Source organism: Nostoc sp., assembly GCF_036917395.1.
Taxonomy (GTDB): domain Bacteria; phylum Cyanobacteriota; class Cyanobacteriia; order Cyanobacteriales; family Nostocaceae; genus Nostoc.
This window is the reverse complement of the sequence record NZ_JBALDI010000068.1, coordinates 1-57,671: the sequence shown is the minus strand read 5'-3', so window position 1 is coordinate 57,671 and position 57,671 is coordinate 1. Positions and strand designations below refer to the sequence as shown.

Below are 57,671 nucleotides of genomic sequence, written 5' to 3'. Positions count from 1 at the left end.
TTGACCTGGGTGAAGGTAAACTATGTCGCTTGCTTTGGGCTATCCACCACTTAGCTGTTGATGGGGTTTCTTGGCGAATCTTACTTGAGGATTTTCAAACAGCTTACCAACAACTTTGTCAAGGCAAAAAAATACAGTTGCCAGCCAAAACAACTTCTTTCAAAGAGTGGTCTCACCGTCTGCAAGAATATGCACAATCTTCAGTACTGGACTCAGAACTAGAGTACTGGCTGATAAGTGAGCGTCAATCTATTAAACCTATACCTGTAGATTACCAATGCGGAAACAACACAGAAGCGACAGCTTGTACAGTATCAGTATCGCTTTCTGAGGAAGAAACTCAAGTCTTGCTGCAACAGGTGCCAACAGCTTACCGGACGCAAATAAACGATATACTCTTAACTGCACTTACACAAACATTTGCCCAGTGGACGGGAGAAAATTCTCTACTAATTGACTTAGAAGGACATGGGCGAGAAGAACTATTTGAGGATGTAGATTTATCTCGGACTGTGGGCTGGTTCACATCTATCTTTCCGGTAAACCTGAGTCTAGAAAACGCGACCTCCCCAGGAAAAGCCTTGATGGCAATCAAAGAGCAACTACGGGCGATTCCAAATCGGGGTATTGGTTATGGAGTGCTGCACTATCTCAGTAGGGATAAGGAAATTACCTCGCGGCTGAGTCTGTTACCAAAAGCGGAAGTGATTTTTAACTATTTGGGACAGTTTGACCAAGTTTTACCGGAATCCTCTTTATTTAGGTATGCTCAGGAGTCCAGCGGTCCGAGTCACAGTTTGTGTTCGCTACAAACTCATTTGCTGGAAATAAACGGCAGCATTTTTCAGGGACGGTTGCAAATGAACTGGACTTATAATGAGAAACTGCATCGGCAAACCACAGTTGAAAGACTTGCTCAAGGGTTTATTCAGGGGGTGCGATCGCTCATCGCCCATTGCCAATCCCCCGATGTCGGTAGCTTCAGCCCTTCTGACTTCGCTGATGTCGAACTGAGCCAGGAAAAACTGGACAATGCTCTTGCTGAAATAGACTTTTTTTGACCGAAATATAAAATGAACAAGAAAAATATTGAAACCATTTATCCTCTTTCCGCGTCACAGCAAGGCATGCTCTTTGAGACAATTTCTGCTCCAGAGTCAGGCATCCATATTGAGCAGTTAACTGGTGTTTTTGCGGCAAATTTAGATATTTTTAGCTTTGAGCGAGCATGGCAGAAGATTATAGACCGCCACTCGATTTTGAGAACATGCTTCATCTGGAAAGAACAGGACGAGCCACTTCAGGTAGTGCTTCGGCAGGTGAAAATACCGTTAGAGCAGCTAGACTGGCGTCATTTGTCATTATTTCAGCAGGAAAAGCAACTAGAGAGTTTTCTTGAAGCAGAGCGTCATCAGGGCTTAAATCTTTCTAAAGCACCATTGATTCGCCTGACTCTTATCCGTTTGACTGAAGACAATTATCAATTTATTTGCACCCATCACCATATTTTGATGGATGGATGGTCTGTCCCTTTAATATTCAACGAATTCTTTGCATTTTACGAAGCGTTTTACCAAAGTCAAGACTTACATCTAGAGAAACCCCGTCCCTACAGAGACTACATTGCTTGGCTAAAAAAACAAGATTTGTCTAAAGCAGAAGCATTCTGGCGCAAAACTCTACAGGGTTTTACCAAACCAACTTCACTTGGAAAGAAAGCAGATCTGGGTAGTTTTTCTCACCCTGAACAGATTTATGGCGAACAAAGAATCTATTTACCAACACCTGCAACAGCAACTCTGCAATCTTTAGCAAGGCAATATAGGGTAACCTTGAATACTTTGCTTCAGGGAGTTTGGGCGTTGCTCCTGAGCCGCTATAGTGATGAAGAAGACGTGGTTTTTGGTATCACCATGTCTGGTCGTCCGTCAGACATAGAAGGGGTTGAATCGACGATTGGACTCTTCATCAATACCTTACCTTTGAGGCTAAAAGTTTTTCCTAGAGCATTCTTGTGGTCTTGGCTCAAAGACATTCAGACTCATAATGTTGAACTACAACAATATCAATATAGTCCTATTGGTCAAATTCATCAATACAGTGAAGTACCTGGAGCGTTACCCCTTTTTGAAAGTATTCTAGTTTTCGAGAATTATCCAAGTATAATCCGGCAAGTATCAAATATAACTATCAATATAAGTCAAACTCGTTCTCAAGGGGCACAAACTAAATATGCTTTAACCCTGCTCGTAGTCCCTGGTTCAGAACTTATAATTGATATCATCTCCGATGAACGCCGCTGCGATAAAGCTAACGTAACCTGGATTCAACAGCATTTCCTAACCTTGCTTCAAAGCATCGTTGACAATCCAGAACAACAGATCGCAACACTTCTAGATATAATTCCAGTCAGTCAAATTCCGAAAATCAAACCGCTTCAGAAACAGGACCAACAAAAGTTGGGTTATACCTTCGCAACACCGCGTAATCCTGTTGAGGAACTTCTAGCCGGAATTTGGAAGCAGATTCTTAGTGTTGAACAAGTAGGAATTCACGACAACTTTTTTGAACTGGGTGGACATTCCTTACTTGCCACTCAGGTTATGTCACGCGTGCGCGATACCTTGCAGCTTGAACTACCCCTGCGTTACTTATTTGAAGCGCCTACTATAGCTAGTTTAGCTGACAGCATAGAAACAATCCGTCTCATAAAGCAGGGACTGCAAGCTCCACCCATTGAGCGCGTTCCAAGGGATAGAAACTTGCCTCTATCTTTCGCCCAACAGCGATTGTGGTTCCTTCATCAGTTAGATCCAAACTCAGTCGCCTACAATGGCTCTGACGCCGTGCTACTGGAAGGGGTGCTCAACGTGGCGGCGCTAGAGAAGAGCATCAACGAAATTGTGCGGCGGCATGAAGTCTTGCGGACGTGCTTTGCGATTGTGCAGGGGCAAGCAGTTCAAAGGATTTCTTCAGAACTAATGATGCCCTTACCAATAATGGATTTACAGAATTTGCCGCAAACTGAGCGTGAGACTGAGGTGCAACGGCTGGGACAAGCAGATGTTCAACAACCGTTCGACCTAACACGGGCACCTTTGATGCGGCTCACTCTGTTACATCTCAGCACCAACAAACACATTCTGCTGGTGACAATGCATCATATTATCTCTGATGGTTGGTCGGCAGGGGTGTTTATCCAGGAGATATCAGCGCTTTATGAAGCGTTTACTACTGGTAAGCCCAGCCTTCTCTTAACGGAGACGCTGCACGAACGGCACGCTACGCTAACACCGCTACCAGAGTTGTTTATCCAGTACGTAGATTTTGCCGTGTGGCAGCAGCAGTGGTTGCAAGGCGAGGTGCTCGATACTCAACTAAGTTACTGGAAACAGCAGTTAGAAGGGGCTAAGACAGTGCTAGAGCTACCAACCGATAGACCGCGATCTACGTTGCAGACTTCCATAGGAACAAAGCACACTTTCGCACTCTCCCTTACCCTGTCTCAATCTCTCGAATCCCTGAGCCAGCAGCAAGGAGTCACCCTCTTCATGACCTTGCTAGCAGCTTTCAATACACTGCTTTACTGTTACACAGGTCAAGAAGATATCCTTGTAGGTTATCCTATCGCCAACCGCAACCGCCGTGAAATAGAACCACTTATTGGCTTTTTTGTCAATACCTTGGTATTACGTACAGATATTTCAAAGAATCCCAGTTTTATTGAGTTGTTGCAGCGGGTGCGGGAAGTTGCTTTAGGGGCATACACCCACCAAGACTTGCCTTTCGAGAAGTTGGTAGCAGAACTACAGATAGAACGCAACCTCAATCACACGCCTTTATTTCAGGTATGGTTCGTCCTTCAAAACGCCCCCATGTCAGCCCTTGAGCTTTCAGGACTTAAACTTAGTTTTTTAGAAGTTCAAAGTAGTATAGTGCGGCATGATTTGAAACTTGACCTTTCTGAAACACCAGAAGGACTCAAAGGTTTTTTTGAGTACAAAACAGACTTATTTAATGCTACTACTATCGATCAAATGGTAGGACTATTTAAAAGCCTTTTAGCCACAGTTGTTGAACAGCCTGATATTAAGCTGACTCAATTGGTAAAAATTCTGAAAGAAACTGAAAAACAACAGCAAATAATTAAAAATCAAGAGTTGCAACAAGCGCGTCGTTATCAATTAGGACAAGTTAAGCGTAAAGCAATAACTGGCATTGGACAATAATCGTTGTTTTTTTATTAAAAGTGGTAGATATTACAAAAAATACAATGAATTTGAAAAATAAGCGAAAAATAATAAGTGTATCTCCAGAAAAAATAATTGAGACTGAATCAATTCAGCCAGGACAAAGTCTACCTTTAGTCATTAAGCCTGCTATCGATGGCATAAATTTAGCCACTTGGTCAGCTAGCAATCAGGAATGGCTAGAAACTAAGTTATTGCAGCATGGAGGTATCCTATTCCGCAATTTTCCTATAAGTGATACTGAAGGTTTTCAGCATTTCCTTAAATCTATTTCTAAAGAATTAATTGAATATTCTTATCGTTCAACTTCGCGTAGCCAAGTAAGTGGTAAGATATACACATCAACTGAATATCCAGCCGAACAATCAATTCCTTTACACAACGAAATGGCTTACTGCCACAACTGGCCAATGAAGATTTGGTTCTTTTGTTTAGAAGCGGCAGAACATGGTGGAGAAACACCGATAGCTGATAGTCAAAAAGTTTTTCAAGGTATTGACCTAAAGATTAAAGAGCAATTCATTCAAAAAAAGGTTATGTATGTCCGGAACTACGGCCAAGGACTCGATCTAAAATGGGAAAATGTATTTCAGACTTCTAACAAATCAGAAGTTGAGAGTTATTGCTGTAGTGCTGGCATTGAATTTGAGTGGAAAGACGGAAATTATTTGAGAACCAGTCAGGTCTGTCAAGCTGTTGCCACCCATCCTAAAACTAATGACATAGTGTGGTTCAATCAAGCACATTTGTTTCACGTATCTAGTTTAAAACCAGAAGTTCGTGAATCTCTACTCTCAACAGTTAAAGAAGAAGACTTGCCACGCAACGCTTATTACGGAGATGGTTCCAAAATTGAAGCATCTGTTATAGAAGAAATTAACGAAATATATCAACAGTCAGCAGTGACGTTTTCTTGGCAATCAGGTGATATTTTGATGCTAGATAATATGTTAACTGCTCATGGACGTAAGCCTTTTGTGGGAACACGAAAAGTTTTGGTGGGAATGGCAGAACCATCGTGGGGCTAATAAAATTAGGGAGTGGTTGAGAAATATGCAAAGTTCTTACATAGAAGGTTTTAAAATTTCACCTCAGCAAAAGCATTTGTGGTTGTTGCAACAACAAGAAGGCGATTGTCAGCCTTATAGGGTTCAGTGTACGATTTTAATTGAGGGAGATATAAAATATTCAATTCTAGAGAGAGCTTTACAAAACATTATTGATAAGTACGAAATTCTTCGCACTAACTTTCGAGCATTAAAGGAAATGACTATTCCTTTACAGGTTATCAATGAAAATAGTTTTTTATCTATTAATTTTTATGATTTTAGTACTCTAGAATTAGAGAAACAATTATCAAAAAGTAAAGAGTTGTTTCAAAAACATCATCAACTAATTTTTGATTGGCAGAATGGTTCTGTTTTAAATATTGGTTTGGTTAATCTATCACATCAAAAAACCTTTTTATTGATTGCTTTACCAGCTATATGTGCAGACATGGTATCAATCCATAATCTTGTCCGTGAAATTAGTGAGAGTTATAGTGTCTGCTTGCATCAAAAAGAATTTACAGATGAACCTTTGCAATATGCAGATATCGCTGCATGGCAAAATGAATTATTTGAAGGAGAAGATGCGCAAGCAACAAGAGAATATTGGGGTAAAGGAAATATCTTTAGTTTGGTCACAAGTAAGCTACCTAGTGAAAAACCATCAGTTGAAAAATCAGTATTTAAACCTAAAAATATTAATATTAAAGTTAGTTCTAGTATAGTAACTAATCTCGAAGCGTTAGCATATGCGAATGCTACTAGTATTTCGACAATATTAATGGCTTGCTGGCAGATATTACTCTGGCGTCTTACCGGACAATCTGAGATGGCGATCGCCATGTGCTGTGATGGGAGAAATTATGAGGAATTAAAGCCAGCACTGGGATTGCTAGCCAAATATATACCAGTTCGCGCTTATCTAAATGAAAACTCTAAATTTTCTGAAATATTAAAGCAATTAGATAAAACAATAACAGATGTCTACCAATGGCAGGAGTCTTTTAGCTGCGAAGACATTGCTAGTGGGGATGGGAATAACCAAGAAATATCGTTTTTCCCATTTGCTTTCGACTTTACACCACAGCCAACTAAATACTTAGCTGATGAAGTATCATTTTCGATTTACAATCAGTATGCCTGTATTGACAGATTCAAAATGAAGCTCTCTTGCCTGCACTGCGATGATTCCTTAACAGCAGAATTACATTACGATACCAACTTATTTGACTTAGAAGATATCGAACGCTTGGCAGCAGAGTTTCAAACTTTGTTAATTAGTGCAATTAATAATCCAACAAACAATATTGCCCAACTAGAAATCCTGAGTCCAAGTGAGCGCCAGCAACTGCTAGTTAAGTTCAACAACACCCGAACAAAGTACAATAAACACCAGTGCATTCATCAGTTATTTGAGCAACAGGTCGCACGTACTCCAGATCATCCAGCTGTTGTCTTTGAGGACCAGCAACTGACCTACACCCAGCTGAATGCTCGTGCCAATAAAATTGCACACCACCTACAAACCCTAGGCGTTGGTTCTGAAACAATTGTTGCACTGTGCGTCGAGCGCTCCCTTGAAATGATAGTTGGTTTTTTGGGGATTCTCAAGGTAGGTGGTGCCTACCTTGCCTTGGACCCTCTACTCCCAACTGAGCGTCTAGCTTTCATGTTGCAAGATGCTAAATCTTCAATCATCTTGACCCAACATGACTTAGCGGAATTATTTTCCCAACAGGAAGTGCCGATAGTTTGTCTAGACACTGATTGGAATGCAATTGCTCAGCAGGCAGATGACAATCCTTTGTCGCAAACAACTCCAGAGAATTTGGTGTATGTAGTTTACACCTCAGGCTCAACAGGTCAGCCCAAGGGAGTTGCTGTTGAGCATCGGCAACTTCTCAACTACCTACATAGTATTCTAGAAAAACTAGATCTGCCTGCTAATGCTAGCTTTGCAACTGTTTCCACCTTCGCAGCCGATCTGGGCAACACTGCAATTTTTCCAGCCTTGTGTACAGGTGGATGTCTTCACGTCATCTCACAAGAGCGGGCAATGAGTCCGGAGGCTTTTGCAGATTACTGCGATCGCCATCCAATTGATTGTCTCAAAATTGTTCCTTCTCACTTAAATGCTCTGTTGAGTGCTTCCCATCCGGAGAAGATTCTGCCAGCACGCTTGATTTTGGGCGGTGAGGCGCTGAGTTGGAAGTTAGTAAAGAAACTCCAGCACTACACAGCAAACTGTCAAATCCTCAACCACTATGGACCATCAGAGGCAACTGTTGGCGTTTTAACCTTCATGCTTAAGGATGAAACCATCGGTGAGAAGTCTGAGATTGTACCATTAGGTCGTCCACTCGGTAATACTCAGGTTTACATTCTTAACAATCATTTGCAAATTGTACCAATTGGTGTTTCTGGTGAGCTTTTTATTGGAGGGGATAATCTGGCACGGGGCTATCTCAACCACCTAGAACTAACCAGTGAGAGGTTCATCCCCAACCCCTTTAGTGATGAATTTGGGTCACGGTTATACAAAACAGGAGATAATGCGCGTTATCTACCCGATGGCAACATTGAGTTTCTTGGACGAATCGACCACCAAGTGAAGATTCGTGGCTTCCGAATCGAGCTTGGCGAGATTGAGTCAGTGTTGAGACAACATCCTACCGTTCGGGAAAGCGTCGTCCTAGCGCGGGAAGATGAATTTGGTAACAAGCATCTCATCGCTTATTTCGTGCCAAATCAGCAGTCTAAATTTTCGGTCAGCGATCTGCAGAACTTCCTTAATAAAAAGCTGCCGTCTTATATGGTACCATCTGCTTTTGTCCAACTCAAGGCATTACCTTTAACGCCCAATGGCAAGGTGAACCGTCAAGCATTGCCTGCTCCTGACAGCGTTAAGCCAGAGTTAGCAGGGAGATTTGTCCTTCCCCGCAATTCTATCGAGGAAACAATAGCTCTTATTTGGTCTGCGGTGTTGAAACTTGAGCAAGTAGGAGTTTATGACAACTTCTTTGAGTTGGGCGGAGATTCGATTATTAGTATTCAGATCATCGCCAGACTGAACCAAGCTGGTCTACAGTTGACTCCCAAGCAGTTATTTGAGAACCCAACCGTCGCTGGATTGGCTGCTATTGCGCCTAGAGCTTCAACAATAGCTCAACAAGAACCTGTGACGGGTTTATTCTCCCTGACTCCAATTCAGCACTGGTTTTTTGAGCAGAAGCTGTGCCATCCATACCATTGGAACCAAGCTATACTGCTAGAAGTTTCACCAGAAATTGTCCCGGCTTTACTGGAGCAAGCACTACAGCACTTGCTAGATCACCATGACGCTTTGCGCCTGCGGTTTATTCCTAAAGAATCAAGTTGGCAGCAAGTTAACGCTGATCTGGATGAAGTTGCAAAAGTACCTGTTTTATGTATGGATCTATCAGGGTTGCTAGCTACACAACAAGAAACCACCTTTGAAGCCACTGCTACTGAACTACAGATAAGCTTGAACTTAGCAGAAGGTCTTCTGATGCGAGTGGCGCTATTTAACTTGGGTGACAACCAGTCGAAACGCCTACTTTTGGTCATTCATCACCTAGTAGTAGATGGTGTCTCCTGGAGAATTTTCCTAGAAGACCTACAACAAGTCTATCAGCAACTCAGCCAGGGCAAGGCGGTTGGGCTACCTCAGAAGACAACTTCCTTCAAACAGTGGTCTGAGTTTCTACAAGAGTATGCACAATCAGTTCAGCTTCAAGAAGAACAAAACTACTGGTTACAAGCTTCCCGTCAGTCCATTTCTCGTTTGCCTGTAGATTATCCTGGTGGCGGTGCTAATACGGTGGCATTGGCTCGTAGTCTGTTTGTTTCTCTTAGCATAGAAGAAACTAAGGCATTATTGCAGGATGTGCCAGCAGCTTATCACACCCAAATCAACGATGTACTGCTTACAGCGCTGGTACAAACTTTGACTGAGTGGACAGCAAGTTGTTCTGTGCTAGTAGATCTGGAAGGACACGGACGAGAGGCAATAACTGACAATATCAACCTATCACGGACGGTTGGTTGGTTTACAACTATATTTCCAGTGCTGCTGACCTTAGAAGGAATTTCCCAGCTTGGGGAAGCACTGAAAGCCATCAAAGAGCAACTCCATAGTGTCCCGAATCGGGGAATTGGCTATGGGGTCTTGCGTTATCTAAGTGAGGACTTTTCAGTAACCACGCAACTGCAAAACCTTCCCCAAGCAGAAGTGAGATTTAACTATTTAGGCCAGTTTGATCAAGTTCTGTCTCAATCATCGCTGTTTAAGCTGGTCAAGGGAACCGTTGGTGTTTGCCGCGACCTGCAAGATAATCGGCGCTATCTGCTAGACATTAACGGGTTTGTCCTTGAGGGTCAGTTGCAAATGGAATGGACTTATAGTGAGCAGATACATCAGAGAACCACTATTGAACATCTGGCGAAAGGATTTGTCAAGGCATTGCGATCGCTCATTGCCCATTGCCAATCTTCCGAAGTTGGAGGATACACATCTTCAGACTTCCCGAAAGCTAATTTGAGTCAAAAAGACCTCGAGCAGCTGCTGGCAAGAATTAACCGAGGGAGTGGAAATCAAACAAAATGAACGTAGAAAACATTCAAGATATATACGAACTTTCACCGCTACAGCAGGGCATTCTTTTCCACAGTCTAAGCGCTCCCGAATCAGCAGTTTACTTTGTTCAGCTATGCTATGCTTTACGTGGCAATTTTAATATTTCAGCATTTGAGCAAGCTTGGCAGCAAGTCACAGTTCGGCACACCATTTTACGTACTTCCTTTTATTGGGAAAACCTCGAGAAACCAATACAAGTCGTACATCAGCAAGTAAAAGTCGCGCTCTTGCAGTATGATTGGTGCAATTTAAACTCAGTTGAGCAGCAAGAACGATTGAAAGAGTTTCTTGTGAGCGATCGCGCCTCAGGTTTTGATTTTTCTCAAGCACCTTTGATGCGGCTATTTTTGATCCGTATTACAGACGATTCTTACTACTTTGTTTGGAGTAAACATCATCTGCTATTGGATGGTTGGTCAACAGCATTGGTATTGAAAGAAGTTATTGAACTTTACGAATTACTTTGTCAGGGTGAAAATGTACCTGTAGCACCTAGCCCAGACTATGGCGACTATATTGGCTGGTTGCAGCAGCAAGATTTATCGAAAGCTGAGGTGTTCTGGAAACATGCGCTGAGTGGAATACAAGCACCTACACCCCTAATCAGCCCATATATTAATAATTTGTCCAATCAAGAAGAAAGCGATAAATCTGAACGAATTAAGCTATCACAGACAACCACAGCGGCACTACAGTCATTGGTACGGCAGCATCAGATTACGCTAAATACGCTAGTTCAAGGAGCTTGGGCTGTGCTCTTAGGTCGCTACAGTGGTGAGTCAGACGTGGTTTATGGGGCGACAGTTTCTGGTCGTCCAGTAGACTTAATAGGAGCCGAGTCTATAGTAGGGATGTTTATCAACACCCTGCCTGTGCGAGTCAAGTTGGATGTTGAGCAGTTTCTGATACCTTGGCTCAAACAGCTTCAGGCTCAACTAGTTGAATTGCGTCAGTATGAGTACAGCCCACTGATAGAAGTTCAAGGTTGGAGTGAAGTTCCACGAGGTTTACCGCTGTTCGAGAACATTTTTGTGTTTGAGAACTATCCAACAGAGCAAATTTTAAATAATTATAAAGAAAAATTAGAAATCCAAAGTATAAGTGTTTTTGACAAGACGAATTATCCTCTAACTGTTACCGCAATACCTGGAACGGAGTTGGAGATTATAATTTCTTACGATTGTTACCGCTTTGATACCGCTACGATTACCCGAATGCTAGGGCATTTCCAAACATTGCTGCAAGGCATAGTGACTGACCCCCAAATGTGCCTTAAAGACTTGCCCCTATTGACTGAACCTGAACGGCATCAATTGCTAGTAGAGTGGAATGGCATTCAGGCAGACTATCCACAAAAGCAATGCATTCATCAGTTGTTTGAAGCTCAAGTTGAGCTAACACCAGATGCTATAGCAGTGGTGTTTGAAGACGAGCAGTTGACCTACTGTGAACTAAATGCAAGAGCCAATCAACTGGCGCACTACCTGCGATCGCTTGGAGTAAAACCAGAAGTATTAGTGGGAATTTGTGTGGAGCGATCGCTGTCTATGGTCATCGGGCTGTTGGGCATTCTCAAAGCAGGTGGCGCTTATCTACCCCTTGACCCAGCATATCCCCAGGAACGCTTGGCTTTTATGTTAGAGAACTCTCAACCAACCGTGTTGTTAGCACAACAGCACCTAGTAGAGAATTTACCAACTTACAAGGCGCAAGTCGTTTGCCTAGACAGCAACTGGGAACTAATCGCCCAACAGAGGATAGAAAACCCACCAAGTAACATCACTGCTGATAACTTAGCTTATATCATTTACACCTCCGGCTCTACAGGTAGACCAAAGGGTGCAATGAATACCCACCAAGGAATCTGCAATCGCTTACTGTGGATGCAAGACGCTTACCAATTAACAGCAACAGATAAGGTTTTGCAGAAGACACCTTTCAGCTTTGATGTATCAGTCTGGGAATTTTTCTGGCCATTGATCACGGGTGCGCCTTTAGTAGTAGCTCAACCAGAGGGACATCGAGACACTAATTATTTAGTTAATTTAATAACACAGCAGCAAATCACAACCATACATTTTGTCCCTTCCATGCTGCAAGTGTTTCTAGAAGCAGAGAATTTGGAAACTTGTAAATGTCTCAAACGGGTGATGGCTAGTGGCGAAGCATTACCAACTCAATTGGAAAAACGCTTCTTTAATCATCTTGATGCTGAATTACACAATCTCTATGGTCCAACGGAAGCTGGCGTAGATGTCACTTATTGGGCCTGCGTGCACCAAAACAGTACCCAAGAAAATAGCACCATCGAGCAAAACATAGTTCCCATTGGTCATCCGATTGCCAATATCCAGATTTATTTACTTGATGAGCATTTAAACCCTGTTCCTGTAAGCGTAAGGGGTGAAGTATATATCGGTGGTGTTGGGGTGGGTAGAGGCTACTTAAATCGTCCTGAACTAACAGCAGAAAAATTCATCCCCAACCCCTTTAGCGAAAAACCGGGGACACGCCTGTACAAAACTGGGGATAAGGCACGTTATCTGCCGAATGGAGAGATAGAGTACATCGGTCGTATCGACCATCAGGTCAAAGTCCGTGGTTTCCGCATCGAACTGTCTGAGATTGAAGCACATCTAAGCCGACACCCAGCAGTCCAAGAAACTGTAGTTATCGTTCGTGAAGACTCAGGCGATTCTCAACGGTTAGTAGCCTATGTCGTTCCTCAAAAAGAGCAAACACTGACAGTGACTGAACTGCGCTACTTTTTAGAGTCGAAGTTGCCCAACTACATGGTGCCGGCAGCTTTTATGGTGCTAGAAGCACTACCACTCACACCTAATGGTAAAGTAGACCGCAAAGCATTGCCTGCACCTAATGCAAGACAATTATTATCCGAATCAGATTTGACTGCTCCTTGCACAGCAATAGAGGAGATACTAGCAGGAATTTGGGCACAAATCCTTGGGTTGGAGGAAGTCGGGATACATGACAACTTCTTTACCTTGGGAGGGCATTCGCTTTTAGCGACTCAAGTGATTTCGCAGGTGCGAAAAGTTTTTCAGCAAGAGCTTTCTTTACGTCGCTTATTTGAACAACCAACAATAGCTGGGCTAGCCAAAGACATTGAAAAAGCTACCAAGGCAGGCTTAGGACTCGAAACAGCAACAATTGAGCGGATTTCCCGCTCACAACACTTACCCTTATCATTTGCCCAGCAACGGTTATGGTTCCTTGCCCAGTTGGAGCCAAACAGCCCTTTCTACAACATCCCTGCTACTGTTCGCTTACAAGGACAATTGAATCTTAGGGCGCTACAACAGAGTTTCAAGGAAATTCTCCGTCGCCACGAAGCATTGCGAACTAATTTCCAGACAGTAGAAGGGCAACCTGTAGCAGTTATCTCATCAGCGACATCACTACTGTTACCAGTATTTGACATCAATGAATTAAGTTCAAATCAACAAGAAGCCTCAGTCAGACAACTGGCAGAATTTGAAGCGCAACAACCTTTTGACCTGAATCGGGACCTCCTGCTGCGGGTGAAACTAATGTGTCTTGGGGAACAAGAGCACATCGTACTACTGACGATGCACCACATAGCCTCTGACGGTTGGTCAACAGGCGTGCTGATCCGTGAGTTAGTAACACTCTATCAAGCCTTTTGTGAGCAGCAGCAACTCTCACCGTTAACTGAACTGCCTATCCAGTATGTAGATTTTGCAGCTTGGCAGCGACAATGGCTACAAGCAGAGGTACTACAATCGCAGATATCTTACTGGAAAAAGCAGTTAGAGGGGACACCTGCGGTACTGGAGTTACCCACTGACCACCCACGACCCGCTGTTCAGACATTTCAGGGTGCTACTTATTCTTTCGAGCTATCTGTTGAGCGATCACAAGCCCTGAATAAATTCAGCCAGCAACAGGGAAGCACTTTATTTATGACCCTGCTGGCGGCTTTCCAGACCCTGTTATGGCGTTACACGGGCAATGAAGATATTGTGGTTGGTTCGCCGATTGCCAACCGGAATCGGCAGGAAATAGAAGGGTTAATTGGGTTTTTTGTGAATACCTTAGTGCTGCGAACTAATTTGGCAGGTAATCCCACCTTTGAGGAGCTACTAACTCGTGTGCGAGAAGTTGCCTTAGGAGCCTATGCACATCAGGACTTACCCTTTGAGCAGTTGGTAGAACAACTGCAACCACAACGAGATTTAAGCTACACACCACTGTTTCAAGTGATGTTTGTGCTCCAGAATGCACCGATGTCGGCGCTAGAGTTGCCTGGTTTGACTTTAAGTCTTTTAGAAAGTGAAAGTCGCACTGCCAAGTTTGATTTGACTTTGTCGCTCATGGAAACAGCACAGGGACTAGTTGGGATTCTAGAGTACAATACTGACTTATTCGAGTCAAGCACCATCAGCCGCATGGCTAGACATTTTCAAACGTTGCTAGAGCAGATAGTTGCTAATCCACAGCAGCGCGTGTCGGAGTTAGCACTGTTAACTCCAGCTGAGAAGGCACAGCTAGCAGAGTGGAATGATACCTCGGTTGAGTATCCTCAACAACAATGCATCCATCAGTTGTTTGAGTCCCAAGTAGAGAGGACGCCCGACGCTGTAGCAGTAGTTTTTGAATCGGAGCAACTAACTTACTATGAACTAAACGCAAGAGCAAATCAACTGGCGCAGTATTTGCAAAAGCTAGGTGTAGGACCAGAGGTATTGGTAGGAATTTGCACAGAGCGATCCCTCGATATGGTGATTGGGCTTTTGGGCATTCTCAAAGCTGGTGGTGCTTATGTACCCCTTGACCCCACTTATCCTCAAAAGCGTTTAGCTTTTATGTTGTCAGATTCTCAAGTGTCAGTACTGCTAACTCAGCAGCGACTGATAGAGGCAATGCCTCAACACAAAGCTAAAATCATTTGTTTAGATGCTGATTGGCAGACAATAGCCCAAGAAAGTCAGGAAAATTTAGTCAGTGAGGTAGCTGCTAGTAACCTGGCTTATCTCATCTATACCTCTGGTTCCACAGGCAAGCCTAAAGGTGTGCAAATTCCCCACAGCGCCTTAAGTAACTTCTTGAGTGCTATGCGGCAAACACCAGGGTTAAGTGAGCAAGACACCTTGTTAGCTGTCACCACCTATTCTTTTGATATTGCTGCGTTGGAACTATTTCTACCAATGACAGTGGGTGCTCGTTTGGTAGTCGTCAGTCGGGAAATTGCCTCAGATGGAACATGCTTGTCAGCAAAACTAACTGACTCAAATGCTACAGTTATGCAAGCCACACCAGCTACTTGGCAGCTACTTTTAGCAGCAGGTTGGCAGGGAAATCATCAATTGAAAATTCTCTGTGGCGGAGAAGCCTTACTTGGAAACTTAGCCAATGAGTTACTCAATAGGTGTGACTCGCTGTGGAATATGTATGGTCCTACCGAAACCACCATTTGGTCAGCAGCTTGCCTGGTAGAAACTGATGGTAGCGTTGTGCCAATAAGTCACCCGATTGCTAACACACAATTATATATCCTAGACCAACACGCTCAGTTAGTTCCTGTTGGTGTACCAGGAGAACTGCACATAGGTGGGGATGGACTAGCACGTGGCTACCTGAACCGCCCCGACTTGACAGCAGAAAAATTCATCCCTAGTCCTTTTGAAAATTCAAAATTCAAAATTCAAAATTCAAAATCGAATCGCCTTTATAAAACAGGAGATATAGCACGTTATCTGCCAAATGGAGAGATTGAATTCTTAGGACGTATCGACCACCAAGTCAAAATCCGTGGTTTCCGCATCGAACTTGGAGAAATTGAAGCAGCGATCAGCCAACATCCCACTGTTCGAGAAACTGTAGTTGTGGTTCGTGAAGATTCAGCAGATTCTCAACGAATAGTCGCCTATGTTGCCCCTCAAGCAGAACAAACACTGACAATGATTGAACTGTGTGGCTTCCTCAAGTCGAAGCTGCCAAACTACATGGTGCCAGCAGCTTTTGTTATGCTAGAGGCACTACCGCTCACACCTAATGGTAAGGTGGATCGTAAAACACTACCTACACCCGAGGCAACACAGCTATTATCTGAATCCAATTTTATCGCTCCTTCTACACCAATTGAGGAGATGCTAGCTTTAATTTGGACAGAGGTGCTTGGTATTGAAAAAGTAGGCATTTACAATAACTTCTTTACCTTGGGAGGGCACTCGCTGCTTGCAACTCGCGTGATTTCTCAAGTACGGCAAGTTTTTCAGCAAGAGCTTCCGTTACGTCGTTTATTTGAAGAACCAACAATAGCTGGGCTAGCTCTAGACATTGAAAAAGCGCTCAAGGCAGGTTTAGGACTCGAAGCAGCTAAGATTGAGCGGATTTCACGCTCACAAAATTTACCTCTATCATTTGCTCAACAGAGACTCTGGTTCCTTGCACAGCTAGAACCAAATAGCCCCTTTTACAATATACCTGCTGCTATTCGCCTACAGGGACAATTGAACCTAGAGGCACTACAACAGAGTTTCAACAAAATTCTGCATCGCCACGAAGCGTTGCGAACAAATTTCCAGACAATAGAAGGGCAACCTGTAGCAGTTATTTCACCAGCGACATCATTACCGTTGTCCCTGCTTGAGATCAGTGAGTTATCTTCAAGTCAACAACAAGACTCAGTCAGACAAATAGCATATTTTGAAGCACAACAACCCTTTGATCTCAACAGCGACCTCTTGCTGCGAGTAAAATTACTACGCCTTTGGGAACAAGAGCACATAGTACTACTGACGATGCACCACATTGTCTCTGACGGTTGGTCAACAGGCGTACTGGTGCGTGAGTTGGTAGCATTTTATCAAGCCTTTTGTGATAATCAACCGTTAATGTTAGCGGAACTACCAATTCAATACGTAGATTTCGCGGCTTGGCAACGACAATGGTTACAAGCAGATATATTACAATCCCAGATATCTTACTGGTGCAAGCAGTTAGAAGGCGCACCATCAGTACTAGAGTTACCGACTGACCATGTGCGACCCGCAGTTGTGACCTTTGCGGGTGCTACCTATTCATTCGAGCTATCTCAAGAACTATCCGTAGCGATTAATAAATTAAGTCAACAGCAGGGAAGTAGTTTATTTATGACTCTGCTAGCAGCTTTCCAGACCCTGTTATGGCGTTACACAGGGCAAGAAGATATTGTGGTGGGTTCACCCATCGCCAACCGCAACCGGGCGGAAATAGAAGGGCTAATTGGATTTTTTGTCAATACGTTGGTACTACGAACTAACTTAGCAGATAATCCCACTTTCAGAGAACTACTAACTCGTGTGCGGGAAATAGCATTAGCAGCCTACGCTCACCAAGATTTGCCTTTTGAGCAGTTGGTAGAAGAACTGCAACCACAGCGCTCTTTAAGCCACACACCACTGTTTCAAGTGATGTTTGTGCTCCAAAATGCACCGATGTCGGCGTTAGAGTTACCTGGTTTGACTTTTAGTCCCCTGGCAAGTGAGAGTCGCACTGCCAAGTTTGATTTAACTCTGTCGATGGCAGAAACAACACAAGGATTAGTTGGTACTTTGGAGTATAATACTAACTTATTCGAGTCAAGCACCATCAGCCGGATGGGTGGGCATTTGCAAACGTTGTTTGAGGGGATTGTTGCCAATCCACAGCAGCGTCTGTCAGAGTTACCACTATTGACTCCCGCCGAAAAGGCACAGCTTGTGGAGTGGAATGATACTCAGGCTGACTATCCCCAACACCAGTGCATTCATCAGTTGTTTGAGGCTCAAGTTGAACGCACGCCTGATGCTGTAGCAGTAGTGTTTGAGGATGAGCAGTTGACCTACCGAGAACTGAATAAAAGAGCAAATCAGCTGGGCCATTACCTGCAAGCGCTAGGAGTAGGACCAGAGGTTCTGGTAGGAATTTGTGTAGAGCGATCAATCTTAATGCTCATCGGACTGTTAGGCATCCTCAAGGCAGGTGGTGCATATGTACCCCTCGACCCTAGCTATCCACAGGAACGTCTTGCTTTTATGGTAGAAAATGCCCAGATGCCAGTGCTTTTAACTCAAAAGAGCTTAGTAGTGATTTTACCAGAAAGTCAAGCTCAGATAGTGTACTTAGATGCTGACGGGGGAGAAATTGCTAAACAAAGCACAGACAATCCTATAAGCAAAGTAGTCACTGAAAACCTAGCTTATGTCATTTATACCTCTGGCTCGACAGGCAGACCCAAAGGAGTCGAAATTCAACATTCAGGCTTACTCAATCTTGTCAGATGGCATCAGCATATTTACAATCTGACGCCAGCAGATCGAGCAACTCAAATAGCCGGATCGGGATTTGATGCGTCTGTATGGGAGTTGTGGCCTTATCTTACAGCAGGAGCGAGTATTCATATTCCTAATGAACAGACTCGCTTGTCTCCATCAAAACTCTGTAAATATCTGACTGCTGAGGCAATTACCATCTGTTTTTTGCCTACACCACTTGCAGAAAGTTTTTTGGAGGAGCAATGCTTAAATAGTTTAGCTCTAAAATATCTGCTGACTGGTGGGGATAAACTCCATCGAAACCCACGGACAACCTTGCCTTTTTGCTTAGTCAACCATTATGGACCAACAGAAAACACCGTTGTGACAACATCGGCTGTAGTTGCTGTTGAAACAGAGACCAATTTATCTCCCCCTATTGGTCGTCCCATTGCGAACGCACAGATTTATCTACTCGATCGATATCTGCAGCCTGTACCAGTGAGTGTAGTAGGGGAAATCTACATCAGTGGAGTCAGTTTGGCTAGAGGCTACTTAAACCGCCCTGAACTAACAGCAGAAAATTTTATCCCCAACCCCTTTAGCGAACAATCGGCGACACGCTTGTACAAAACAGGAGATTTAGCACGCTATCTGCCCAATGGAGAGATTGAGTACATTGGTCGGATTGACCACCAGGTTAAAGTTCGTGGTTTCCGCATTGAACTGTCTGAGATTGAAGCACATTTGAGCCAACACCCCAAAGTCCGAGAAACTTTAGTTGTTGTCCACTCAGCCTCAGCCGATTCTCAAGATTTGGTCGCCTATGTCGTTCTTCAAAAAGAGCAAACATTGACAATTACTGAGCTACGGAACTTTCTGGAGTCAAAGCTGCCCAATTACATGATACCAGCAGCTTTTGTCATGCTAGAAGCACTACCACTCTCACCTAATGGTAAAGTAGATCGCAAAGCACTACCAGTACCTGACAATTCACGTCCCCAATTAGAAGCGGTTTATCAACCACCCCAAACCGAGGCAGAAAAAACTATTGCTGATATCTGGCAAGAATTGCTTCATATCGAGGACGTAGGAATCCATGATAACTTCTTTGAACTCGGCGGACATTCATTACTCTTGGTTCAGACTCATAGTAAATTGCAAAAAATATTTCAGCGAGATTTCCCCTTAGTTGAAATGTTTCAATATCCGACCATAAATCATCTAGCCAGATATCTTAGTCAGGAGTCAAGCGAACAACAGTCTTTTACACAACATTCTCATCGACCTGAAAGCAGAAGCGTCTCAGTACACCGCCGCAAGCAAGCCAGAAAAGAACATCGAGCGGCACAAAAAGGTGTTTCATCTTAATAAGGTAAATAAACTGTAAGAATTAAACGAGCATTGGTAATAGACTAAAAAACCAAATTATTACAACAATACAAAATGATATTAAGCAAACAAGAAATGTTAAACGAAAGTTATTCTTTTGAGACTGAGCAAGCATTGAATTATGAGATTGAAAAACAAGTGATGCAACTGTTTGCTTCATCTAGTCAGGTAACCTCGATTGAGGAACAAATAGATAGAATAACTGACAATTTTTGCCAAAGTTTTTTAAGCACGATTAATGCAAACACTGATATTAATTTAGACTTATTACTAAAAAATTTTTCTGAAAGTCAAATACCTGTTCAGCCTGCTTCTTTGGAGAACTATCTTAAACACTTAGGCAACAATGTTGTTGCTCATTCAATACACACATCTTCGCCACGATTTATCGGTCACATGACCTCGGCGCTTCCCTATTTTGTGCGCCCCCTTGCTAAACTCATGACGGCAATGAACCAAAACGCCGTCAAAATAGAAACAGCTAAAGCCCTAAGCTTTTGTGAACGTGAAGCTTTGGCGATGTTGCATCGACTAATTTACAACTTTTCTGATAGTTTCTACGCTCAACATATTCAAAACAACCTAAGCACATTAGGAATCTTAGTTTCCGGCGGCACAGTGGCAAATATTACAGCAGTTTGGTGCGCCCGGAATAATGCTTTGGGACCTATTGATGAGTTTCTTGGTGTAGAAAAAGAAGGTTTAGCCGCAGCTTTGGATTTCTATGGCTACAAAGGAGCAGTGATTATCGGCTCTGAGTTGATGCATTTCTCTTTTGACAAAGCTGCAGATTTGATGGGTATTGGTACACATCGTTTGATTAGAATTCCCACTGACGGTAACAATCGAGTTAATATACAGGCACTGCGCCAAGCTGTTGCCCAGTGTCGCGCTCAAAACCTACTTATCATTGGTATTGTAGGCGTTGCTGGTACTACAGACTCAGGAGGAGTAGATTCCCTTGCAGAAATTGCAGACATTGCACAAGAAGCTCACACTCATTTTCACGTAGATGCTGCTTGGGGTGGACCACTGATTTTTTCCCAACAACATCGCCACAAACTTGCTGGTATCGAGCGAGCTGATTCAGTGACCATTGACGGACATAAACAACTATACCTACCAATGGGCATAGGTATGGTCTTTTTTCGCGATCCACACAAGGCGGAAGCAATTGAAAAGCAAGCGAGCTACACCATGCGTAAGGGATCATTTGATTTGGGTAAACGTGCTTTAGAAGGTTCTCGACCAGGTATGGCTTTATTTTTACATGCTGGGTTAAATCTGATTGGACTTAAGGGATATGAATTTTTGATTGATGAAGGAATTCGGAAAACTCAATATATGGCAAGTTGTATTTGTTCTATGCCTGAGTTTGAGTTATTAGGGGAACCGGATACAAACCTACTCCTCTATCGGTATATTCCGAAACCATTAAGAGAGCTTGTTGCTAAAAAACAGTTAACTGAAACTGACAATCAACTCACTAATAAATTTAATGAAAGCTTACAGAAAATCCAGCGCCAAATTGGTCGTACTTTCATTTCACGGACGACAAAAACAACTAGCAGCTTTAGCAAAGAAATTCCTATTATTGCCCTGCGTGCAGTGATTGCTAACCCGCTAACCACTGAAAAAGATATTGACACAGTTTTAAAAGACCAGATTGAGATTGCAGCAGAAATTTCAATTTCAACTTTTCTATAAGCCAGTAAAAATTTAGCTTATTAAGGTTTTTCTGAATATGTTGAATGATTTTAATAACTTAAATGATAAAGACGAAATAGCTATTATCGGCATGGCGGGTCGTTTTCCTGGAGCCAAAAACGTTGATATTTTTTGGCAAAATATCCGAGATGGTGTAGAGTCTATTTCTTTTTTCACCGATGAGGAACTAGTATCTGCTGGGATAGACCTAACATTGCTGAATGACCCTTTGTACGTAAAAGCAGGCGGTGTACTTGAAAATACCGAGTTATTTGATGCTTCATTTTTTAGTTTTTCTCCTAGAGAAGCCGAAATTACAGATCCACAACACCGTCTTTTTATAGAATGTGTTTGGTCAGCTTTAGAAAATGCTGGCTACGACTCTCAAACCTATAGTGGTCAAATTAGCCTTTTCGCTGGTGTCGCTGCAAGTAACTATTTACTTTCAAATTTATATCCTAACCGAGAGTTGATGGAATCAGTAGACAGCTTCCAAACTTTAATTGGAAACGACAAAGATTTTCTGCCCACACAAGTTTCTTACAAGTTAAACCTCAGGGGACCGAGCATCAATGTTCAAACGGCCTGCTCCACATCGTTAGTTGCTGTCCACTTAGCCTGCCAAAGTTTGCTCAATGGTGAAAGTGATATTGCTTTAGCTGGTGGTGTTTCGATAAGAGTGCCAGAAAAAACCGGTTACCATTATCAAGAAGGAAAAATTAATTCTCCTGACGGACACTGTCGAGCTTTTGATGCTAAAGCTAAAGGAACTAATAGCGGCAGTGGTTTGGGTGTAGTCGTCTTGAAAAGATTAGAGGATGCTATTGCCGATGGTGACTTTATTCATGCGATCATCAAAGGTTCAGCTATTAATAACGACGGCTCTTTAAAGGTTGGTTATACAGCCCCCAGTGTCGATGGTCAAAGGGAGGTCATTTTAGAAGCGCTTGCCTTAGCTGGAGTTGAACCTGAGACTATCACATATGTGGAAGCACATGGTACAGGAACTCTATTAGGAGACCCCATTGAAATTAAGGCTCTCACACAGGCTTTTCGTGCTAGCACAAATCAAAAAGGCTTTTGTGCTATTGGCTCAGTAAAAACCAATGTTGGACATTTAGATACAGCTGCTGGCGTTACTGGCTTAATCAAAACAGTCCAAGCCCTAAAAAATAAACAAATACCACCCAGCTTACACTTTAAAGAACCCAATCCCCAGATAGATTTCGCCAATAGTCCTTTCTACGTCAATACCACATTATCGGAATGGAAAACCAACGGCACTCCTAAAAGAGCAGGTGTCAGTTCTTTCGGTATTGGAGGGACTAACGCCCATGTCATCTTGGAAGAAGCCTCAGTTTTAGAGACTAAGCATGACAAGTCTCTCCAATCTCGCCCCTGGCAATTGTTGTTGCTTTGTGCCAAAACCAGTACAGCCCTAGAAACTATCACAACCAATTTAGCTACTCACCTCCAGCAACATCCTGATATTACCTTGCCTGATGTGGCTCATACCTTGCAAGTAGGTCGCCGAGCATTCGACTATCGCCGTATAGTGGTTTGCCATGACTGCGAGGATGCAGTGAAAGTACTGTCCTCCCACGACCCGCAACGTGTTTTTACTTATGACAAGAAGCCTGGTCACTGTCCAGTCGTATTCATGTTTTCCGGACAAGGAGCGCAATATGTGAATATGGCGCGGGAACTGTACGAAGTAGAACCCACCTTCAAAAAATATGTAGATACTTGTACACAGATTCTCCAACCCTTACTCAATCTTGATATCCACCATATACTCTTTCCACAAGAAAAATACACCGAAGCTGTTTCTGTACAACTGCAACAAACAGCAATTACCCAAAGCGCACTCTTTGTCATCGAGTACGCCCTCGCCCAATTGTGGATGGAATGGGGAGTGCGTCCAGAAGCGATGATTGGTCACAGCATTGGGGAATATGTCGCAGCAACAATTGCAGGTGTGTTCTCCCTGGAAGATGCCTTAGCTGTTGTCGCTAAAAGAGGAGAATTGATGCAACAGTTGCCGAATGGGAGTATGCTTGCGATTAAACTTCCAGAAAAAGATGTGCAATCCTTTTTGGATGTACACATGAGCGATGGCACGTCTGTACAAATAGCAGCAATTAACAGTCCATCTTCGTGCGTTGTTTCTGGTTTTAGGGAAGCGATCGCCTCCCTGCAAAACCAATTATCCTCACTTGGAATAGAATGTCGGCTGTTGCACACATCCCATGCATTTCATTCTGTAATGATGAAACCAATCTTAGAATCATTTGTGCAAGCCTTGAAAAAAGTGAAGCTAAACCCACCACGTATTCGCTTCATTTCCAATGTGACTGGTACGTGGATTACGGATGAACAAGCGACAAATTCCAATTACTGGGGTCAACATCTGCGACAAACTGTAAAATTCTCCTCCGGGATATCTCAACTGTTAGAGCAGTTTGAAGGTGTTTTCCTTGAGGTGGGTCCAGGGCGGACATTAAGCACATTAACAACACAAAATCTAAAGCCAGAAGCAAAACAGTTAGTGCTGACTTCTTTACGCCATGCTAAAGAAGAAGAATCGGATGTTGCTTGGTTGTTACAGACATTAGGTCGGTTGTGGCTATTTGGAGTAGAAATAGATTGGTTAGGATTTTATACTCATGAACAGCGTCGTCGTCTACCTTTACCTACGTATCCCTTTGAAGGCCAGAGATACTGGATTGATGCTAAATCTCCATCACTTTCTTCAAATGGAAAGCCAGTCACATTAGATAAAAAACAAGACATTGCTGACTGGTTTTATATTCCTTCATGGAAACGTTCTTTACTACCGAATTCAACCTCCTCATCTGACGAAGAAACAGGAAATGAGCGATGGTTGGTGTTTGTTGATGAGTGTGGGGTGGGTTCCCAGTTAGTTAATAGACTCCAACAGAATGGCAAAAATGTGATTGTGGTGAACGTAGGACAACAGTTTACCAAATTGACTGAAGGAATTTATGTTATTAATCCGCAAAACTACGATGATTATGATACGTTATTTCAAGAACTAATTACGTTGGGTAAAACTCCGTATAATATCGCCTATTTATGGAGTGTAAGTATATTAAATACTCCTAAAATAATTGAGTTTTTAGAATTCAAAAGTTTGCTATTTTTAACACAAGCTCTTAACAACCAAAAAATCACTGAGCGCCTGCAAATCTGGGTTGTATCGAACCAGATTCAAGAAGTTAATGGTCATGAAACTCTCAGCCCAGAGAAAGCAACTGTTTTAGGTTTATGTAAGGTTATTCCTCAAGAGTATCCTAATATAACTTGTCAGAGCATAGATTTTGTTTTAACGCGAGATACCAAGGGTGCAGAGACAGAAATAGATGATTGTGCAAGTCGTATTGTGGAGCAAATCATAAATGAGTTCACAGCTTTGTCGTCTGATTTAGTTGTTGCTTATCGAGATCGCTATCGTTGGGTGCAAACATTTGAGCCAGTTCGCTTAGAGTCTGTAGTTGAAGAAAAAACACTGTTGAGAAAACAGGGTGTTTACTTGTTTCCAGGTGGACTAGAAAGTCTTGGAGTTGTGCTTGCTCAATATTTGACAAAAACTTTACAAGCGACACTCATATTCATCGAGGATTCCACTTTTCCAAAAAAAGAAGAATACTCACAATGGTTAGAAATGAATGATCCAAAAGATGAAGTGAGTGTCAAAATCCAAGAGATCCAAAAATTAGAGTATTTGGGTGCAGAAGTTTTGGTGTTGCGTGCAGATGCAACTAATTATGAACAAATGCACCATAGCCTTGCACCTGAGAGTATTGGTCAAATTCATGGGGTGATTTATTCAACAGGAATCACTCAGGAAAATACATTTTGCCCCATACCAGAAATTGGTAAAATAGAGTTAATAGAACTGTTTTATTCCAGACGTAATAAGATTGCTGTATTAGAAAAAGTCTTACAAAATAAAAAGTTAGATTTTTGTATCATTTTTTCTTCTTTATCTTCCATTTTCGGAGGATTTGGGTTATCTTTATATGCAGGAGTAAATCAGTTAATAGATACCTTAAGTCAGAGACATAATCAAATTAACTCTCTGCCGTGGGTTTCTATAAATTGGAATAAGTTACAGATCAATACCATCCAAGAACAAAAAACACTTGGACAAGCATTTGGGATAGAATTAGCTATAACCTCGATAGAAAGTGTCGAAGTTTTTAAGCGGATACTCTCTTTAAGAGAGGGAAATCAAGTTGTTGTTTCCACATTAAATCTCAAAGCTAGGAGCGAATGTACATTTCATCTTGACTCTAAACCAGATTTAAAATCTTCTACTCAAGGAGACTTATCCTCACGCTATTCTAGACCTAATCTCAGTAAGTCCTATATTGCTCCAACTAACGAATTAGAAAAACAAATTACTGAAATCTGGCAAGAAGTTCTTGGAATTACACAAGTGGGTATTTACGATAACTTTTATGAATTGGGAGGAGACTCCCTGATTGCAACTCAATTAGTTTCTCGATTGCGAGCAAAGTTTCCAGTAGAGTTACCATTGCGTGACCTGTTAGTACAAGCAATGATACCAGCTAAACAGGCAGAAATGATAGAACAACTTTTATTGGATAAGATTGAAGAATTATCTGAAGAGGAAGTTAAAATTCTTTTAGCTTAATATTGCAGATATTGATGTAAAAAGTTTTTATTGAGATTTTAGAAATACTAGGTCGACGACAAATGATGCTTACTTTGTTTATCGTAAACCATCTTTGACACGATAATGGAAGTTTCAACTAAACACTGGTAAAACTAATTTTGCTAATAAAAACCATTTTTAGCAAGACTTTAGATAAATATTTTCGTTTATTTAAAGTTATTGAAAATAGCTAACAATAAAATCATGGTTTGAGAAATCAAAATGGGAGCATCCACTTTTGGAAGAAACATAATTATTTGGTGCTAAAAACCCTCTATATGGTTGGTCTAAAAAATCGAGCTGCCAAAAGTGGATGCTCCCAATTAAAATTAGCGATCGCCTATGCCTAATTTTTAACCGTGGTCAATTACAAAGTTTTTGAGCGAATAAAAAACTATTAACAATGGATAAAAAATACTCTAATTTATCACCTGCAAAAAAAGCCCTTATCGAAAAATGGAAGGGAGGAAAATTTCAAGCTAATACTATTCCCAGATGTCAAAGCTCTAACAATGTTCCCTTATCTTTCTCCCAACAAAGACTGTGGTTTATTGACCAACTTTACCACAGCAGTTCATTCTACAATATTCCAAGTGCCTTTCATTTAACCGGATCACTTAATATTACAGCACTACAACAAAGTCTTAATGAAATCCTCAGGCGTCATGAAGTTTGGCGCACAACTTTTGCACTTGTAAATGGAGAGCCAGTGCAAGAGATTGCACCCCAATTAACTTGGGACTTACCCATCCTCAACCTAGAACATTTGTCTGCTAAAAATTGGGAAGAAGAGATTAAACAACTTGCAGCTCTTGAAGCCAAAAAACCCTTCAATTTAGCGAAAGGACTTCTTGTAAGAGCAACTTTACTCCGCTTGGGTGAAGAAGAACACGTTTTCCTTTTGACCATGCACCATATTATTACGGATGGATGGTCTGTTGGTGTGTTCCTGCGGGAGTTGGCAACGTTGTATGCAGCTTTTTCTACAAATCAGCCTTCTGGTTTACCTGAACTCCCCATCCAGTACGCAGATTTTGCAGTTTGGCAGCGAGATTGCCTACAAGGTGAACTGCTCGAAACCCAACTCAATTACTGGAAGCAACAACTAGAGGGTGAATTACCTGTCTTACAGTTACCTACAGACCGTCCGCGACCAAATGTTACTACTTTTACTGGTGCTAAACAATATTTTACCTTCTCCAAAACCCTAACAGATGCGCTAAATCAATTGAGCCAGCAAGAAGACGCCACTTTATTTATGACTTTACTGGCAGCATTTAATACATTATTATACCATTATACAGAGCAAGAAGATATCGTCATTGGTTCTCCAATTGCAAACCGCAACCGAGTTGAACTAGAAGGGATGCTGGGTTTGTTTGTGAATACTTTGGTGTTACGTAATAACCTCAGTGGTAATCCCAGTTTTCGGGAACTATTGCATCGGGTGCGTGAGGTAACTCTCAATGCTTATGCACATCAGGATTTGCCTTTCGAGATGCTTGTAGAAGAATTGCAACCTGAGCGAGACTTAAGCCGGAATCCACTTTATGAAGTGATGTTTGTCCTGCAAAATACTCCAACGTCTGTCCAGGAAGCTTCTAGTTTAACTGTGCGTACTTTGCAGTTCGATAGCGGTACAGCTCAGTTGGATATTTTCCTGTCGATGTTTGAATCTCAACAGGGCTTAACAGGTTGCTTAGAGTACAATACAGATATTTTTGAAGATGCAACAATTACTCGATTTATTAGTAATTTCCAAGCTTTATTAGAAAGTATTGCTGTAAAGCCAGAACAGCGTATCTATGAATTATTAGCGCTAACTACTTCCGAGCAAGAGCAACTGTTATTTGATTGGAATGAAACGAGCGCAGATTATCCTCAAAATACCTCCCTTCATAAACTATTTGAGCAGCAGGTTGAGCAATCTCCTGATGCATTAGCTTTAATTAGCCAATCAGAAGAATTGACTTATCGCCAACTCAACCAAAGAGTTAATCAGCTAGCTCATTATTTACAAAAGCAGGGTGTAACAAAAGAAACGCTCGTCGCCATTTGTCTGGAACGTTCGCCAGAAATGATTGTGGGGATTTTAGCTGTTCTCAAAGCTGGCGGTGCATACATTCCCCTTGATCCAAGTTATCCGGTAGAGCGCCTTAGCTTTATGCTCTCTGATTCTCAAGCATCGGTGTTAATCACCCAACAGGAGATATTAAAAAAGCTTCCAACTTCTTTAGCTAAGACTGTTTGCTTGGATATCCATTTTGACAAGATTGCCCGAGAAAATCAGGAAAACCTCTTTAGTATCTCAAAAGCTGACAATCTCGCTTATATTATCTACACTTCTGGCTCCACCGGAACTCCTAAAGGTGTTATCGGGACTCATCGAGGTACAGTCAATGGCTTGCATTGGTTGTGGAAAACCTATCCCTTTACAAAAGAAGAGGTTTGTTGCCAGAAAACAGCGATTAGCTTTGTAGACTCAATATGGGAGATTTTTGCTCCTTTGCTTCAGGCTATTCCCACTGTGATTATTCCAGATGCAGTTGTATTAGACCCACAATTGTTCATAGAAACTCTAGCACACTATAAAGTTACACGGATTGTACTTATCCCCTCACTACTGCGCTTACTCCTAGATAGTTACACTCATCTAACTAAGAATTTATCGCATTTAAAACTCTGGATAACGAGTGGGGAGGCGCTATCTGTTAATTTAGTCCAAACTTTCCACCAATTAATGCCGTTTGCAAAACTGATAAATCTTTATGGCTCATCGGAAGTTTCTGCTAATGTTACTTACTATGACACGAGTTTATTGCCAAAACAAGCAACAAGTATTCCCATCGGTCGCCCTATTGACAATACTCAAGTCTATGTGTTGAGCAGCCATTTGCAACCAACGCCTATGGGAGTTGTTGGTGAACTCTATATTGGTGGTGATGGACTGGCAAATGGATATTTGTACCGGACTGAATTAACTCAAGAACGGTTTATTGATAATCCCTTTATATCAGGAAGCAAACTTTACAAAAGTGGCGACTTAGTGCGTTATCTTAACGATGGAAATCTTGAGTATTTAGGTCGTGATGATGACCAATTTAAAATCAGAGGTTTCCGTGTGGAATTGGGAGAAATTGCTTCGGCGATTGCACAACAGAAAGATGTGCGAGAATCTGTTGTCATCGCTGGTGATGATGCTCAAGGCTTAAAGCGTCTAATTGCATATGTCGTCACGGATAAGCAAGACATTGTGTCACTATTGTTGCACCACTTGCAGCATAAACTGCCAAATTACATGATACCATCTGCTTTCGTCGTCTTGGATGCAATACCCCTTACACCCAATGGTAAAGTTGACAAGCGATCGCTTCCCACTGATGATCGTATCCGACCAAACACGACTCAATCCTTCATTGCTCCGCAGAATTTTACGGAATTGGCTTTGGTGAAAATTTGGGAAAATCTCCTGAATACTAGTTCGATTGGAGTTACAGATAACTTCTTTGACTTGGGTGGTCACTCATTTTTAGCTGTTCGGTTAAGGTCTCAAATTCACGACAGATTTGGGCATAGTCTTTCTTTATCTACTCTTTTTGAAAACCCGACAATCGAAAAACTAGCGACTATTGTCAGTCAGCCTTTCCGTGAGATATCCAATTCTCATCTGGTTGCAATTCAGTCTTCTGGTTCCAAGCTTCCTTTCTTCTGCATGCATGGCGCTGGTGGAGGTGTTAATCCTTACTTTAAAGTATCCAGAAGACTTGGTGAGGAATATCCATTTTATGCCTTGGAACAAAGTCATACTCAACAAGAATCTGAAATCATGACAGTGGAGGAAACAGCAGCTTGCTACATCCAAGAAATTCGTAAGGTGCAACCGAATGGCCCCTATCTTTTAGGAGGTTTTTGTTACGGTGGTGTCCTTGCTTTTGAAATGGCACAACAATTACAAAGGCAGGGTCAAAAGATAGGTTTGTTAGTTGTCATTGATGCCATATTAACAGAAACGACTATTAAACCTTCAAAAGAAGATGATGCTAAGTTATTACTTCGCCTTGTTGAAGAAATCAAAACTCACAATGATGTAGACTTTTTAGTTCCTTATGAAGAACTGAGAGATTTGCCACTGGATGAACAACTTCGTTTGATAAATAAAAAAGCAAACTTCATCTTTAGTGACACAGAGATTAAGGATTATCTGCGTACTTATACGATTTTCAAAGCTAATGTTCAAGCCATGCGAAATTATGTCTCGCAGGTTTATCCTCATGAGATTACTCTCTTGCGAGCGAAAGAAAAAATTATTCATGATTTTGAAAGTCCAGAATTTAATACTGATGACTCCTTGTTAGGTTGGGGTAAATGTTCCAGTCAACCAATCAAGGTTATTGATGTTCCAGGCAATCATTTCTCAATAATAGATGAACCTCATATTCAGGAATTAACTAGACAATTAAGAATTTGTATTGATAATGCTTACTTTTGCATAGAGAAAGCGAATAAAGAAAACTGATGAAACTACCCGCAGGACCGAAAATCCCCCTCTGGCTGCTGAATCAGCAATTACAGGCTGATCCGTTTGGTTGTATGGATGTCATTTGCAAACGCTATGGTGACATCATCACTGTAATGTCTGGTTCTACACCAATAGTCTATGTCAGCAATCCCTCAGGAATTAAGCAGATTTTCACTAACACTAGAGAAATTACAGCTAGGGGTGCATTGAACCAAAGTTTCGCCTTCCTGGGAGGAAACCAAGGAATACTTCAGCTCGATGGCTTACGCCACAAACATCGTCGTAAGCTATTGATGCCTGCTTTTCACGGTGCGCGGATCCAAGCATACGGGCAACGTATCTGCGAACTCACCGAAAAAATAATGAGCCAACAGGTGCTTGGTAAACCTTTCCTTGCTTCCCCTACCATTGAAGATATCACCCTGCGGGTAGGTGTAGAGGTTGTCTTAGGCTTACATGAGGGAGAGCGCTACGAAAAAGTCCAGTATCTATTTTCTTCTGTGCTCAAACATCCGCAATCCCCCTTTCATAAGCTGGTTATGAAACTTCCCTTTGGAAAGCGGAATTTTGGTCACTGGAGTCCGCAAGGACACTTCTTTTACCTCCGACAGGAGCTCTTCCAATTACTGTATACTCAAGTTGAAGAACGCCGCGAACAAGCAGACCCTTCTCGTACTGATATGCTCTCGGAGCTAATATTGGCAAGCGATGAAACGGGTGAACCGATAACAAATGAGGAGGTGCGTGATCTATTAATCTCACCCATAGGAGCGGCTAGGGATGCTTCGGCAACTGCGCTTGCCTGGTCTTTATATTGGATTCACCGTTTGCCTCTAGTTCGTGAGCGATTACTTGAGGAACTCGATAACCTTGGTGATTACCCAGATTCAAAAAGCATTGTTGCACTGCCCTACCTTAGTGCTGTTTGTAACGAAGCACTACGAATTTATCCGACTCAATTATTCACATTTCCGAGGTTAGTAGAGTCACCAGTTGAGGTAATGAGCTATGAGTTGAGTCCCGGTACAGTACTCATTGGTAATATATATCTCACGCATCAGCGAGAAGATTTATACCCGGAACCAAAACAATTTAAGCCAGAGCGATTTCTCGAAAAACAATTCTCTCCCTATGAATTTCTCCCCTTCGGCGGCGGTGCTCGTGTTTGTATCGGAGCAACTTTTGCTTTGTTTGAAATGAAGCTTATATTGGCGACGATTCTTTCGCGCTATCAATTATCATTGGTTGACAAGCGACCAGAACGACCAAAGTTTGGAGGTCTCCTTTGCTACCCTGCTAGTGGTGTGAAAATGGTCATGTACGGTCAACGTCAGCGCCAAAGGCAGCCACATCAACTGATGATTAATTGAGTCTAGCAACAATATTAGCAAATATTAGAATCTATCCCACAATTTTAAAAAATTCTACTTCTGTTCGTAAAATCTGCTTGAAAACCTTGATTTTTCACTTTTATTTCTCAATAAGCTTAAGCTTTTTACCACAAATATTATTAGTGGGATAGGTTCTAATAATTAAGAAATTACAAATTAAGAATACTGATGAAACTACCTAAAGGGCCAAAACCTGCCTCATGGTTGCAGAATATTCAATTTAAAACTGATCCCTTTGGCTACATGGATGCTATTGGCAAGCGATATGGTGATATTTTCACTATTATGTTAGGTTCTACACCTGTACTGATAGTGAGCAATCCACAGGGTATTAAAGAGATTTTCACGAATGCAAAAGAGATTACATCTCCTGGAAAGTTTCAACGAGGAGCATCCGCCATTTTTGAATCGAACAACGGCTTACTCCAGCTAGATGGATTACAGCACAAACATCGGCGCAAGCTCTTAATGCCCCCCTTTCACGGTGAGCGGATGCGAGTCCATGGGCAGCGAATCTGTACTCTTACAGAGAAAATCATGAGTGAGCAGGCGATTGGCAAACCTTTCTTAGCTTTTCCGCTCATGCAAGTTATCACTCTGCACGTGATCTTGGAGGCGTTGTTTGGCCTGCATGAGGGAGAGCATTACAAACAAATCGGTCAACTGCTTTTTTCGGCACTAAGTTTTTTGCGCTCTCCTATGGCGACAATCGTCTTTTCTTTCCCTTACCTGCAACAGGATTTAGGTCGCTGGAGTCCATGGGGATACTATCTTCGCTTACAGCAACAATTTGATCAACTTGTCTACACCAAAATCAACGAACGCCGTGAGCAAAGAGATTCCTCTGGCACTGATGTCCTCTCCAATCTAGTATTTAGCCAAGATGAAATGGGTGAGATGTTGACAAATCGGGATGTGCGTGACTTGCTACCCTCATTCCTAATCGCTGGTAGGAATACCGAAGCAAGTGCAATAGCTTGGGGTTTGTACTGGATTCATAAGAAGCCCTTAGTCCGCGAACGATTGCTCCAAGAACTAGATAACCTTGGTGAGTGCCCAGACCCCGTGAGCATTGCTGGACTACCCTACCTTAGTGCTGTCTGTAATGAGGTTTTGCGGATTAACCCGATTCAGATAGTCACATTTCCACGCATGGTAGAATCACCTATTGAGCTTATGGGGTATGAGTTGAGTCCTGGGACAATACTTAGAGGTAGTATTTATTTGGCCCATCAGCGTGAGGATTTGTACCCAGAACCGAAAGAATTTAAACCAGAGCGCTTTTTAGAGAGACAATTCTCTTCTTACGAATTTCTGCCTTTTGGCGGCGGCGCTCGTCGTTGTCCTGGCGAAGCTTTCGGTTTATTTGAAATGAAGCTTGTATTGGCAACGATTCTTTCACGTTATCAATTAGCACTGGCAGATAAAAGACCAGAGCTACCAATGCCCTTAGGTATCAATTATCCCCCTGCCAGAGGATTGAAGATGGTGCTCCTCTCTGGCCGTCAGTGCCAAGAGCAGCCACAGAAGTTTGCTGCTAATTCAGCGTAAGAGGTTGTTTGAAAAGTGTTTCGCTGTGACCTTAGGCACTTTTAGATCCCCCTTAACCCCTCTTTTTAAGGGGGGAACCGGAATCAAAGTACCCTTTTTAAGAGAGATTTAGAACTTTTGATACCAACAAGAGGACTTTTAAAACATCCTCTAAGATGTGTTTGTCTTCCGGTAAACAATTACAATTTTAACCCGAAAAAATATAAAATGAAAGCCATGATCACTAAAATCGAGCCATTAGGAACAGGAACAGGAAAAATAGTATACAGTACTAACGATTCTGAAGATATTTTACGCTTTTCTAAAGCGGAAACTCTTGAGCTATTCAAGTCATCTGGAGTTATTATTTTTCGAGGTTTTGGGGTAACTCCTATGCTGATGAAAACTTTTTCAGAAAAAATTAGTTCTAGCTTCATTGGAGATCCCATAAAAATAAGTATTGACTCTGATAACTTTGTTAAATTAGTAGAATTTGATACAAATGCTATTCCTCCTCATGCTGATTATGCTTTTACTCCTTTTCGACCTGATGTTATTTGGTTTTGCTGTACTGAAGCGCCTGTAGAAGGAGGCGAAACTCTATTTTGGGACGGTGTCCAAATATGGAAGGAAATGAGCAAAGATACAAAACAGTTATTTATGGAAAAAAAAATAAAGTTTTCTTGGGCTAGCTTTCTATTAGAGCACTTAAATGAAGTTACTTTCTTAGGTGAAACCCTTGATGACGCCAAACCAATATTGGATAAATTTGAGGGATTGAGTTATCAGATAAATGAAGATTCGACCCTTAGTGCCAAATATACTTGTTCAGCAGTAGTAAAAACTAAGTCGGGGAATCAAGATGCATTTGCCAACGACATTTTGGGGGGATATAAGGCTCTTGGAGATGAGGATTTTGAAGATGGTTCAAAGCTTCCTAACGAAGTCGCCGACGAAATTCAGAAGCTTTACGATAAGTTTACGCAAGAAATATCTTGGCAAGCTGGTGATTTAGTTATGATGGATAATTGGAGATTTACCCACGGTCGCCGCGAACTCAACAAAGATAATCAACGAAAGTTATTCACTGTGCTAACTAAATTGAGTTTAGACTAGTTTGCGGTGCAAAACTCAAAAAGCTTACTCTATAAAGCCTAAAAACCTTGGTTTTAGTTCCTTGAAACATCTTAAATCAGTATCCTTATTTTTTGGAAATTTAGTTTCACACCGAGAACTAGACTAATCGATGGCTAAATGACCTAATATGGTGTTTCTTTCATATGTTGCTAGCGGTTTATTGCGCTAGTAGTTTGTCACATAAACTTTGCAGAGTGTCTAATTTTTGAACAATTATACGCGCTTCTTGCGGCTCAAAAACTTCATACAGCGCGGCTGGATTATGAATGTTTAGTTTATCAACTACTAAACAAATAACGTCAGCCTCCCCGCAATAAATATCTATTCATCATGGAGGTAACAGATATGGTTAAAAGTATAAAAGGCGCTGTGGTGATCACAGGAACATCTACAGGTCTCGGTCGAGCAACTGCGCTTTTGTTGGACAAGCAAGGGTATCGTGTCTTCGCTGGAGTCCGTACAGAAAAAGACGCTGAATCACTAAAGCAGGCTGCATCTAGTGATTTAACACCAATCATCATGGATGTCACAAAAGCAGAACAGATTCAATCTGCCTTAGAATTTGTCTCACTAGCCGTTGGGGATGAAGGACTGTTCGGATTAGTTAACAATGCAGTTGTAGCAGTAGACGGTCCGTGGGAGTGTGTTGCGATTGATGACCTGAGATGGCAATTTGAAGTAAGTGTTTTCGGGCTGATTGCAGTCACACAGGCCTTTTTACCAATGATCCGAAAAGCCAAAGGTCGGATTATTAATATCACTGCGGTCGGAGCTAGGTTAGCTGCCCCATTTTTCGGACCCTTAGTTGCTTCAAAGTTTGCGCTGGAGGCAATAACAGATTCTATGCGGATGGAATTACGTTCTTCTGAAGTTGAAGTTCTTTCTATCCTACCAGCTTCAATGAACACAGAAGTATCTGACAAAGTGGAGGCAAGCTACCAGAAAACATTAGCTAATATGTCACCTGAAGCTAAAACTGTATATGGCAAAAACTTCAGAATATTTATGGAAAATGTAGTAGAAGGAAATCGCCAAGGAATACCACCTGAAAAAGTCGCAAATGTGATCTTGGAGGCTTTGGAAGCTCGCAAACCTAAAAGGCAATATGTTGTGACGAAATCAAAGTGGAGAATTACTATTGGTGCATTACAAAAAAGATTAATGCCACATCAGTATTTTTATGATAATTTTTATTATGATGGTATACGAAAGAGATTAGGACTTGATTAAAAAGTTGATTAAATTTGACTTATTGTATAAACTTTTTAAAAATGTTTGATTTGATAATGATAATACATTTAAAAACTGTCATAGAGGCTCTGGCAGGGATGTCATTTGTAAACATTAGATTGTTCCAAATATAGTCAACATGCGAACTCAACAGACCGATCAACTTCCCCTCACAGATTGTCGTTTTTGCTCGTTGGTTTCTAAAGCTAACGGAGAAGACCCCATTGGTACAGCAGATACTTGTGACTATTGGTTGATTATGGAAGTTTCACAACCTTGGTCTCAAGATATCTTTGGCGAAAATCCAACAATAAAGCCATTAATAAGCTTGTTCCAAGAGTTAATTGTCAAGCATGAGATCAAGCTCAGACCAATGTTAATTGCTCCTGATCGCGAGTACTCTCACCCTGGCTTTACCCGCGTATTGTATTACTACCGTCCTGCCAAGATGTTTTCTCAGTTTGAGAAGCAAGAGTTTGTTGTTCCAGAAGGGGAAGCCACTGCTTTGCTAACGGCAATACTCAAGCAGTTAATACAACAGCACAACGATTTATCAAAGTTTCAGCAGTATCAACAACAAACCAGTCATATTCGTGAACTCATGGTTTGCACCCATGCTCAAGTTGACCTGGCTTGTGGCAGATTTGGAACTCCTCTGTATCGTCAGCTACGTAAAGAATATGCGCCTGCTTCCAATGGAAAGTTAAGAGTGTGGCAAACAACTCATTTTGGAGGTCATCAGTTTGCTCCCACCTTAGTTGATTTACCCCAAGGATGCTTGTGGGGACATTTAGAACCAGAAGTATTGGATTTACTGGTAAACAGAAATGGTTCAGTTTCAGACTTGCGTCAATTCTATCGAGGATGGGCAGGTTTAACTAAATTTGAGCAAATTGTTGAGCGTGAAATCTGGATACAATTGGGTTGGACTTGGCTTGATTATTTGAAAACTGGCGAAGTGCTGGCAAAAGAACTCAATGAAGAGCATCATGTTGATGAAGAACATCCTGTCTATTGGGCTGAGGTGCGTATTGATTTCACCGCGGTCGATAGCAATGTATCAGGTGCTTATGAAGCCAGAGTTGAAGTTTGTGGTGAGGTAAAAAGTGCATTAAACTCAGCAAAACAGATGGAATTACAAGCGGTGGAACAATATTGTGTTAGCCGTTTGACCAAGCTTGATTAAACAGCAATAAGTCAAAAACTTAAAAATGACTTCACAAAAACAATCTCAGCTGACAAATGAGATCCTTCAAGGCAATCTCGTTCAACTGATGTTCAAGTTATCAATACCCAGTATTGCAGGAAAGCTTATACTAGGCTTGACTCCTTTTATTGATGCTTTGTTTGCAGGACAATTCATTGGTAAAACTGCTATCGGTGGTATAACTCTTGCCTTACCATTCATTTCTATCTTGGGTGGTTTGACTGACTTAATTGGGGTAGGCTCTGCTTCTATTTTCAGTCGAGCCATTGGTTCTGGAGATATCAAAACCCAGTCCAAAATATTTGGCAATCTAGTAATAATGAGTGTTCTTATCTCCTTTGTTGTCACAATTTTTAGCTACAATTTTGCTGAAAAATTAATTGTATTCATGGGAGGGCGTGGTGAAATGACCTCTGCTGGAACAGAATTTTTGAGGATTTATGTGCTTGGATCAGTATTCTCTACTGTAGGAATTGCTTGTAATTATCTCATTAAAGCAGAAGGTAAACTAAGACTTTCGATGATATATGCTACTATTTATTTTGTTGTTAATATCATCTTAAATACCATATTTATTAGTATCTTTCATGGGGAAATTATAGGATTAGCCCTTGCTACAGTTATTGCAATGGCGGCTTACTGTATTGGAGTATTAACCTATTACCTTTCGGGAAAAAGTTTGATAAAACTCAATGATGTAAAATTGACATTATCAAAAAATTTAATAGCGGAAATTATATCAGTAGGAAGTTCAAATTTCTTAGTACCAATGCTCGGTTTCATTCAAAGTTTTGTCATTTTAAAATCAATTTATCATTATGGGACACAGAATGATATAGCCTTTTTCGGAGCAACAGTAACATTGACTTCATTAACATTTATTCCCTTAAATGGGTTTTTGCAAACCTTACAACCTGTGATTGGTATAAATTATGGAGCTAGAAATTATGATAGAATAAAAAAAGCTTATTTACTTTTTATTATTTGTGCAACTGTTTTATTAACATTATTTTGGCTTTTTATACAGTTATTTCCAAAAATATTTTTAGGCTTGCTTTTGCCGAATGTTAATTTTAGTCTCAATGATTTACTAAACTTTCGTATTCTTAATTTATTAATACCAATTATGCCGATTATTCCATTTGGGGCAATTTTATTTCAATCTATAGGCAAAGGTCAAATTGTTTCACTCATAGTTTTATTAAATAGTTTATTGTTTTCTATTCCATTAATACTTTTTTTTAGCAAGTTTATGGGTGTTAAAGGTATATATTTTGCATATATTGGGACTGATCTTTTAGTTGTATTGATAGCATTAATATTAACAGCTAAAGAATTTCATAAATTTAACAAAATGGTAATAAAAACAGATTATTCATAAATTATTTAAAATAAATAATTTATGAAGTTATTACCTTGCATTATAATATGCAGATAAATACTCGATAGTGGAGTATCTTCGCTTTTAATGCTTTAAAGATGGCAACAATTAAGAAAAAGCGTGACAAATCATGGTTTTATCAGACTCTAAGCCCAGCAAAACGCAGTTTCCGCTCTCCCCTATACAATGGGTATACGCTTACTGGGTTTCACGATGTATCTATGTCGTTGCGAAACTTGGTATTGCTGATTTGCTTAAAGACAGTTCGCAACACTGTGATGATCTGGCTACTGCAACGAATACCCATAGTGATTCTCTTTATCGAGTGTTACGAGCGCTTGCAGGTGTGGGAATTTTTGCTGAGATACAACCCCAATACTTTGAGTTAACACCACTAGCCGATTGTTTGCAGACTAATGTTCCCGGCTCGATACGGAATCAGGCAATTTTGCGAGGTGAGGAACATTACTATAAAGCTTGGGGAAATTTGATGTATAGCCTGCAAACAGGCGAAAGTGCCTTTGAGCATTTGTACGGCATGGATTTGTTTCAGTACAATGAGCAAAATCCTGTTGAAGGAGAAATCTTCCATCAGACTGTGGCTTCGTTTAAAGAGGCATATGCCTCATTTTTAGAGGCTTATGATTTTTCCTCAATCAATAAGCTAGTAGACGTTGGTGGTGGCATAGGTACTTTTCTGACTGCTATCCTCGAAGCTAACCCTAGCATGATAGGGGTGTTGTTCGAGCTTCCAGAAGTGATTGACAAAGCCAAGAATTCACGTGAAACTGCATCTGTTTATGATCGCTGTCAACTAATAGGGGGTAGCTTTTTTGAGGCTATCCCAGAAGGAGGAGATGCTTATTTACTCATGCAAGTTGTTCATAACTGGGATGATGAGCGGGCGCTCGCCATTCTTAAGCACTGTCATCAAGCCATGAAAGAACAAGCACGACTTTTGGTAATAGACTCTGTTATTCCTGTTGGAAACGAGTTTTTGTTTCATAAGTTTATGGATGTAAATATGTTACTTATGTGCCCTGGTGGACGGGAGCGCACTGAAGCTCAATTTCGAGACTTGTTTACATCTGCCGGGTTTGAACTCACCAAGATCATCCAAACTAAATCGGAATTCAGCATCATTGAAGGAGTTAAAACAGTTAACTATTAACTGTTAAATATTTTGACGATTAAATGAGGTATCACTATGGCAACAATGGGGAAATATTGCAAAGCCTATCCTATTCAGAAGTTACGACAGTTCAGTCAGTGGACTGAGAATGCTGACAATACAAGAAAAGAGAAAAAAGAAGTTGATGGCAAGGAACTCGAAATTAATAGGGAGCTAACTGATGATGACTTTCTTTATTTACAAGAAAACTATGTAGTGACAGACGGCATTTTCAAGGACGAAAATATCATTTTTGATAATGTAACTCCTGAGTGGGTAGACTTTTGCAAAAATATACTCTCGTTCGAGATTTTAGTTTATGAACCTGTGCAGGTACAAACATCTTCCTCAGGTCAAGGCACAGGTAAATTATAGGTATTTAGGTAAAAAAGCAAGCATAGTTTAGGAAAGACTTTTATGAACGAGTTAGTACAACGATTGTCAGAAGGCGAACATCCCGTTGAAGCAAGTCTGCGACCTGATAAAACAGCAACCGCTTTGAAAGAGTGCATTGACCGTGGATATGTTTATATCAAGTTTACGGACACTAAGGGAGGTACTGATTTAGGTGTCAGCATTGATTTAGAGGCATCTAACCTCAATGAAGCCGACTTCTTTAACCAAAAGGGTCAGGTTCACATAGTTGGTAACTTAACTTTGAACTACGTGAAAGTTCGATGTATTGCAGATATTGACTTGAAAACCTTAGAAGGTCAGGGATACCTTGAACCCATAGGAGAATGATGGCATTTTGAATTTTAGATTTCGGATAGCAATGCACTGTGTACAAAGCATAATTCGTTAATTAACGGAGATAAAAATGTATCAAGATGATAAAGAGGACACGACAATTTACAAAGTTGTAGTCAATCACGAAGAACAGTATTCCATTTGGCCCGCCGACCGGGAGAACGCGCTTGGTTGGAAAAATGCTGGAAAAAGTGGTCTCAAACAACAATGTCTAGAATATATCAAAGAAGTTTGGACTGACATGAGACCGCTTAGTCTCCAGAAGAAGATGGAGGAAGCTGCTCGCACTCAAGTATAACTTAAATAAACTTCTTGCAGATTGACTCATCAGGATATCCTATAGAAGCGGGCCTTTAGGTGTCTATGTCTTGCCACCTGTGGCGGCAAAACAGTTATGATCAAGGCAGAAGAGCCAGTACGGGGGTGAAACAGCGTTTTTAGTAAAGTTTCCCTCGTGCCGACTCTGCTAAAAGGGTTCCCCAGCATGAAGCATCTGGCGTGAAGAAGGGAAACCCCATATCATAAGTTGTAAGCACCAAGCCTATAAAACCCATTTGGAATCTCTGATGAGGAGCCAAGATCAGGAATAAATGGCATACTCCAGCAGCTTAATCGATTAAGAGTGGAAATTCATTGAGCCATTACTGCCGCAGAAGAAACAAACCAGACCGCCTTATTGGACAAAACAACAAATCTAAGAGGGTATTTATAGCCGTAGCCAAATTAATTAGGACGCTGCTTGTTTGAGAACAATTTCCATTGTATCACGTAAATTATCCGATGTGGATAAAAGTTTACGAACCCTGCTTTTCAAAGTTGCCCAACACTTTTCAATCCGATTGAGATCAGGTGAATAAGGCGGTAGGTAAACTAACTGACACCCTGCATCTTCAATTAATTGAGCAATCCGACCGCCACGATGAAAGGTAGCATTATCAACAATTACCCATTCATCGGGTCGTAGCATCGGAATCAAGCAAGTTTCTAACCAAGTCTCAAACACGGTACGGTTACACGCCCCCTCAATCGTAAATGGCGCAATTATTTGCTGATCTCGATAGCCAGCAATCATATTGATGCGACCCTTGCGACCACCTGATTTGAGATCGTAAAAGCGTTCTCCAGCTCTTGAGTAACCGTAACCGTAATTATCGCGTTCATCCATACCAGACTCATCAACATATACTAGGTAAGGCGCTTTGGGGTTGTCGAGTTGCGTTAAGAATGCTGCCCGCTTGGTTTCATCTCGTTGAATATATCCGGATGTTTTTTTTTACGAGTATGTCCTATGTTTTTCAGTGCCCTGGAAATTGTGCGTTGGCTAATCTGTCCGTCCCATAGCTGTGCCATTTCACTTTGAGTTTTATCCCCTTGCTCTTTGACAAAGGTGCGAAACTTCTCCCAATCCCTGATTTTGCTATTCTGCGGCGATGCTTTCCTCTGTTTGGGTTTGACATCTCCCGTTTCGGCTTTGCGCTGACACCACAAGTTAATTGTGTTGCGACTAATATTGAACAGAAGGCTTGCCTCACACTTCTTGAGACCGTCCAACTCTATCGCTTGCATTACCTTTTGCCGGAAATCATCACTATAGGGTTTAACCATTTAAATGGGGTAGATGCTATGCAGGAACTCTTATAGTTTACGTCCTAATCTTGATGGCTATAGCTATATAAAATAAATATTAAGCAGTTGAGCAACGATGATTGCGGAAGCAATGCGATTTTGTGAGGTCAGGTAAAAAACCAGCGATCGCTAAATTCTTACCTCAGTAATAAAAACTTATTTATACAAATTATTAGACCTCTTGCAATGTCATTTGATTGCTGGGATTTCTAATTACGAACTTCAGAAAGCGTCAATTTCTCTTTGATTTACTTAACCCCCTACTTGATCACAAAACTTTTTTGCAAGAGGTCTATTAAGTATAGCAACCGCCAAGGCGGTTAGGACGCCAAACGTAAGATGTCCTCAATGGTATCTCGTAAACAATCAAACTGCCCCAGTTTTCTACGGATTCGACTCTTTAACCAAGACCAGCATTTCTCAATCAAGTTTAGGTCTGGAGAATAAGGCGGTAGATACAGCAGTTCACAGCCTGCATCCTGAATCAGTTGTTGAATGCGCCCACCTTTGTGGAATGTGGCATTATCCATCACTAAAACTTGTCCAGGTTCGAGTGTTGGAAGCAAACAAGTTTCTAACCAGGTCTCAAACACTGTTCGATTACATGCCCCTTCAACAGTAAAGGGAGCTATCAAATTTTGATTGCACAGCGCAGCAATCATGTTCACCCTACCTTCACGCCGCCCTGATTTGAGTGCATAGAAACGCTGCCAAGAGTGAGTTCCACCCATAATCATACTCGTCTCGACTATCCATCCCAGACTCATCTAGGTACACGATCAACTCTTGGGGTAGTTTAGACAACTGATCTATGAACGCTTGTCGCTTGGCTTCATCCCGCTCACGGTAGCCATAGGTCTTTTTTTTCGAGTAAAGCCAATTTTCTTCAAAGCCCGTGAGATCGTGCGTTAGCGTAGCTCGCCGCAGGCATCGCTAATTTGACCTTCCCAAAGCGAAGCCATCTCGACTTGAGTTTTATCCCCATGAGATGAAGCAAACTCACGGAATTTTTCCCAGTCGGTAATTTTATGACCATTACCGGGAGGCTGATTGGGCAAGGCTTGGAAGTCTCCAGTTTCAGCTTGTCGCTTCTGCCATAAGTTTATAGTGTTGCGACTGATATTGAACACAAGACTTGCTTCGCTTTTCTTTAAACCATCTAACTCAATGGCTTGAATGATCTTTTGACGAAGGTCGTAACTGTAGGGTTTGGGCATATGTATAGTGATCGTACTCCGCAGAAAAAGGAAAGGGACTACATCCAGTTTATGCTTAAACCGCCTTGGCGGTTGGTATACCAACTGTCCTGGAAACACTGCACAAATTTAGATGAGTTGCGGCAGAAGCTAAAACATGTTCTTGATTCCATTTCTCCGGAAGCGATCGCTTCGAGAGAGTAGATGGAATTACATCACCTCCGCTTTATTAAGTGCAACTTCATAGAGAATTGGTATAAGTCGTTGTTGGAGACTTGCTTTGGGTCTTCTGAATCTGGCATGGGTTTAGCTTGGGAAGGTTTAAGTGTCGTTGTTATAAATATTACTATCTAACTGCTTGGCGTTGATATTGCTAGCATTAAGTATTGCCAGATACTCTTCATTCGCCATTTTAAGCTAACCCCTCTGCTTCATCTTATATTCATTAATTTAACTGATCAATTGTTTATTCTCATTCATTCAAACGCTGTGCGATCGCCTGCAATAATTCCTCAAATTCTGAATCGCAAATGTCTGGAGTTAGCGTATTCATGTCTTTGAGAAGGTTGGTAAGTTCAGCAATAGTGTTACGAATTTCAGTGTATAAATCAATTTCTTCTCTAAATCCTTGTAAATTAATGCCCAGCATTTACAGGATCACGCCTAATGTGAATTAGAGAAGTTGAGATTGGAAAGTGAGAACATTAATACCAAAACGTCGGCGAAGCAACAAACATAGTGTGTAAGATGCAATCTTGGCAGCAATATGTACGCAAAAGCCATCAACAGTTTTGTTAAGTAAGCGTTCTTTAATTGAATTGGCTTTGATCAAGTAAATTAGGAAACCATTCTCTATAGTTTCCACGGATGAAACCGATAAATTGCCTTTCTCCAGGAAATGGTAGGTAATCCATGACTAGTGCTAGTGTCAAGATTTCACTATCGCTCATACTTGGTTTCACACCTGGTTTTAGCATAGTTGTATTTTTTACTTGCTTCTCATGCCAATCATCTACGATTACAAAGATTGTTGTTAATAGCGATCCATTGTCTATGTTAATCATGGGGAAAGTCTGAGTGAAAAGCTGGTAACTTTCATCTTCTTACTTCTCCCGCCTTTTTTCTAATTCACATTAGGCGTGTATCAGCATTAATTAACCCACCGCCAAACATCTACTTGGTTATGAGCCGTATTATGGTAAGGCGATTGGCATAAATTTTGACTTCTCAAAACTTTTCAAACAACCTCTAATAAGCGTACTACCTTGCTTTATTGTGTGGAAATACTTCGCTTTGGCATTTCTCGTAGGGTAATGCCTTTTCATCTGAGAAAAATTAAAATTCAATTGAAAATGTCCCCAAAACAGTAAAAGGAGCGCCAGGAGTGACTTGGTCTCTGCTGAAGGTACCCTCAATGTAGTCCACATTGAAAATATTTTTGAAATTAATTCCCGCCCGCCAGTTATTTTTCTTGTAAAAGATGTTAGCATCGGTACGCAAATAACTGCTTAGTTCATACGTGTTCTCCAAGTCGCCTTCCCTTTCACCAACGTAAAATAACCCCAAGCCAAAGCCTAACCCCTGCAAATTACCCCGCTGGATTTGGTAAGTTGTCCACAAACTCGCTGCATTATACGGCGCACCATTTAGTCGATTTCCTTGTATGGGACTATTGTCTTTTGTGACTAGGGCATCAGTGTAGGCATAGTTGGCAATAATATTCCAGCCCGTCAGAATTTCTCCAACAACATCCAATTCAATACCCTGACTTGTTTGTTCTCCAACCGGAATGCTGTAATCTGTATTATTTGGATCGGTTGTGGCAATGTTACTTTTGGTCAAGTGATAGGCAGCTAAATTGGTTGAGAGTCTGCCGTTCAAAAATTCTCCTCTAATCCCCACCTCGTACTGAGTACCACGCTCCGGTTCCAAGAGTGAACCACTGACTGTTGTCGCGGAATTTGGAGCAAACGATTGACTATAACTGGCATAGAGTGACAGTGGCGGTACGGGTTGGTAAACAATGCCAACTCTTGGTGTGAAAGCGTTGTCCTGTTGCTGGGTATTAGTATTAGCCCCTGCATTGCTTGTAAAGCGGCTTTCTTGATCTACAATGTCGAAGCGCCCACCCACCAACAGTTTCAAATTATCAGCTAGGGCGATCTGATCTTGTAGATAAATACCTAGAATGTCTAACCTCTGATTGAAGGTAACATTAGATGAAAGATTCTCTCGTCTGGGTATAGGGGCAACACGGTAAACTGGGTTGAAAATATTAATGCTGGGGGCACCATCACCAAAGTAGTTATCTAGATCGTTAATATCACGATTGAGATCGACACCGAATAAGAGAGTATGTTTGACTGAGCCTGTGGCAAACTTACCAATCAAATTTGTTTGGAAAGCATAGCTTTGGTTAGTTCCGCTATTATCGCTCCAACTCCTGCTCAAGTTGCCAGTCGTTTCATCAAGGGTGTCATACCTTGCTCCAATAAACCTCTGATCGCTCGAAGAGAAGCGGAAAGCATTACGAAGTGTCCAATTTTCACTAAAGCGATGTTCTAGTCGATAACTTGCGCTCAACTCATTCCTAAAAGCGAAATTATCTGGCTCACCCAAATTGCGATTATACGGAATGTCTGCAATCTTTCTACCAATAGGTGGGATTCCTGTTATGTCGAATGGTCGCGTATCATCCAAATACGAAAATTCAAAGGTCAGATCAGTGCGATCGCTAATCTTCCAGGTTAATACAGGCGACACAAAAAACCGATCAACGCCTTGGTCAAAGTCGCGAAAGTTCCCACCACTTTCATAAACGGCATTCAATCGATAGAGCAAAGTTCGATCACTATTCAACGGACCGGAAAAATCAATGCTCGGTCGAACAAGACCAAAGTTTCCTACTTGCAGTTCAGTATAGTAAAAAGGTTCTGATAAGGGTTGCTTCGTCACCAAATTAATAATTCCACCTGGTTCGATGGTGCCAAACAGTACCGAAGCAGGTCCTTTTAGTACCTCGATTCTCTCCAGATTGGCGGTTTCTCTGATTGTTGTCCGATTTACAGAGTCTCTGAAGCCATCTCGGAAAAGAACGCCCTGTCCAAAACCTCGAATGACAAAACTGTCCCGTGTGCCTCCAAACGAGCTTCCTGCTTGAACCCCAGATACATTTCGCAGAGCATCCGTGAGCCGGATAGCTTGCTGGTCTTTGATTATTTGTTGAGGTATTACTTGAATCGACTGGGGAATGTCGCGCAATGGAGTGTCGGTTCTGGTAGCTGTTGTCGCATTAGGTGCGTTATAGCCATCAAGATCACCTGTCACCACCAACTCAATCGGCTCATCACCCGATGCTGATGGTTGAGTTGGCTGTGTCTGACTTGGCGGCTGAATAGTTTGGGGTTGTTGTGTTTGCGGTTGCGTTTGTTGCGCTCTTGGTGCAGTACTGGCAACGCTGAAGATAATACCCTCGTTAGCACTGTCATACAACTCGACAATTGGTACTCCTGTCTCACCCGTGACACTCACCCGGATTGTATTAGCATCAAAGTTCGTTACTGTTATTTGTGTAACACCAGTAATTGGCTTGTCTGAGTGAAATGTGAATGCCTCACCAGAAGGAAGGTGCAGTTGAGCATTAGGAATATCAACAATAAAGTTATTGCCATTCGAGCGATTTACCAGTTGCAATTGTTGCCCTTTGGTTGTCTGTAAAATTACCTCCACACCTTTATCGGTGGGATTGGCTTTGACTTCGGTAACTTGTACAACTTCCGATGTTGGTGCTGTTTCTTGTGCTGGCGATTGCACTAGCTGTTGGCTGCTGGGGCGCTTTATCTGACTGAGTCGCCGAATCTCTGTTATAGGTTTAATGTGCTGTGCCTTGGTTACTAAACGTGTTTGTTGAGTAGAACTCGCACCAGTTTTAGTAGATGCTGTACTCTGGGGAACTTCAGTTGATGAAATTTCCTCGCTTAATGCAGGAGTTGTGAGCAACGCTACTATCGTGCAACTCAGTAAAAAACTGGGAATAAGCTGCTTAAGTTTCATTTTTTTCCTGTGACTCCGTCACACTACACCTATCTCTAAATTGATGACGCTAGTATTAAGATAATATTAGAATATATTTGCAATTATTTAGCAATAAGAAAAAACTGTAAAAAAGAAAAATTTACATATAAGTTAGGTGAACGGAAAAATTTACAATATATATGTTATGTAACAAAAAGTTAAGCAAAGGGGTTATAGTTAAATTTTATACACTATAATTTTGTAGTTACTTTTTCTCCCCTAGCTTGAATACCATCAATTATGGTATAAGCAATGGTAGTATTCGTCAATTAAAGAGTGTCGGGACGGGGCAGGCGATTGTCTTTAATGAAGTGCTGCGATCGCCAATGAATTTCAGCGCGCTTTGCTGCCGACGTAATTGCCTGCCTTGTTGTGATGCCTGTGCGGGTAAAATCAGTAAGTCGGCACAATGAAACCAAGGTTATGTTTAGTTTTATAAAAACTCTATAACGATTGATTTATAAGCTCTTTGGTGATTTAATACTTTGTTACATAAGTTTATTTTTTAACACCGATTTATTTACGCTATGCCTGACTCCAGACTCTTGTTTTCTTTTGTGATCTATCAAAAGCTCGTTTCTAATTGATCCCCTTTTTTTGAGTACCCTTCTTAATCTGTCGGGACTCAGTTTAATGTGACGATGCCTGCGGCGGGCTACGCCTACGCGTTCTAATTTCTGCGTGATCTGAAGATTATTGTATTTACCCCGGATTTCTCACAAAGATATAAACGTTTCAGCTTTGATATGATTTCTCAATAAAGTGGTATTGTTAGATGAACTTAAATTTGCTTTGTCAAAGTCACTTGCAACATTATTACGGAAAAGAAGATTAGGGACTGGAGACTGGAGACTCACAACTATTAATCTGTGGCGGAAATTTGCCTACTCCTACTTTTGCCAAGGGGCTTAAACGCTTTATTTGGTTAATTAAGATGGTAGCTAAATTTACAGTGTGCTGTACTAGTTACTGAAGCATAGTAACAAAGGGGACAAAGGGGAATTATTGAAAAAGTCACTCCCTTGTCTCTTCCCAATGCCCAATCCCGAATGCCCAATAGGAGTTTCAGTCACCAAGCGTTATATCTGTACATGGTGGTATTAATGAAGATTAATATTTTACTTAGGGTTTACAAAAGAAAATCAATACGCGTTTTACCCTTAATACTCAGTTTGATACTGGTTTTGTTTGTAGGAAGCCACACTATAGCTGTACCAACAAAATCCACAGAGATATTATGGGATACCTATGGTGTGCCGCACATCTACGGAAAAGATAATCGGAGTGCATTTTATGCCTTTGGTTGGGCACAAATGCAAAGTCATGGAGATTTGCTTTTGCGTCTCTATGGTCAAGCACGGGGACGCGCAGCCGAATATTGGGGAGAGAAATACCTGGATTCAGATCGTTGGGTACAGACTGCGAGAGTACCAGAACGCGCTCGTTCTTGGTACAAAGCACAGAGTCCAACTTTTCGCAGTTATCTCGATGCTTTTGCTACAGGGATCAATGCTTATGCTTCCCAAAATCCAAACTTGATTGATGATCAAATTGAGGTGGTGCTACCAGTCAAGGCAGAAGATGTCATGGCTCACTTACATCGGATACTCAATTTCACCTTTGTGGTCAATCCGGAGGATGTATTAGACCTGAGCAAACAAAAGTTGCAAGCAGGATCTAATGGTTGGGCGATCGCACCAACTCATTCTGCCAGTGGTAAGGCCATGTTGCTAGCAAACCCACATCTACCTTGGTCAGATTTATTTTTGTGGTATGAAGCCCAAGTCACCGCACCAGGAATTGATGCCTATGGGGCAACACTTGTAGGTGTTCCCGTATTAGCGATCGCATTTAATAACAACTTAGGTTGGACTCACACTGTTAACACCTATGATGGTTGGGATGTTTATGAACTCACATTGGCAGGTAAGGGTTATAGCTTTGATGACAAAGTTCGTAACTTTGAGACAAAAACTCTTTCCTTAAAGGTGAAGCAGAAAGATGGCTCTTTGCTAGAGCAACCATTAGTAGTGAAAAGTTCTGTCCACGGGCCTGTGATCGCCGAAAAAAATGGTAAAGCCGTGGCGCTGAGAGTTGCAGGTCTTGACCGACCAGGTGTACTCCAGGAGTGGTGGGATATGGCACGAGCAAAAAACCTTACCCAGTTTCAAACAGTACTCAAGCGCTTGCAATTGCCAATGTTTACGGTGATGTATGCTGATAGAGAAGGGCATATTATGCACCTATTCAACGGTCAAGTTCCGATGCGCTCTGAAGGTGATTTTAAATATTGGCAAGGCGTAATTCCAGGAAATACATCTAAAACCTTGTGGACAAAAATCCATCCTTACCAAGACTTACCGCGCATAGTTGACCCTAAGAGTGGCTGGTTGCAAAATACAAATGACCCACCTTGGACAACTACATTTCCAGCCGCCATTAAAGCAGATAATTACCCACTTTACATGGCACCTCGTTTCATGAGTTTCCGCTCCCAACGTTCTGCAAGGATGTTGGCTGAAGATGATAAAATCTCTTTTGATAAAATGGTTGCAGACAAGCACTCTACCCGCATGGAACTGGCTGATCGGATTTTGGATGATTTAATTCCGGCTGCACGCAAGTATGGTCAGGACTTAGGGCAGCAAGCAGCTAATGTCCTAGAAGCCTGGGATCGGCAAGCCAATGCAGATAGTCGCGGAGCCGTATTATTTGCCTTTTGGGTACAACAGATGCATTTCGATAAGGATAAGGGGTTTAGTAAACCCTGGAATGAAAATTCTCCACGCACTACACCCGATGGTTTAGCGAATCCTGAAAGTGCAGTTGCAACTCTGCAAGCAGTCGCAGCCCAGGTAGAAAAAACTTATGGGGCGCTTGATGTACCATGGGGCAAGGTTTTTCGGCTACGGTTGGGTAATGTAGATTTAGCTGCCAATGGTGGGGATGGCAAGCTGGGAATTTTTCGTGAACTCGATTTTGCCCCAGGAGCAGAGCAAACGTTCCAAGCTGTTGGAGGTGATTCCTATGTTGCTGCAATTGAATTTTCTAACCCTGTACGGGCGATGGCACTCACCAGCTATGGTAGTGCAAGTCAACCCGGATCAACCCACATTAGCGACCAGTTACAGATGTTCGCCAACAAAAAGTTGCGTCCTGTATGGCGCGATCGCTCAGATATTCTTGCTCATCTAGAAGAACGTAAAGTATTCTAAGGTGAATGGCACTAAGATAACCCCAAAGTCTTGTTTACCTCGTTAAGAGCATTTGGGCTGGAAATGTATTCATGGTAAGGATTTAGGTGGTAGAGTATTGACAAAGGGGACGCTTGGGGTAAAGTATCACAATCATGAACCTCAACCTGCCTCAACAAATCGACCGGGAAAGTCCTAACCAACTGTCCAAAGAAGAGTTGGTGGATATAATGATTGAACAGGCAATCGCTATCCAGCAGTTACAAGCAACGATAACAGAACTGAAACAAGAGGTAGGGCGGCTTGGTATTAGTCGAGACCTTGATAGCAAGACATCTTTAAAACCGCCATCTGGAGACATCTTGAAAAAATCTGAAAAGAAAAAACCAGGAAACGAGCTTGAATCGAATCGTCCCAAACGCAAATCAGGAGGGCAACCCGGACATCAGGGAAAAACTCGTAAAGGATTTGGAAGAATCGACTGCTTTGAAATTTTACGTCCGGAGTTTTGTACCTGTTGTGGTAACACAAAATTTTTAAGTGAAGCAGTGAAAATTGAAACACAACAGGTTACCCAGTTGGTGGAACGGCCAATCGAAATCGTCGAATATCATCGGCAGATATGCAGATGTTCACATTGTGAAAATTTACAAGCTGCGGATTGGTCTGATGATATAATTCCAGGACAAGACTTGGGAGTTAGGTTGCAAGCTTTTGTAGGGTGGATAAATAATTATGGGCATCTACCCTATGAAAAACAGAAAGAAATGTTATGGGAACTGGGGCAGATTGAAATTGCGTTAGGAACGTTAGTAGCAACCAATGAACGAATTACTCAAGCAATTGAACCAAGCATTAATCAATTGAGTAGTTGGCTAAAACAGACACAATCTAACATTCATGTGGATAAAACACCTTGGTCAGTTAAAGGAGTTGCTAATTCTGAGTTCTGCCTGTTTACTACGGCTAATACTCGTTCTAAAGCTGAGTTAAAAGCAATTTTAGGATCTCAATATCAAGCTGTCATCAATTCAGATGATTATAGTCTTTATAACGGCTATCAAGCTGTTACACAACAGAAATGTTTGGCTCGGTTAGCAGGTAAGCGCCAAACTTTAGAGCAATAGTGACGATTGCCGCTGCAATCGACAAAAAAGCGTAAGAGCGGGCTGCTCGACTACTCATCTCGGTCACAGAGGTAACTACAGTGATTCCGAGCTAACGATACCAAATTTGACTTTAATCGTCATCAGCCCTGAGACTTCTACTGATTGGTAAAAGAAACTACAGGATATCATTGCGATCGCCGAGGTGTGATTGAGCTTTCATTGTTTCGGCGATGCCTACGGTTCTTGCTAGCCTACGCAATATCTACAGTAGCTTGTCTAGTGTAATTGGCAAATCACGGACGCGCTTACCTGTGGCATGGTAAACTGCGTTAGCGATCGCCGCCGCCGTACCAGTAATCCCAATTTCGCCGATTCCCTTGACACCAAGCGGGTTGATATGTGGATCGCGTTCATCAACAAACAACACCTGAATATCAGGAACGTCTGCATTCACTGGTACATGATATTCAGCTAAATCATGGTTGACAACGCGTCCGAGATTGGGGTCTGTTACCGTATGTTCCATCAGTGCCATACCGATACCGTAGACAATTCCACCGATGAGTTGACTGTTGGCTGTTTTAGCGTTGAGTATGCGTCCAACGCCAAAAGTTCCCACCCAGCGCGTTACTCTGACTTCTCCAGAATCAGGATTAACGCGGACTTCGGCAAATTGCGATCCAAATGCGTGCATTGAGAACTTCTTTTGTTCCTCTCCGAGTTTGGCATCTGCACGCGCTTCGATCATTTTCATTCCATGCCGGGCCAAAATTGCCTGATATGTTTCGGTTGCAGACGATTTATTTTTTAAGAAAAAGCTACCATTTTCGGCAATCACATCCTCAGCGTTTGAACTATAAAGCGGCGATTTTTGATCGGCAAGTGCTAGTTGCAAAAGCTGACTGCGAGCTTGATTTCCGGCTAAATGCACGGACGAACTGACACTGGCGGCAGTTTGTGAACCACCGGAAACGGGGGTTTCTGGCATCTTAGTATCGCCTAGTTCAAAGCGAACTTTCTCAACTGGTAAACCAAGCGCCTCAGCTGCAACCTGAGTCATTACAGTATAAGTGCCCGTGCCAATATCTTGCGAACCGCTCTGCACAACGGCTGTACCGTCTGCCATAATTCGGGCGATCGCTGATGCCGGAGAACGGTTAGTTGGATAAGTTGCTGTCGCCATACCCCAGCCAATCAAATAATTGCCGTCTCGCATCGAACGCGGCTTAGGATTGCGCTTTTGCCAGCCAAACTTTTCCGCTCCTAATCTGTAGCATTGGATGAGTGACTTGCTCGACCAAGGTAGTCCTTTACTAGGATCGACATCAGCATGGTTACGCAGACGCAGTTCTACCGGATCGATATTCAGCCCATAAGCCAGTTCGTCCATTGCCGATTCTAAAGCGAACGATCCTGAAGCCTCTCCTGGGGCCCGCATGAAAGTTGGTGTTCCTTCATCCAGCTGCACAAGACGGTGGCTGGTTTCAATATTCGGGCAAGCATAAATCATGCGGGCGCTTTTACCAACAGGTTCAATAAATTCATCGAAAGTTGAAGTCTGCGAAGTCCCAGCATGTCGCAGAGCTGTCAATTTACCCTCACGGGTTGCACCTAGAGAAACCTGTTGAATTGTCTCTGGTCGGAAACCAACAGGCCCATACATCTGTATGCGACCCAGAACTAATTTCACTGGGCGATTAACCTGTCGTGCTGCCATCGCCGCTAGAGGCACATGCGACCAAGCTGATCCTTTGCAACCGAAGCCACCGCCAACAAAGTAAGACATAACGCGGACTTTCTCTGGCTCAATTCCTAATACTCCCGCAACTTTTTGTTGAGCCGAAAAGATTCCCTGAGTTGCATCATACAGCAGCAGTTGATCGCCTTGCCAAACCGCTGTTGTAGCATGAGGCTCCATCGGATTGTGATTTTCGATCGGTGTAGTATAGGTTTGCTCGACGCGGACAGCCGCAGCTGCTAGTCCCTGGTTGACATTACCGTGACTTGAATCGGGCGACTCTTCTCTAGGGATTTTACCTTTAGGCAAGTATGCTTTAGCGAGATTATCCCGCATATTGATGGTTGGTTTCTCTTCCTCATAGCGAACTTGCACCAATGAGGCAGCATACATAGCCCGTTCAAAGGTATCGGCAACGACGACACCAATGTGCTGACCGCTATAAAGTACAACGTTATCTTGCAGCACTTGCAGCTTGCGACCGCCGCCCTTTTCTCCAGAAGCTTTGGGCGCGTTGAGGTGGGTAATAACTGCTAATACACCCGGTACTTGCTCTGCTGCCTTTGTATCAATTTTGGCAATCTTACCTTTAGCGATCGTGCTTTGAATTGTTACGCCATAAGTCATTTTTGCTACCGGAAACTCTGCCGAATAGCGTGCGCCGCCAGTTACCTTGAGATATCCATCAACTCTGTTTAGCGGTTTGCCGACAACTGTATTTGTATCCCCTGTATTCATGCCATTCCTCCCACCGTTGCCAGCGCCTTAACAATTGTGCGTTTAGCCAGTTCGACTTTAAAGCCGTTGTATTTTTGAGGTTTAGCTCCGGCAATAGCTGCGGAGGCTGCTACTTGAAATGTTGCCTCGTTTGCAGGCTTGTTCAGAAGGGCTTTTTCAGCTTCGTAAGCACGCCAGGGTTTTGTCCCTACCCCACCCAAGGCAATGCGTGCCGAGCGAATGATCCCATTTTGAATATCCAGCGCTGCCGCCACTGATGCCATTGCAAAGGCATAGGAGGCGCGATCACGGACTTTTAAATAGTGCGATCGCTTCGCAAAATTTGAAGCAGGCAAGTCAACGGCAACAATTAATTCCCCGTGTTGTAGAACTGTTTCGCGTTCGGGTGTATTGCCAGGTACGAGATGAAAATCTACAAGCGGAACACTGCGTTCTCCGTTCGGGCCGCGTGTTTGCACAACTGCATCTAATGCGATCATTGCCACCGCCATATCGGAAGGATGAGTGGCAATACAGCGATCGCTTCCGCCAAGAATCGCGTGAATGCGGTTGTAACCTTCAATTGCTGCACAACCTGAACCTGGAACACGCTTATTGCAGGGCATTGAAGTGTCGCGGAAGTAGTAGCAGCGGGTACGTTGTAACAAATTTCCGCCCACTGTTGCCATATTCCGCAGTTGTGGCGATGCCCCAGACAGCAACGCTTCTGACAGCACAGGATAACGCTCCTGAATCATCGCATTATAAGCAACATCACTATTGCGTGCCATTGCGCCAATTCGCACGCCGTTGCCCTGCATTTCTATCTTGGTTAGCGGTAGTGGGTTAATGTCAACTAACTCTCTTGGTGTCTGGACATTCAGCTTCATCAAATCGATTAGACTGGTACCACCGGCAAGATACGAGGCTTCACTATCTGGAGCCACCAACGCCACGGCATTTTCCGCTTGTCCTGCTTTTTTATAGTTAAACGGCTGCATCTTTTTTTCCTTCTAAAACATCGCGGACAGCATTCACGATATTTGGATAAGCACCACAACGGCAGATATTGCCGCTCATCAATTCACGAATGTCGCCATCTGATTTAGCATGTCCTTCGTTAACTAAACCCACTGCCGAACAAATTTGTCCCGGTGTGCAGTAGCCACACTGAAATGCATCGCGGACAATAAACGCAGCTTGCATCGGGTGCAGATTATTTCCTTGCTCCAGCCCTTCAATGGTTGTAATTACAGCGTCAGTGTGCATGATCGCAAATGTCAGGCAGGAATTTATTCGCTGCCCATTAACCAGCACCGTGCAAGCACCACATTGACCGTGGTCACAACCTTTTTTACTACCAGTTAACCCTATGTATTCCCGCAGTGCATCAAGTAAAGTAACACGTGGTTCAATCCGTAAATTGTGTGCTGTTCCGTTTACTTGCAGCGTCACCTTCATAGTTTCAGGTGTCGAAGTTTGCGGCATTGGAGTAGTTTTTTGGACTTGAGTTTGTCCTACAGCTTTTTCTACAAAATTATTGATCGTAGCCACTACTGTGCTAACGACCATCAATTTACCAAAACCACGGCGTCTTAGCCGAAATTTCATCTGTTTACTCCACTCTGTTTTTGTTGGTAATAATAGTTGGTAATTTTCTGGATCTAACTTCTTTATAAAAAGCACTTTTTCTTACAATTATTTTCCTCAATATGACATTATTAACAGGATACAATTTCATCTTGTCATTGTCTCTCTATCAGAAGATTTATGCCATAAGTATTATCTTAAATTATCACTTTATTTTGGAATCTCCAATATTTTTATTCAATAGACAATTAAATTCTGTAGTAATTATTTAATTGATTTATTACTAATTTTTAATAAATTCTTGTTAAAATAATCCTTTTTCTAGAATCTATACCTTTAAAGATTTTAAGAATATTTCTCTACACAGACTCGTTAACACTGCACTATGTGCTAAGACGCCTGATATTGTTCCAAAGGGAGAGGCCAACACCTGCCGTGCCCGTACCACTTCTCTACGAGACGCTCCGCGAACGTGGAAGCAAGCTACACCTAGCGTCTCTTTTAGGAGAAGGGCTGTAGGGAGAAGCTATGTTACTTGATCAGTTATACAGAATTCAATTCTGGCTTCTGACTCTTGAATTCTTTCTTGTTAAAACTAGACACAAGGGAAGGAAGATATGAAAATGCTGGCAAAAAGCCAATTTTGAATCATTAAGACACAATTACAATCCGTATGCCAAAAATCATTGCATTCCAAGTGAGACGACTAGTTCATAGACTTAATTTTGGGCATAAAATTGAGTTAAGAAGCTTTATTAAATCTAATGTTTTGAAACTTGATAAATCATCTTAATGATAAATTAAGCAAGTTCATTAGGTACTTAACGCTGTCGAATAACAGGCGTAAATTTGGAACTTTTGCATTAAAATCAAGCGCTGAAAGCATTTGACTTTTTCCAGCCGTCAACATCTGTCAAAACGTAAGGATTCAGGTGAGGGTGGTATTGACAAGTGTGACATCCCAGGTGGAATATCACAGTTATGGAAAAAATCTGCCTCTTGAACTAAACCGTGAAATCCTGATACAGTTGTCTTTGGAACAACTGGTAGAAATCATTATCGAGCAGGCGCTCGCCACGATTAAACAAAACTCCAGAATTTGACAGCTAGAACAAGAAATAGAAAAACTAAAGGCGATTAGAGACTTAGATAGTAAAACATCATCAAAACCACCATCTGGGGATATCCGAAAAAAATCCGAAAAAAACCTGATATTCAGGATGGGGACAGCCAAGCTCAAAAACGGAAACCAGGAGGACAACCAGCTCAACAAAAATGTTTGGTCCATCTACGCCGTCACTTTAAAAAACTAATTAAGCTTCCAGGTTTGAACAACCAAAAAATTGCGGAAAAGTTCCTCAAGCTGATTGACGAAGCATTTAAGAATTACATCAGGACTTACGCACAGGTAACGGAAAATCGAACCGCAGAGAAGCCAGTGCGTTGGGCGGGTTTCCCGACTTGAAGCAACTGGCGCGACGCAGAGGACACGGAGAAATAAGAGTTTCAGAGAGTTTTTGCGTAAGTCCTATACATATTCCAAGAGAATCAAAATATAAGTGAGTTTTTTGCTTGGGCTTGGGAGTTAAAAGTAAAAGTTAAGTCCTCCATTGATGATTGGATTGGACCTGCAGGGAAAGAAGCCAGTAAGCTTTTGCGAGCGCTACTTTGTAAAACAGATCAATGGTGGTATTTTTTAGACCATCCAGAGATCGATCCCTCCAGACAATAACTTAGCACAGCGAACACTTTAGCTAGCAGTAACAAAGAGAAAGCTTAGTGGAGGCTCCCGTTCAATCGAGCGGTTTAAACATACTGCCAATTTATTAACGGTTGTATAAACTTGAGGCAGCGCCGTGGGCGGGTTTGCCGACTTGAGGCGACTGCCGTGTCGTCAAGGACGTTCCGTAATTGATTTTTTTGAGCAAGCTATAAAAGCGATGGTTAATCCGGATATCCAAGAACCATCTTTAATTCCTCAAATTTAAACCTGAATCCTTACAAAATACCACCATATTTGTGTAGGCAAGTATCTCTTCTGGGATTTCTTGTTTATGAGAAATACCTGCCCAAAGTCGGCTTTGTTCAACAGCTTC

The 57,671-nt window shown here is 41.9% G+C and carries 27 protein-coding genes and 3 pseudogenes (1 of these 30 running past the window's edge); 22 read left to right on the top strand and 8 right to left on the bottom strand.

Annotated elements, in window-relative coordinates; all coding sequences use genetic code 11:
• From V7K46_RS23245 to V7K46_RS23160, 18 genes are all read left to right on the top strand, one after another.
• Window positions 1–1,061 carry the end of an amino acid adenylation domain-containing protein gene (locus tag V7K46_RS23245; RefSeq protein ID WP_442939869.1) on the top strand. It extends 6,727 nt beyond the left edge of the window, so 1,061 of the gene's 7,788 nt are visible here — the last part of the coding sequence; its start codon lies off the left edge, out of view; it ends in the stop codon at window positions 1,059–1,061.
• Between the two features lie 12 nt (window positions 1,062–1,073).
• Window positions 1,074–4,229, top strand: a complete 3,156-nt coding sequence (locus V7K46_RS23240; protein WP_335117240.1) for a condensation domain-containing protein — start codon at window positions 1,074–1,076, stop codon at window positions 4,227–4,229.
• A 44-nt stretch (window positions 4,230–4,273) separates the two neighbouring features.
• On the top strand, window positions 4,274–5,278 hold the full coding sequence (locus V7K46_RS23235; protein WP_335117237.1) for a TauD/TfdA family dioxygenase: 1,005 nt from the start codon (window positions 4,274–4,276) through the stop codon (window positions 5,276–5,278).
• A 25-nt stretch (window positions 5,279–5,303) separates the two neighbouring features.
• Complete coding sequence (locus tag V7K46_RS23230; protein WP_335117235.1) at window positions 5,304–9,926, top strand: amino acid adenylation domain-containing protein; 4,623 nt, start codon at window positions 5,304–5,306, stop codon at window positions 9,924–9,926.
• Entirely contained in the window at window positions 9,923–19,585 is a 9,663-nt protein-coding gene (locus V7K46_RS23225) for an amino acid adenylation domain-containing protein (RefSeq protein WP_335117233.1), read from the top strand. Before V7K46_RS23230 ends, V7K46_RS23225 begins: the two co-directional genes overlap by 4 nt.
• A gap of 75 nt (window positions 19,586–19,660) precedes the next feature.
• Window positions 19,661–21,313, top strand: coding sequence for a pyridoxal-dependent aspartate 1-decarboxylase PanP (gene panP / locus V7K46_RS23220; protein WP_442939868.1), 1,653 nt, complete (start codon window positions 19,661–19,663; stop codon window positions 21,311–21,313).
• 37 nt (window positions 21,314–21,350) lie between these two features.
• The gene (locus V7K46_RS23215; RefSeq protein ID WP_335117229.1) at window positions 21,351–25,994 is read left to right on the top strand and encodes a type I polyketide synthase; all 4,644 of its coding nucleotides are present in this window, start codon (window positions 21,351–21,353) and stop codon (window positions 25,992–25,994) included.
• 424 nt (window positions 25,995–26,418) lie between these two features.
• Window positions 26,419–30,531 carry a non-ribosomal peptide synthetase gene (locus tag V7K46_RS23210; RefSeq protein ID WP_335117227.1) on the top strand — a complete coding sequence of 1,371 codons (4,113 nt, stop codon included), beginning with the start codon at window positions 26,419–26,421 and terminating at the stop codon, window positions 30,529–30,531.
• Window positions 30,531–31,904, top strand: a complete 1,374-nt coding sequence (locus tag V7K46_RS23205; RefSeq protein WP_335117225.1) for a cytochrome P450 — start codon at window positions 30,531–30,533, stop codon at window positions 31,902–31,904. Before V7K46_RS23210 ends, V7K46_RS23205 begins: the two co-directional genes overlap by 1 nt.
• 189 nt (window positions 31,905–32,093) lie before the next feature.
• Entirely contained in the window at window positions 32,094–33,476 is a 1,383-nt protein-coding gene (locus V7K46_RS23200) for a cytochrome P450 (RefSeq protein WP_335117223.1), read from the top strand.
• A gap of 207 nt (window positions 33,477–33,683) precedes the next feature.
• Entirely contained in the window at window positions 33,684–34,571 is an 888-nt protein-coding gene (locus tag V7K46_RS23195) for a TauD/TfdA family dioxygenase (protein ID WP_335117221.1), read from the top strand.
• Window positions 34,572–34,937: 366 nt separating this feature from the next.
• Complete coding sequence (locus V7K46_RS23190) at window positions 34,938–35,822, top strand: SDR family NAD(P)-dependent oxidoreductase (protein ID WP_335117219.1); 885 nt, start codon at window positions 34,938–34,940, stop codon at window positions 35,820–35,822.
• 139 nt (window positions 35,823–35,961) lie between these two features.
• Window positions 35,962–37,008: a sucrase ferredoxin gene (locus V7K46_RS23185; protein ID WP_335117217.1), complete on the top strand. Its 1,047-nt coding sequence runs from the start codon at window positions 35,962–35,964 to the stop codon at window positions 37,006–37,008.
• 25 nt (window positions 37,009–37,033) lie between these two features.
• Entirely contained in the window at window positions 37,034–38,410 is a 1,377-nt protein-coding gene (locus V7K46_RS23180) for an MATE family efflux transporter (protein ID WP_335117215.1), read from the top strand.
• 130 nt (window positions 38,411–38,540) lie between these two features.
• The gene (locus V7K46_RS23175; RefSeq protein ID WP_335117213.1) at window positions 38,541–39,581 is read left to right on the top strand and encodes a methyltransferase; all 1,041 of its coding nucleotides are present in this window, start codon (window positions 38,541–38,543) and stop codon (window positions 39,579–39,581) included.
• A 36-nt stretch (window positions 39,582–39,617) separates the two neighbouring features.
• Window positions 39,618–39,956, top strand: a complete 339-nt coding sequence (locus tag V7K46_RS23170; protein WP_335117211.1) for a hypothetical protein — start codon at window positions 39,618–39,620, stop codon at window positions 39,954–39,956.
• A 42-nt stretch (window positions 39,957–39,998) separates the two neighbouring features.
• Complete coding sequence (locus V7K46_RS23165; protein ID WP_335117209.1) at window positions 39,999–40,325, top strand: MbtH domain protein; 327 nt, start codon at window positions 39,999–40,001, stop codon at window positions 40,323–40,325.
• A 76-nt stretch (window positions 40,326–40,401) separates the two neighbouring features.
• Entirely contained in the window at window positions 40,402–40,629 is a 228-nt protein-coding gene (locus V7K46_RS23160; RefSeq protein WP_335117207.1) for an MbtH family protein, read from the top strand.
• Window positions 40,630–41,058: 429 nt separating this feature from the next.
• Here V7K46_RS23160 and V7K46_RS23155 read toward each other — a convergent pair.
• The 5 genes and pseudogenes from V7K46_RS23155 to V7K46_RS23135 form a co-directional block, all read right to left on the bottom strand.
• Window positions 41,059–41,936 (bottom strand): IS630 family transposase gene (locus V7K46_RS23155; RefSeq protein ID WP_335117205.1). Its coding sequence is split into 2 segments (ribosomal slippage): window positions 41,059–41,604 and window positions 41,607–41,936, totalling 876 coding nucleotides; the frame shifts between segments, so codons are not numbered across the junction.
• 341 nt (window positions 41,937–42,277) lie between these two features.
• Window positions 42,278–43,174 (bottom strand): annotated as a pseudogene (locus V7K46_RS23150) (IS630 family transposase).
• A gap of 451 nt (window positions 43,175–43,625) precedes the next feature.
• Complete coding sequence (locus V7K46_RS23145) at window positions 43,626–43,802, bottom strand: hypothetical protein (RefSeq protein ID WP_335117203.1); 177 nt, start codon at window positions 43,800–43,802, stop codon at window positions 43,626–43,628.
• Window positions 43,803–43,962: 160 nt separating this feature from the next.
• Window positions 43,963–44,217: a hypothetical protein gene (locus V7K46_RS23140; RefSeq protein WP_335117201.1), complete on the bottom strand. Its 255-nt coding sequence runs from the start codon at window positions 44,215–44,217 to the stop codon at window positions 43,963–43,965.
• A 271-nt stretch (window positions 44,218–44,488) separates the two neighbouring features.
• A complete protein-coding gene (locus V7K46_RS23135) occupies window positions 44,489–47,206 on the bottom strand; it encodes a TonB-dependent receptor (protein ID WP_335117199.1) in 2,718 nt (905 codons plus the stop codon).
• Between the two features lie 1,124 nt (window positions 47,207–48,330).
• On the opposite strand from V7K46_RS23135, the gene V7K46_RS23130 reads away from it, so the two are divergent.
• Together V7K46_RS23130 and V7K46_RS23125 are read left to right on the top strand one after the other, a co-directional pair.
• Window positions 48,331–50,442 (top strand): acylase, encoded by a 2,112-nt coding sequence (locus V7K46_RS23130; protein ID WP_335117197.1) that lies wholly within the window; start codon window positions 48,331–48,333, stop codon window positions 50,440–50,442.
• Window positions 50,443–50,576: 134 nt separating this feature from the next.
• A pseudogene (locus tag V7K46_RS23125) lies at window positions 50,577–51,518 on the top strand (IS66 family transposase); the annotation flags it as partial.
• 274 nt (window positions 51,519–51,792) lie between these two features.
• Here V7K46_RS23125 and V7K46_RS23120 read toward each other — a convergent pair.
• From V7K46_RS23120 to V7K46_RS23110, 3 genes are read right to left on the bottom strand one after another with little or no spacing between them, the layout of a single operon-like run.
• Window positions 51,793–54,006, bottom strand: a complete 2,214-nt coding sequence (locus V7K46_RS23120; RefSeq protein WP_335117195.1) for a xanthine dehydrogenase family protein molybdopterin-binding subunit — start codon at window positions 54,004–54,006, stop codon at window positions 51,793–51,795.
• Window positions 54,003–54,986, bottom strand: a complete 984-nt coding sequence (locus tag V7K46_RS23115) for an FAD binding domain-containing protein (RefSeq protein ID WP_335117193.1) — start codon at window positions 54,984–54,986, stop codon at window positions 54,003–54,005. Before V7K46_RS23115 ends, V7K46_RS23120 begins: the two co-directional genes overlap by 4 nt.
• Window positions 54,973–55,596 (bottom strand): (2Fe-2S)-binding protein, encoded by a 624-nt coding sequence (locus V7K46_RS23110; protein ID WP_335117191.1) that lies wholly within the window; start codon window positions 55,594–55,596, stop codon window positions 54,973–54,975. Before V7K46_RS23110 ends, V7K46_RS23115 begins: the two co-directional genes overlap by 14 nt.
• Before the next feature lie 1,306 nt (window positions 55,597–56,902).
• Between V7K46_RS23110 and V7K46_RS23105 the strand changes: the two genes are divergently transcribed.
• Window positions 56,903–57,040: a hypothetical protein gene (locus tag V7K46_RS23105; RefSeq protein ID WP_335117189.1), complete on the top strand. Its 138-nt coding sequence runs from the start codon at window positions 56,903–56,905 to the stop codon at window positions 57,038–57,040.
• A 117-nt stretch (window positions 57,041–57,157) separates the two neighbouring features.
• Window positions 57,158–57,563 (top strand): annotated as a pseudogene (locus tag V7K46_RS23100) (hypothetical protein); the annotation flags it as partial.
• Window positions 57,564–57,671 lie beyond the last annotated feature (108 nt).

Coding starts and splice junctions, on each gene's coding strand:
- V7K46_RS23145 (WP_335117203.1), bottom strand. CDS start 43,802: ATGCTGGGCATTAATTTACAAGGATTTAGAGAAGAAATTGATTTATAC.
- V7K46_RS23110 (WP_335117191.1), bottom strand. CDS start 55,596: ATGAAATTTCGGCTAAGACGCCGTGGTTTTGGTAAATTGATGGTCGTT.
- V7K46_RS23170 (WP_335117211.1), top strand. CDS start 39,618: ATGGCAACAATGGGGAAATATTGCAAAGCCTATCCTATTCAGAAGTTA.
- V7K46_RS23140 (WP_335117201.1), bottom strand. CDS start 44,217: ATGATTAACATAGACAATGGATCGCTATTAACAACAATCTTTGTAATC.
- V7K46_RS23225 (WP_335117233.1), top strand. CDS start 9,923: ATGAACGTAGAAAACATTCAAGATATATACGAACTTTCACCGCTACAG.
- V7K46_RS23120 (WP_335117195.1), bottom strand. CDS start 54,006: ATGAATACAGGGGATACAAATACAGTTGTCGGCAAACCGCTAAACAGA.
- V7K46_RS23185 (WP_335117217.1), top strand. CDS start 35,962: ATGCGAACTCAACAGACCGATCAACTTCCCCTCACAGATTGTCGTTTT.
- V7K46_RS23195 (WP_335117221.1), top strand. CDS start 33,684: ATGAAAGCCATGATCACTAAAATCGAGCCATTAGGAACAGGAACAGGA.
- V7K46_RS23160 (WP_335117207.1), top strand. CDS start 40,402: ATGTATCAAGATGATAAAGAGGACACGACAATTTACAAAGTTGTAGTC.
- V7K46_RS23130 (WP_335117197.1), top strand. CDS start 48,331: ATGAAGATTAATATTTTACTTAGGGTTTACAAAAGAAAATCAATACGC.
- panP (WP_442939868.1), top strand. CDS start 19,661: ATGATATTAAGCAAACAAGAAATGTTAAACGAAAGTTATTCTTTTGAG.
- V7K46_RS23240 (WP_335117240.1), top strand. CDS start 1,074: ATGAACAAGAAAAATATTGAAACCATTTATCCTCTTTCCGCGTCACAG.
- V7K46_RS23180 (WP_335117215.1), top strand. CDS start 37,034: ATGACTTCACAAAAACAATCTCAGCTGACAAATGAGATCCTTCAAGGC.
- V7K46_RS23230 (WP_335117235.1), top strand. CDS start 5,304: ATGCAAAGTTCTTACATAGAAGGTTTTAAAATTTCACCTCAGCAAAAG.
- V7K46_RS23175 (WP_335117213.1), top strand. CDS start 38,541: ATGGTTTTATCAGACTCTAAGCCCAGCAAAACGCAGTTTCCGCTCTCC.
- V7K46_RS23200 (WP_335117223.1), top strand. CDS start 32,094: ATGAAACTACCTAAAGGGCCAAAACCTGCCTCATGGTTGCAGAATATT.
- V7K46_RS23165 (WP_335117209.1), top strand. CDS start 39,999: ATGAACGAGTTAGTACAACGATTGTCAGAAGGCGAACATCCCGTTGAA.
- V7K46_RS23210 (WP_335117227.1), top strand. CDS start 26,419: ATGGATAAAAAATACTCTAATTTATCACCTGCAAAAAAAGCCCTTATC.
- V7K46_RS23190 (WP_335117219.1), top strand. CDS start 34,938: ATGGTTAAAAGTATAAAAGGCGCTGTGGTGATCACAGGAACATCTACA.
- V7K46_RS23205 (WP_335117225.1), top strand. CDS start 30,531: ATGAAACTACCCGCAGGACCGAAAATCCCCCTCTGGCTGCTGAATCAG.
- V7K46_RS23135 (WP_335117199.1), bottom strand. CDS start 47,206: ATGAAACTTAAGCAGCTTATTCCCAGTTTTTTACTGAGTTGCACGATA.
- V7K46_RS23115 (WP_335117193.1), bottom strand. CDS start 54,986: ATGCAGCCGTTTAACTATAAAAAAGCAGGACAAGCGGAAAATGCCGTG.
- V7K46_RS23235 (WP_335117237.1), top strand. CDS start 4,274: ATGAATTTGAAAAATAAGCGAAAAATAATAAGTGTATCTCCAGAAAAA.
- V7K46_RS23215 (WP_335117229.1), top strand. CDS start 21,351: ATGTTGAATGATTTTAATAACTTAAATGATAAAGACGAAATAGCTATT.